Origin of the sequence: Citrobacter sp. R-1.5.2 (genome assembly GCF_035064245.1) — a bacterium.
GTDB lineage: Bacteria > Pseudomonadota > Gammaproteobacteria > Enterobacterales > Enterobacteriaceae > Citrobacter.
In genome coordinates this window covers 1-57,671 of record NZ_JASEYC010000002.1, presented here as the reverse complement: position 1 = coordinate 57,671, position 57,671 = coordinate 1, and the positions used below count along the sequence as shown (strand labels likewise).

Genomic DNA, 57,671 nt, shown 5'->3' with positions numbered 1-57,671 from the left:
TGCACAAAGCCCCATAACGCGGCTTTATGCTGTTCTTTTACTTCTAACGCCGACTGATTTCGCAACATATGCAACACCCTTTCCGGGTTATGCAGGAAGTTAGCCTGACGCGCAATGGTGTCTTCAGAGATAACGACCCCCAGAATGGTGTAATCATCCGGTGTGCTCAGCTCAAACTCCGTTCCGCCTGGGCGGGTCGCAATTTCAGCACTGCCAAGGCATTGCGTACCAATAAACCCCTGCTCTCCGCGCGTAGCCGGAATACCAAACCAGAACGAATTCGGCCAAACCAGGCATGACTGGCGCAGCGCAAGACCGGTGTATTCACGGAACACCTGAATATCATCAAGCAGGATTTCCGTGAACTCGCCATGAAATTTTCCCGGATGCAGTTGATCGTAAATCTGCTGCCAGGCAGTAATCGTCAGGGCATGCTCATACACATCTGTTGTTCGCCGTTGGTGAACGTTGTCCACCTCCACCTTCGGCGTAAGTTTAACGTCTTCGGGTAATGCTTCATGATAAAGATGGTGCAGGTTTGCAGTACGGGTCTTTTTCATGATCTTTTAAGCCGGAAGCTTCAATGAAGCCCCCGGCCCTCCGACAGGTTAATTTTTTAAGCGATAGCGACTACTGCGTTTACGCAACGCTCCGTCAGAAAAGAGCTGTTCCAGCGCATTTCTGGCTTTATCAAGTGACCAGCCAAAGTGCGCGGCCACTTCCCCTGCCGTCATTCCTTGACGGGTTGATGCCAATAACGCCAGGAGCTCATCAGAAGATTCAGATGTCACAGGCGCTTCCTGTGTCTTTTCCGCTTTGGCTTCTGGTTTCATTTCTGGCTTCGGTGCGGGTTTCTTCGGCGCACGTTTAAAACCGCCGATCAGCCACTGGGTGTCATCATCCGGCCGCCCTATCTCCTTACGGCTGATAACACGGCCTGTACGCGCAGCAGCAGCACTGCCAGCATCCAGCGCAGCGCGGCACGCCGCCAGATCGCCTTCCACCACCAGCGTCAGCCTGCCAGGATCGAGCACTTCGTGGCTAAGCAGTCGCACGTTCGCAGCTTTCAGCATGGCGTCCGCAGCATCAACAGCCGCAACCATGCCATCCACTTCCAGTAATCCCAGTGCATTGATCATCACAACCTCTCTTACGCGCGTTGTACCGGATTACGGGCAATATCCAGAACGGCATCGGCAAAGGCGTTACACGCGGCTTTACAGGCGGCCTGACTACCGGTCAAAAACGCCGCTGAGTAGTTGGTTTCTGACGGTGGTGGAACGTAGGTCACCAGCTGTACATCGGCAGATTTCAGTGCAGCATCAATACCGAATGTCGCTTCCAGCGGCGGTGCCACCAGATAAGCCATAGGATCGCCAAGTCGACATCCCGCTGTCGCGGAAAGATACGAACCCGTGCGCGATACGACGTGCGCCAGGAAGGCGGTATTTTCTGCGTCATTTGCCCACTGGAACGCCGCGCCACTTTCAATATTGGCAACCATGGCGTCCAGGCCCGCACGAACTTCAGCCGGGTTCGGCCCGCCGAGCATAATCAGCACTTCACCTGCCGTGGGAGAAGGTCCGTGCGCCGCACCGGCATACAATGAGCGGCCATAAACCACTTCCACCATCGCCTGTTTGGTCGCCTCGTCTGCGGCAATATACGCCACGTCATCAGAATCTGCTGTGATGAGCCCGAGGCTACGTATATGTGGCGGTAATTTAAGTTCGCGAGCAAAACCGTCATTTACCGAGGCAATCACGCGCATCGCGGTGACTGAGGGTCTTATCAAATCTAATGCTGGCATGATGCCTCCTTAACGGGTCATATTGATGCCGGATGCTTTCTGCTCCAGCATGCGCTTGGCCAAATCGACGATTACCGCAGCCGCTTCTACCGGAGGCGTACCGCCCTGGTGAATGTTCGAGATACAGGTGCGGTCAGCTTCAACGGTAGTCGCCACGCGCGGTGAATACACCGCGTAGCAGGAAAGGCTCTCCGACTGGCCTAAGCCCGGACGTTCCCCCACCAGTAGGATCACCGCTTTCGCCCCCAGCAGTTCGCCAATCTGATCTTCGATTTTTACGCGACCATAGCGAACAAAGAACGGCGTACCGACCTTCAGCCCGGCTTGTTTTAAACCCGACAGCAGCGGCGGCAGAATCTCTTCGTAGTTGGCGGTGATCGCATCGGTAGACAGGCCATCAGAGATAATCACCTGCACATCCGGGTTAGCCACACACTGCGATTTCAACGCTTCAATGGCTTCCGCACTCAGACGACGCCCCAGATCCGGGCGTGTCAGATACAGGTTTTTGTCACTGATTTCTGAACGAACTTCCAGCAACCCTTGCGCTTTCACCCACTCTTCCGGCACCTCTTTTAAGACCGTATCTTTCGAACGCGAATGGTCCGCCAGGAAACGCAACAACGCCTGAGTACGCGGGCGAGGACCGGCACGACCGGTGCACACGCGTGCTGCAGTACTGCGACGCAGTTCAGTCAACACGTCCGCACGGTGTGGATTTTCAACGCCAATCCACGCTTTGGCTTCAGCAGAACCCAAGTCCATCGCACAGCTTTCACCTGTCGGCGCAGCACACTGCGTGGTGCTGCATTTCGCTTCCGGTGACGGTGCCTGAGCCTGCGGCTGTGACTCACCCATTGACGCCATTACGCTGCGTACAATTTCTTCAATCTGTTTTTGATCCATCGTGTGTCATCCCCGCGTCATCAGAAGAACAGTGACGGATCGCCCGCCCGTTTGGTCAGGCGACCGTTTGCCATAATGCCCATGGTTTCCAGCCAGCGCTCAAACTCCGGCGACGGACGCAGGTTCAGCAACTGGCGCACGGTCGCGGTATCGTGGAATGCGGTGGTCTGGTAGTTGAGCATGATGTCGTCACCGAGCGGCATGCCCATGATGTAGTTGCAGCCAGCGGTGGAGAGCAGAATCATCAGGTTTTCGTTGAGGTTCTGGTCAGCATCAGCATGGTTGGTGTAGCAGCAGTCACAGCCCATTGAGATGCCGCTCAGCTTGCCCATGAAGTGGTCTTCCAGACCGGCACGAATAATCTGACGGTCGTTGTAGAGATACTCTGGTCCGATAAAGCCAACCACGGTGTTCACCAGGAACGGATCGTAGTGACGCGCCAGCCCGTAGTTACGCGCTTCCATCGTCACCTGATCGGCACCAAAGTTAGCGCCAGCAGAAAGCGCAGACCCTTGCCCGGTTTCGAAGTACAGGCAGTTTTCCCCGGCGATACGGTTAAACTCCGCACCCACGGCACGCGCTTCATCCAGCATCGCCAGCTCAACGCCAAACTCTTTTAAGCCTTTTTCACTGCCGCAGATACTCTGGAAAATCAGCCCGCCCGGCGCGCCGCGACGAATTGCTTCAATCTGCGTGGTGACGTGCGCCAGTACGCAACCCTGGGTCGGAATGTTAAATTTGTCGATTACGCCATACACGGTATCGAGGACGCGGCTTAAGTTCTCCACATCATCCGTTACCGGGTTGACCCCAATGACCGCATCACCCGCACCGAAGGAAAGACCTTCATAGATCTGAGCGGCGATACTCTGTACATCGTCACGGGTATCGTTCGGCTGCAAACGGCAGCTAAAGGTGCCCGGCAGACCAATGGTGGTGTTCGCCTTTTTGATCACCGGCATTTTCTTGCCGCCGTAGATCAGGTCCGCGTTGGAACAGATTTTAGCCACCGCAGCAACGACTTCCGACGTTAACCCTTTGCGCGTAAACGCAATGTCATCGACAGAAGTTTCATCACTCAGCACATACTCACGCAGCTCACTGATACTCCAGTTTTTGATGCGGTTATAGGCCGTTTCGTTGACGTCATCCTGAATCAGACGCGTTACGCAGTCTTCTTCATAGGAAATCACCGGGTTATTGCGGATATCCGCCACCGTCATTTCCGACAACACCTGCTTGGCAGCCACACGCTCCTGCGAGCTTGTTGCGGCCACTCCTGCCAGCACATCCCCCGAACGCAGTTCGTTGGCTTTTGCCAGCACCTCTTTTACATCCTTAAACTGATAAACATTGCCGAACAATGTGGTCTTTAGTTTCATAAGTCGTTCCCTCAGGAAGGAAATGCGAGTGATTTCACCGTCACCGGCACAACCGATCCGCCAAAAAGAGGCGTACCAATGTCGATATAGTCCCCCGCCCGGACAACCACCTCATCGATGACTGCCAGCGGGTGTTGCTGTAACTGTGGGCGTAACAGCATGCCCAGGGCTTTACCAAAATCCTGCTCGGCTACCACCAGCAGGGGATGCGGATTCGGATAACGCGCGACGAAGGCCAGCAGCGCGTCAATCACCGTTAACAGCGCGGCGTAACGCACCGGTAACGAACCGGGCAGCGCAAGCACATAAGCATCCGTTTGTGGATCCAGATCGAGCTGCATCAATGCCTGTTGCCAGGCAGCAACCAAATCGGACTCATCCACCGGAATCGCCACCGGCAGATTGCGCAGCGGAAGCTGAACACCCTCCAGCCAGATGGTGCTGCCCGAAAGCGACAGCGTATGCGCACCAGCACCAATCACCGTGGCGCGCACGGTTTGCGCCGGGAACTGCACGTTCATCTCACGCAGACGCGGGTGCTCATGCAGCGCCGTGGCGAGCAGTGGCCCGATGTCGGAAAAACAGAACGGATCGGCAGGTTGGTTGCGGTAGCATTCGCCCACCCCGCCGGACAACGTAATCACTTCCGGTTTCACGCCCGCAGGCAGCAGACCGGTTTGCATCAGCGCCTGCGCCAGTGGTGAAAGCGTGCCTTCAATCACTTCCACAATCAGCGCCGCCATCCGTCGCGCCACCTGAACCAGTTGCGTGGCGTTAAGCGAACGCGCATCGGTGCCAGGGCCAAAAACGTCATCGACAATCATCTGTCCCGGCTGATGCGCGTGAACCACGCGCCCCTGGCCGTCCGTTTCCAGCAGACGCCCACCGACGTTCAGGCAGGCTGAACCGCTGACTTTCCCCGCGTCGAACAGCACGTAATTCGACGTCCCGCCACCGATGTCGATATTCAGAACACGGCACAACTTCTGCTCTGACAGGGTCTGGGCACCCGCACCATGACCAGCAATCACCGATTCCAGATGTGGACCGGCGCTGGCCACCACGAAATCACCCAACGACTGGGAGAGCGTCATCACCGCCGGACGCGCATTGCGGGTTTTCGCACTTTCCCCGGTAATGATGATCGCGCCGGAATCGACGGTTTCTGGTGCGATACCCGCCGCCTGATACTGGGCGAGGATCAGCGCTTTCAGTTCGGCCTCTTTCAGCCCGCCCTGCTTATCAACGGGGGTAAAGAAAACCGGGCTTTGCCAGCTAATTTCGCGTTTGATGAATTCGTAGCGCGGCACCTGCGACACTGCCGCACGGTTAACCAGCTCAAGGCGAGAGAAGATCACCTGAGTGGTGGTGGTGCCGATATCGATACCGACGCTCAGTAGCTGGCGAGTATTCACGATTGCGCCTCCGGGTTGGTTTCTACTTCTGCTGGAACATCTTCATCTTTCGGTACCAACAGCATAGCCACACCAATCGCCGTCACGCCGCCAATCAGCTTGCCGACAATCATCGGGAAGATCATGGCGTTCATGTTCGCTGCGGCGAAGCCTAAGTGGTCACCCAGCGCGAAGGCCGCGGAGACCGCAAAGGCGCAGTTGATCACTTTGCCGCGGGTATCCATATTCTTCATCATGCCGAACATTGGGATGTTGTTCGCCAGCGTCGCCACCATACCAGCAGCCGCAATATTATTGATTTTTAACAGGTTACCGACGCTCATCAGCGGTTTTTCAAACCAACGAGTCAGCAGCAACACCATTGGGTACGCACCGAGCAGCACGCAGGAAATAGAACCGATAACTTCGATGGCGCGCATCACTTCACCCGGTTTGTCGCCCGGAGCCATGAAGATAGGATCAAGACCCGGGATCAGCTCCCAGCCGAGCAGGAATTTGACCACCGCAGCTGCCAGGCCGATGGTGATCAGTGCCACCAGGAATTTCGCGAAGATCTGGAAGCCGTTGATCATTTTTTCCGGGATAAATTTCAGTCCCAGCGCCACCAGCACGGCCACGATCAGCACCGGGATCATATTCATCAGGATCAGCGCGAAGGTGAACTCCACCGGCTGCCCGTTGATTTCGACGCCGGAGTACATCGCAATCAAACCGCCCGCAATACAACCAATCGGAATGGTGACGATACCGGCCAGCACGCCCAGCGCCAGATAACGACGGTCAGACGGTTCAATAATCCCCAGCGCAACCGGAATGGAGAACACCAACGTCGGCCCCATCATCGCCCCAAGGATCAGGCCAGAGTACAGCCACGCCGCAACGTCGCCGCCCGCCAGTTCTTTCGCCAGGAAGAAGCCGCCCATATCGCACGCCAGCAGCGTTCCGGCAAACATCGACGGGTTCGCGCCCAACATTTCGTACAGCGGAATAATTACTGGCCCGAGCACATGCGCCAGTACCGGTGCCAGCGCGGTCATACCCACCATCGCCAGACCCAACGCGCCCATCGCCATAAAGCCTTCTTCAAACTGGCCGCCCGATCCCTCAATACTCTTACCGAACTTACCGAGGAAGCGTGCCGAACCGCCGAACTGCGACAGGATCCTGTCCACGGCGGCAATCAGCATAAAGAACATCATGATGTACATGATGATTTCGTTAATTCCCATAGCCCCTACTCCCTGTCATTTGTGATTTGTAGGCCGGATAAGACGTTTACGTCGCCTCCGGCATTAACGCCGTGTTATTGCCGGATGGCGGTGCGAGCACCTTATCCGGCCTACAGGCATTACCCGGCAGCCGCGTACAGGTCGATAATCTGTGCCTGTGTGGCAGTGCGTGGGTTACTGCGAATACAAATATCCTCCAGCGCGGCGTGAGCCCATGCGCTGTAATGCTCAGGCTTTGCCCCAACGTCAGAGAGTCGTTTGGTCTGGCCCACCTCGTTAATCAGATCGCTAACCGCGCTGATGGCGTCACGATCGTCCGATTTCTTATTGGTTAATGCCCGCCCGATATGGCTGAAGCGTTCGCGACACACCATGCGGTTAAACCCCATGACCGTGGGCAGCAGCATGGCATTAGCCTGTCCGTGCGGGATGTGCAGCGTCGCCCCCGGCTGGTGCGCCATTGCATGGCACAAGCCCAGCCCCGCACTGGAAAACGCCATTCCGGCCATACAGGAGGCCAGTAACATGCTTTCGCGTGCCGCCAAATCCTGACCGTAGCCGACGGCCTTCGGCAGCGATTTGCCGATCATCGCAATCGCGCCAATCGCCAGGCTGTCGGTAAACGGCGTCGCGTTCAGCGCGCTGTAGGCTTCAACCGCATGGGTCAGCGCATCAATTCCGGTCATCGCCGTCACGTGCGCGGGCACACCTTCCGTCAGCGCTGCATCCAGGATCGCCACATCCGGCATCAGGGTTGCATGCGCCAGCACTTTCTTCAGCCCGGTCGCGGCATCAATAATCACCGTGACGTTGGTGGTTTCTGAGCCTGTTCCGGCGGTAGTCGGTACAGCAATCAGTGGCAACCGTGGACGTAACACGCTGCGTTCGTCCATGTCAGCCAGCGTCTGGGTCGGGTTGGTCACCAGCAGTGCGACCGCTTTGGCCGCATCCAGTACGGAACCGCCACCAAAGGCCACGACGCCGTCGCACTTCGATTCACGCAGTTGCGCGACCGCCGCGCAGACATCCGTGATGCACGGCTCGCCCACCGGGCACGGCCACAGCGTCATCGCCACACCTTTCATCGCCAGGCTACGCTCAAGCGAGGCCGTCATTCCCGCCTGATGCAGGAAGCTATCCACCATGACAAACATATGCGTCAGTCCGCGCGTTTGCGCTTCCTGCCCGCAGGTGCTGAGCGCACCCAACCCGCACAATGTGACAGGGGGAACACTAAACGTTTTAACGCGTTGCAGATTCAGGGTGTCGAATGCCTGAAAGAGCGCGGTCTGCAATTCAGCTTGCATAGATTCCTTCCGCTTTTTCTTTTCCGCTATTTGCAATCGCCAGCGGGGTCATGAACAGGCTGTGCTGAGGTAAGTGCACTTGCAGTTCCGGAAAACGCTTACGGAACAGCTCATCGACTCCCGGCTGCATGCAGGAACCACCGGCCAGCCATAAATCGGTAACTCCCTGTCCTGCAATATGGTGAGCTACGATTTCCGCCATCTTTTCGTAGACCGGCTTCACCACCGGCCAAATTTCTTTACCGTTGCTGCGCTTGTACTGCTCAGCTTCTTCGAGCTGAATGCGTCGATTTCCGGCCAGCGTCAGGGAAATGTGGTGTCCACCGGTCGCTTCATCAGCGGAATAGGTCACTACCCCCCGCTTAACAATGGCAATTCCGGTAGTACCACCACCAATATCCACGACCCCGGCGTTATCAAGTTGCAGCAGATCCGCAACCGCGGTCGGCTCGTCTAACACATGACTCACGTCAAGCCCGGCGGATTCCAGCACGTTGATGGAGATACGCGGGTCGGTTCCCGGTGGGAATGAGGTCGCCGCATGGGTAAAACGGCAACCTAACTGTTGTTCAAGCGTATCGAGATGGCGACGAACGATGGTCACCGCACCGAAGAAATCCCAAACGATGCCATCGCGCACAACATCAGCCCAGTCCAGACAGACCGCAACCGGCTGCCCGTCGCTGTCGACAACCATCGACACCACATCACATGTCCCCAAATCAACGCCCAGCCACAGCGGTGATTCGCTCACGGCAGGTGTCTGGTTACATAGCGTTGCCGCTTTTTGCAGTCTGGGTGTGAGCCAACGTTGTTCGTCGTGCGCCATCTCTTTCTCCCTATAGCCTGATGGACTAACTGTTATACGATGCGAAACGCATCCACCAACACACAGCGACGCAGACGCACAAACGTGCGCGCACTGGTCACCCCTTCCCCGGTTGGCGTGGTAATGGTCATCGTGGTCCAGCCTTCGCCACCGAGTCCCAGGCCTGCAATACACGGCCCATTCTTGACGAAAATGCTGGTATCAATGGCGTTAGCCATACGGTTCATATTGTCGATGTTGCGTGAGTGCATTGCCGCCGTGTGGTGGCAACCGCCTTCAAGCGCGACGGCCAGATCAATGGCCTCATCAACGTTGGCAACCCGCACCACTGGCAGTACCGGCATCATCAGTTCGGTGACAGCGAATGGATGCGTGGCCGGGGTTTCGACGAATAACAACCGGGTTTGATCCGGTACGTTCAGGCCAATTGCCGCAGCGATTTTTCCAGCGTCACGCCCGACCCAGTCACGGCTGACCGTACCTTTGCCGCGCTCATCAACATTTTTCAGCAGCACCGGTTGCAGTTGCTCAGCCTGGGCCGCCGTCAGCTTGACCGCATGCTGGCTTTCCATCAGGCGCATCAGTTCGTCGGCAACACTGTCGACAACAATCAGCACTTTTTCGTCGGCACAAATGATGTTGTTATCAAACGATGCGCCTTTGACGATGGACTGTGCTGCACGTACCAGATCGGCCGTTTCATCGACCACCACTGGTGGATTACCCGCACCTGCGGCAATCAGACGTTTATTGGTGTGTTTACGCGCCGATTCCACTACCGCTTCGCCACCGGTTACCACCAGCAGGCCGATACCAGGGTACTTGAACAGACGCTGAGCGGTTTCGATATCCGGGTTGGCAACGGTGACCAGCAGATTCGCCGGGCCACCCGCAGCAACCACCGCCTGGTTGAGCAGGGTGATGGCACGCTGAGAAACACGTTTAGCCGCCGGGTGCGGAGCAAAGACCACGCTGTTACCCGCAGCAATCAGGCTGATGGCGTTGTTAATGACGGTTGCCGCCGGGTTGGTGGACGGTGTCACCGAAGCCACTACGCCCCACGGTGCGTTTTCAATCAAGGTCAAGCCGTTATCGCCGGTCAGAACCTGTGGAGACAGGCATTCCACACCCGGTGTGCCACGGGCCTGCGCCACGTTTTTGGCAAATTTATCTTCAACGCGTCCCATACCGGTTTCACTAACGGCAAGCTCCGCTAATTCTCTGGCGTGTTTTTCGCCCGCTTCACGAATAGCGTGAATGGCCAGTTGGCGCATAGCGACGCTTTTCAGCCCCTGCTGGGCCAGTTTTGCGGCCGCCACTGCGTCATCCAGGGAGGCAAAAACGCCCATTTCTTGAACGGCACTAACGGGCTGGCTGCTGTCTTTCATTTTCAGCAGTACCGCTTTCACGACCTGTTCAATATCCTGTTGATTCATGATTTTCTGCCCTATTTATGGAAGATCACCTGACCACCTGCCACCACTTCATCGACAATGCCAATCACGCACAAATCGACAGGCGATGATTCGTTATGGTGCGCCTGACGGGCTGAGCTTCCGCTGACCAGCAGCACCCACTCTCCGTTTCCCGCTCCGATGCTGTCGATCGCAACAGCACACTGCCCGTCAGGATTTCCCTGGGCATCAATCATTTCCACCATCAGCAACTTATCGTGCGCGAGTCCCTGATGGCGTACGGTACAAACGATTTGTCCTGTGACGATTGCCAGTTTCATACCCGCCTCCGTGGCATATTTCAGGTAAAACCTCCCCCTACCCTCCGCAGAAGGTAATGTGAAAAGGAGAGAGGGTGACGCCAGCAATGATGTGGCGTCACATGGACTACTTACATGTCGTTGCTGTCGCCTTTAAAGCTGATCGGGAAGACTTCTTCCAGATCGCCATGCGGGCGCGGAATCACGTGTACAGAAACCAGTTCCCCAATGCGCTGTGCTGCAGCAGCACCCGCATCCGTTGCTGCTTTACAGGCCGCCACGTCACCACGAACCATTGCAGTAACCAGACCGCCACCGATTTGCTTCACGCCAACCAGTTTCACGCGTGCCGCTTTAACCATTGCGTCAGAAGCCTCAATCAGTGCAACCAGGCCCCGGGTTTCAATCATTCCTAATGCTTCCATTGTGCTTTCCTCTTAAGTAGAAGGGGTCCAGAACGGGACCTAAACAACCAGTGTTTGTGAGGCGTCTTCACGACTCACGTCAGTCTGGCGCGGCACTGCTGCCACCAACGCCAGTTCGATAATTTCCTGTACGCTACAGCCGCGAGAAAGGTCATGAAGCGGTGCGGCAAGCCCTTGAATCAACGGACCGACGGCACGATACCCTCCCAGGCGCTGAGCGATTTTGTAACCAATGTTGCCTGCCTCCAGTGACGGGAAGACCATCACATTGGCATTGCCGTGTAGCGGACTGGCAGGCGCTTTTTGCGCGGCGACATCCGGTACAAAAGCGGCATCAAACTGCAGTTCACCATCAACGGTGAGCTGCGGTGCGCGTTCACGAACGATGTCCGTGGCCTGCTGCACGTTGGCAACGTTGGGATGGCGCGCACTGCCATTACTTGAAAAGGACAGCATGGCGACACGCGGTTCTTCTCCGGTAATGGCCTGCCAGGTCTGCGCACTGGCAATCGCAATATCCGCCAGTTGTGCAGCAGTTGGCTGCGGCACCACGCTGCAATCGGCAAACCCTAATGACGGCCCGAGGTACTGCGGCAGCATCAGGAAAATCGACGACAGCGTTTTGCATCCCGGCTGTAACCCAATGATGCGTAGCCCTGCACGCAGCACATTCGCGGTTGATGACAGGTTGCCAGCAATACAAACATCGGCTTTACCTGCGCTGACCATCGCGGCGGCGAACATTAGCGGATCGTTGAGTTTCTCAAGTGCATCTGGCGGCGTTTTCTCTCCCGCCCGAGCCAGCCAACGCAGCGCAAATTCCTCTCGCATTTGCGGGTTGCTTTGTGGGTCGATCACCTGAATACCGTCCATTGCCACGCGATGGCTGAGGGCAAACTGGCGTAGCGCGAACGGGCTGGCGACGAGAATGGGATGCGCCAGGCCGTGCTGATGCAGGTAGTTCGCGGCTTTCAGCACCCGAACATCCAGCGCATCCGGGAACACCACCCGTGCCGGTGAGCGTTGGGCGAGTTGACGAGCACGTTCAATGATCATTGCTTCTCCCCCAGTCGCTGTTGAATTTGGTTAACCGTCAGCGGATGCTTCGCAACGCTCAGAATCATCATCACGTAGACCGTACTCGACAGGCGGTTGAGCGCCTGCATAATGTCCGGTCGCATAACCTCAAAACTGCGAGTGATGAACACCTGGGCCGCCACCGTCTCCGTTTCACGGACTTTGGTACGCAGCAGATTAAGCAGCGCGCAATCACGTCCGTGGCTGGCTTCAGGCACCAGATGATCGTGATCCAGATAGCGCAATGGCTGATGCGACAGGCGGTGCAAGTCTTCATCGCTTAAACCGACGATTGACTGCGCGGACAGCGGTTCGTCCATGGCATCGGCACGCATAATGTTGCCCAAACGTGAGCGGATATCCGCCAGCCATGGCTGCCACGGCTCCGCCAGTTCAATCTGCAGCCACACCGCCAGACCGATGGTGCTGTCCAGCGCCGCACGAAATCCCAGCCGCGGATCGCTTTTGGCGACCATCTTGTCCGCCGTCAGATGTGTCAGCGTGTCAGGCTTCTTCATCACCGGTTGATGGCACAGTTCGCAACTGGCCTGTGGATGCGTATCACTACTGGTTAAACCATGCACCGGCTGCGGCTGCTGTTCTTCGTCATCGATAAACAGACTTCCCTGCTCGTCGATAAATTTAATGCGCAGATGTCGACTTTCCAGCAGCTCCCGGGCAGACGGCGTCAAGCGAGCATCAGCGGGGAGGTGAATTTCAGCTCCTTCGCTAAGCGTGTGATTCGCTCTTAGCCATGCTTCGGTAATGAAATCCTTCATACATCCGCCTTAGCAGGACTGCCAGTTCGCAGGCCAGGCCACATACAGGAATTTCACAGTCGATGGCGTACCAAACTCGATGCTGGAGCCTTTAGGGATAAACATCACATCCCCGGCTTTCGCAATCATGGTTTCGCCTTCATGACGAACGTGCAGTTCGCCTTCCAGAATCATGTCGATTTCGTCGTAGTTCAGCGTCCATGGGAAAAAAGCGTTATCCCACTGCATGAAGCCGGCGGCCATACTGCTGCCGTCCTGGTCGGTCACTAAGTCGGTTAAGCCAACACAGTGCGGTTGAGCACCGTCAAAACGACCAAACTTCACGCTGCTGCCGTCAATGACTTTCACGCCGCCTTTGCCGGTAACCGAGTTAAAGCTCGGCTGCATTCCGCCCTGCTCCAGCGACTGCTTCTCCTTCATGACTTTATCCATCAACTGCGCGACCAGGCTTTCGGTGAACTGCCCTTCCGGCAGTTGCGCGATGATGGTTTCGCGAATGCGCTGACTTTCCGATTTGCCATCATCCACTGGAGCGGCCGCTGCGGCGGTTGCTGCAACTGGTGCTGATTCGTCACATTCAGTGATAGTGACGCCCAGCAGCTCCGCAACCTCGCGAGCCTCCGGGGTGATGATGCTGGCGCGCAGAACAACCGACAATTCCTGTTCGCCGCGTGCGTGGGCCGCACGAATATCGTTAGCTGTGATGAGTTTTTTCACCTGCCCTTTCCTCCTTTTGGCTGAGCTCAGTCAGATAATCCACCAGGTGCTGCACGCTGCGCGGGTCATGGCTATTGAGTTCGAAAATTGGCTCCTGGAACCCTATCCCGCGAAGTAGTTGTCGCGTTGCGGCGACGTCGGCATCCGGCATGTCCGTTTTACTGATAACGGCGATTTGTCGTTTACTGGCGCCGATATCCAACAGCCCGGCAGGTAAGCGACTTTCTTTATCATTTGCCGCGTGTATATAAATCAACGTATCAACATCTTGCAGCGTGGTAATTAAGGCGTGATACCAGCGCGGATGGCTAAAATATTCTCCGGGTGTATCGATATCACCGTTTTCATTAAACTCCACGGCCTGTGTTTTTCTGGCGAGGGAATAATTTCCCTGGAGCGCATTAAAAAGCGTTGTTTTCCCCGCCCCGACCGTACCGACAAAAGCAATACGTTTCATCGCCGCCTCTGATTAACTTTTTGTCAGGTTGCACAAAGTGAAATTTAATACCCGACCCAGGCCGCTAACGGTCTGCAATAATGCTTCTTCGACCGCACCAACAGAGCCGTAGATCACCAGCGCACCACTGAATCTATCGAGAAAACCGATATGTACATCCGCGGCCTTCATAGCCAAATCGCCGGCGATCATCGCGGTTTCTCCCGGCGTAAGCGTCATGATGCCGATAGCACCCGCTTCGGGAACGCCGATCTTTTTCGCCAGTTCTTCACCGGGGTGCGCAATCAGATGCGCCAGCGTGACCTGTTTTCCCGGCACAAATTCCTGAATGATGCGTTCTTTTTCCATTGCTCACCGCCTCTGCTAAAACTGTCCTCATCGTGGCAATTTTTTGTCAGAGTAAATAACAAAATTCGGCAAGTGGGTTTAAAAGGTGAAGTAGATCACTAAGAAATGAAAAATAAAAAGGCGCGGGAGAACCCCGCGCCGGAAATAATTAAAGTGAAATTACAGCGGTTGCGTTTGGGCTTCTACGACCGCCAGCGCCACCATATTAACGATACGACGAACAGAGGCAATCGGCGTTAATACGTGAACAGGTTTAGCGACCCCCATCAGCACCGGCCCCACGGTAACACCTTCCGAACTGGAAACGCGTAGTAAGTTGTAACTAATACGGGCAGCTTCCATATTCGGCATCACCAGAATATTGGCTGAGCCTTTCAGCGGGCTGTCCGGCATCCGATCGTTACGAATGCTCTCTACCAGCGCCGCATCACCGTGCATTTCACCGTCGATCATCAGCTCAGGCGCACGTGCCTTAATCAGCTCCAGCGCGTCGCGCATTTTGCTGGCGGATGGGCAATTGGAAGAGCCAAAGTTAGAGTGCGACAGCAACGCCACTTTCGGTTCGATACCGAAACGACGCACTGTTTCTGCCGCCATCACGGCGATTTCAGCCAGCTGTTCCGGCGTCGGGTCATCGTTAACGTAGGTATCCGCAATAAAGGTGTTTCCGCTTGGCAGCAGCAGCGCATTCATCGCCCCTGCCGTATGGACACCTTCACGATGACCAAACACCTCTTTCACCACGCTGAAATGCTCATGGTAGTCGCCAATCGTACCGCAGATCATTGCATCTGCTTCGCCACGCTGCACCATGATCGCACCGATCACCGTGGTGTTGGCGATCACTGCGCGCTGCGCCTGTTCCTGGGTAATCCCCCGGCGCTTCATGATCTGGTAATACTCGCTCCAGTACTCTTTGAAGCGTGGATCGGATTCATTATTGACGATCTCGAAATCGACGCCAGCTTTGATCTGCAAACCCAACTTCTGGATACGCATTTCGATCACGCTCGGACGACCAATCAGGATCGGCTTCGCCAGGCCTAAGGTGATCAATTCCTGCGTTGCGTGCAGTACACGCGCTTCTTCCCCTTCCGTCAGCACCACACGCTTCGGCGCTTTGCGCGCCAGCGAGAAAATCGGCTTCATGAACAGGTTGGTTTTGTAAACGAATTCGGTCAGCTTATCGATGTAAGCGTCAAAATCAGCAATCGGACGTGTCGCCACGCCAGAATCCATCGCCGCTTTCGCTACCGCTGGCGCGATTTTGACAATCAGTCGTGGGTCAAACGGTTTAGGAATAATGTATTCCGGGCCGAAGCTCAGATCCTGATCGCCGTAAGCCGAAGCCACGACTTCGCTCTGTTCAGCATGCGCCAGTTCTGCAATCGCGTGTACCGCGGCCAGTTTCATCTCTTCGTTGATGGCGGTAGCACCCACATCCAGCGCACCACGGAAGATGAACGGGAAGCACAGGACGTTGTTAACCTGGTTCGGGTAGTCGGAACGACCAGTACAGATGATGGCATCAGACCGGACTTCTTTCGCCAACGGCGGCAGGATTTCCGGTTCCGGGTTGGCAAGTGCCAGGATCATTGGCGCACGGGCCATTTTCTTGACCATTTCCTGAGTCAATACTTTCGGACCCGAGCAGCCGAGGAAAATGTCTGCACCGTCAATCACGTCATCCAGCGTACGCTTACCGTCATCTACCACCGCATAAGCCGCTTTGGTTTCCGCCATATTCGGCTCGCGGTCTTTGTAAATCACGCCTTTGGAGTCGCAGACCACAATGTTGTGCTTCTGCATACCCAGCGCCACCAGCAGGTTCATACAGGCAATCGCCGCAGCACCTGCGCCAGACACCACCATGCGCACATCAGAAATATTTTTCTCAACCACCCGCAGACCGTTCAGAATTGCGGCAGTACTGATGATTGCCGTACCGTGCTGGTCATCGTGGAAAACCGGAATATTCATGCGCTCACGCAGCTTTTGCTCAATGTAGAAACATTCCGGCGCTTTGATGTCTTCGAGGTTGATACCGCCAAATGTAGGTTCGAGGGCCGCCACGACATTGATAAATTTATCCGGATCGAGTTCATCGACTTCAATATCGAACACGTCAATTCCGGCGAATTTCTTAAACAGAACGCCTTTACCTTCCATTACGGGTTTACCGGCCAGCGCACCGATGTTACCCAGTCCCAGCACCGCAGTACCGTTAGAGATAACCGCCACAAGGTTGCCACGCGCGGTATATTTGTAGGCCGCCAGCGGGTCTTTTTCAATTTCAAGGCACGGTGCAGCTACGCCCGGCGAGTAGGCCAGTGCAAGATCGCGCTGTGTTGCCAGCGGCTTGGTCGGAGAAACCTGGATTTTACCGGGTACTGGAAATTCGTGGAAATCGAGGGCGCTTTGTTTTAACTGGTCATCCATCTTGTTGTTCCTTTCACGTATCTATCAAAAAAGTGGCGCGGGTAACCATTCTGCTGAGCCGCACATTATCACCTCAGTCAGCGGCACAAACTTTGAAGGCCTCCAAACTCTCACCATTCAAAGAAAGAATTTGTTATCAATTTATAACAGCTATGTTACCTGCTTAAGCCAGCAATACCATGCCTGTCTGCTATGCTTTTTGCTGACAACGCCCGCAATTTTCCCAAAAGTGTGAATCACAACACGCATCTAACGCTTTACTTTTCAAGGAGTATTTCCTATGACCCGTAAAGAGCTTGCCAATGCCATTCGTGCGCTGAGTATGGATGCCGTCCAAAAAGCTAACTCTGGCCATCCCGGTGCACCGATGGGCATGGCCGATATCGCTGAAGTGCTGTGGAACGATTTTCTCCACCACAATCCAACCGACCCCAGCTGGTACGATCGTGACCGATTTATCCTGTCCAACGGTCATGCCTCTATGTTGCTCTACAGCCTGCTACACCTTTCCGGCTACGATCTGCCGTTAGAAGAGCTAAAGAATTTCCGCCAACTGCACTCAAAGACGCCAGGGCATCCGGAAATTGGCTACACACCGGGCGTGGAAACCACCACGGGTCCACTGGGTCAGGGACTCGCAAACGCGGTTGGGATGGCCATAGCTGAACGGACGCTGGCTGCACAATTTAATCAGCCGGATCACGAAATTGTCAGTCACTTCACCTACGTCTTTATGGGTGACGGCTGTCTGATGGAAGGGATTTCTCACGAAGCCTGTTCGCTGGCGGGCACACTGGGGCTAGGTAAACTGATCGGTTTCTACGATCACAACGGTATCTCGATTGATGGCGAAACCAAAGGCTGGTTTACCGACGATACAGCGAAACGCTTTGAAGCCTATCACTGGCATGTGGTGCACGAGATTGATGGCCACGACCCTGAAGCCGTGAAGCAAGCAATTGTGGAAGCACAGCGCGTAACCGATAAGCCGTCACTGATTATTTGTCGGACGGTGATTGGTTTTGGCTCCCCCAATAAAGCAGGAAAAGAAGAAGCGCACGGTGCCGCGCTGGGTGAACAAGAAGTGGCGTTGACCCGTCAGAAACTGGGCTGGCATCACCCGCCCTTTGAGATCCCGAAAGAAATTTACCGGGCATGGGATGCACGCGAAAAAGGGGAAAAAGCGCAACAGAACTGGAATGCGAAATTCGCGGCTTACCAACACGCATACCCGGAACTGGCAGCAGAGTTTACCCGCCGGATGCGCGGCGAACTCCCCGACGAATGGGAAAAAACAACCCAGAAATACATTACCGAACTGCAGGCTAATCCGGCCAAAATCGCCAGCCGCAAGGCTTCGCAAAATACACTGAACGCCTACGGGCCAATACTCCCTGAACTGCTGGGTGGTTCGGCAGATCTCGCACCCAGCAACCTGACTATCTGGAAAGGCTCAGCATCTCTGAAAGAAGATCTCGCCGGCAATTATATTCACTACGGCGTGCGTGAATTTGGCATGACCGCCATTGCCAACGGCATCGCTCATCATGGTGGTTTTGTGCCATATACGGCGACCTTCCTGATGTTTGTTGAGTATGCGCGTAACGCCGCACGCATGGCGGCACTCATGAAAGCCAGGCAGATCATGGTCTATACCCATGACTCGATTGGCCTGGGAGAAGATGGGCCGACGCACCAGGCCGTCGAACAGCTCGCCAGCCTGCGCCTGACACCTAACTTCAGCACCTGGCGTCCGTGCGATCAGGTGGAGACTGCGGTCGGCTGGAAGCTGGCGGTGGAGCGTCATGACGGACCCACGGCGTTGATCCTCTCCAGACAGAATCTGGCACAGATTGAACGTACGCCCGAGCAGGTGAAGCAGATTGCCCGCGGTGGCTATGTGCTGAAAGACAGTGGAGGAAAACCCGATGTGATCCTGATTGCCACAGGTTCAGAAATGGAAATTACATTGCTGGCGGCGGAAAAGCTGACGGGTGAAGGCCGCAATGTCCGTGTGGTTTCACTGCCCTCAACAGATATTTTCGACGCCCAGGATGAGGCTTACCGGGAATCGGTTCTGCCGGCAAACGTGAGCGCACGCGTGGCAGTAGAAGCGGGTATTGCCGACTACTGGTACAAATATGTCGGTCTGAAAGGCGCAATTGTCGGCATGACGGGGTATGGGGAATCTGCTCCGGCAGACAAACTGTTCCCTTTCTTCGGCTTTACGGTGGAGAACATCGTCGAAAAAGCGCATAAAGTGCTGAACGCCTGATGGCGACGCTCACGCGTCTTAGCAGGCCGACGAAATCTATCACCTTCAGTCCGTATAAGGCGCAGTCGCATCCGGCATTAAATTAACGCGTGATCCACAGCGTGGGCCAGGCATCTGGTCCATGCCAGTTATCACAACTTGGCTCTTGTGCGTAACGCACCAAACGAAAGCGCTGGCCGTCAAACCGCCAGCGAGTCTGGATCCCGCAGTCCGATAAACCTCGCCCTTTGGCGAGAGTGACCAACTCACGAGATTTCTCATCAAACGTGGCATTGGTCAGCTCCATGTCGGTACTGTCTGCATCGGTTTTAAATGGCAGGCTCAGACGTACAGCGCGAGAGGTAAACGGTGTGGCACGAGAAACGGTCCATGCCAGATCGATCGTGTTGTATGCCCCGGCTTCGCAGCCTATCATCAGCAGAGCTTTATCGTCCGTTAAGGCGAAAACCCGCATCTCACGACGCATGGGATCGAGTGAACAGCGGATGCCATTGATCCGCCAGTTGCCATAATCCAACAGCTCGCTACGCTCCTGTTGAGTGAGTGGCGTTGGCGTGGAATTAACCACAGCCACACCTTTCAGGGCGGGAGCCGGCGGAACGCTGAGCGGCGGCTCGTCTCCTTTCTCAATCCAGGCGGTTTCACTACCGACGCGCTTTTGTTGCGCATCAATAAACAACAATGCTGCTTTCAACCCAGACAGAGACAGCGTTTGCGTACCTTTTTGTAGGGTAATGGCTTTCGCATCCTGCACGGTTTGTAAAAATGTACCGATGGTAGCCGGATCATCCGTCATCAAATGCCAGGGCGTAATACGCCAGTGTTCACCGGCCAATGGGAGTGGCGTGCCGTCCAACAGCAAGCGCGGCGCAATATCGGCCTCTTTGACATCAGGAGAATCCATACCACCAAGTTCAATACGTAACACAGCATCGGTATGCGCCCCGGCACTGCGGCTTAGGGTCATCACCAGGCCGTGATGATCTCCCGTATTTCGCGCCACGCAGAAGTTTTGATTGTTGCAGGTCACCTGCCAATCAGAAAATGCCTGTTGCGCAGGCGCCGCCCACAGCAAGCGGGCCGGTAGCAGGCCGAGCAGGAACAAGAAAATAATGCGATAGCGCATGGACGGTACAACCCCGAAATCAAAACACACAGCCCAGGCGGTATCTTCCTTGCGCGACTGATGAGGCTCAATAAGAATCGTCGGATTGGCCTGTATCTTTGTAAAGAAATATAAACCCTGACCGCTAATCCATAAGATGCGACGATTGCAGGTAGTTAAGTAACAGCACCGTTTTCCCGTCGCGAATCTCACCCGTTTTGATCATCGATAGTGCCTGTTCAAAAGGCAATTCCAGTACCTCAATATCCTCATCTTCAATACCGCCACCCGCATTGGCCCGTTGGCTGTCACTGTATTGCGCGATAAAAAAGTGAATGATCTCCGTCACGCCGCCCGGCGACATATATAACTCAAAAAGTTTCCGTGCTTCGCCCACTTCATAGCCGGTCTCTTCAATGGCTTCTTTACGAATGCAAACTTCCGGCTCATCGTTGTCCAGCAACCCGGCGCAGGCTTCAATCAGTTGTCCACTTTCATTGCCGTTGACCCAGGTCGCAATACGAAACTGACGGGTCAGCACGACGGTTTTTTTCTCCGGGTTATACAGCAAAACTGTGGCACCGTTACCGCGATCGTAAACCTCACGTTTGTGGCGAATGACCTCGCCATTGCTGCGGGTCAGGTCATAGGTGATATTGCGCAGGATGAAGTAGTTATCAGAAAGGACTTTATCTTTGATGAGGGTAATTTTTTGCGACATACCGGCTCCACAGCAAGAAGTGAGAAATAATACTACGCCGTGAAACCGGGTTTGTCTTGACCTTAGGCTAATGAGATTTGACTGATTTTACGCCCAGCCAGTCAATGATGCCCTGTGCGGCATGTCGCCCTTCCGCCATCGCAGTAACGACCAGGTCCGCACCGCGAACTGCATCACCACCAGCAAAGATTTTCGGATTACTGGTTTGATACCGGTATGCACTCTCCACATTCGCTGCAATACGTCCCCAGCTGTCGACCTTCACACCCTGACTCTCAAGCCACGGCATACCGTGCGGGTGAAAACCAAACGCCATAATCACCGCATCAGCGGGCATGACAAACTCACTCCCGGCAACAGGGACCGGGCGGCGACGCCCCTGAGCATCAGGCTCACCGAGTTGGGTACGTAAAAAACGTACGCCGCTGACGCGTCCATCAGCCTTTAACATCAGTTCAACCGGCTGAACGTTAAATTCGAAATTAGCCCCCTCTTCACGCGCGTTCTTCACCTCTTTTTTCGAGCCCGGCATGTTGGCTTCATCACGACGATAGGCGCAGGTCACCTGACTCGCACCGTGACGTAACGCGGTTCGTACGCAGTCCATCGCCGTATCGCCACCGCCCAGCACGACAACGTTCAGCCCTGCGGTATCAATAAAGGGCTCTTCCGGCAACGCATCCAGCCCCATCACCTGTTTGGTATTGGCAATCAGGAACGGCAGTGCATCATAAACGCCCGGCGCATCTTCATTTGGTAGATCGGCTTTCATCGAACGATAAGTACCAACCCCCACAAATACGGCGTCGTAATCGTCCAGCAACGAGGACAGCGCCACGTCTTTACCCACTTCACAGTTCAGTTCGAAATGAATGCCCATGGCGCTAAAGATTTCACGGCGGCGCGCCAGCAGCGATTTGTCCAGCTTGAAAGCCGGAATACCAAACGTCAGCAAACCGCCGATTTCAGGATGACGATCGAACACGGTGGCGCTGACGCCGTTTCGCGCTAACACATCAGCACAGGCAAGACCTGCCGGACCAGCGCCAATAATAGCGACACGTTTATCGACTTTCTGTACATGGCTTAGGTCAGGTCGCCATCCTTTGCTCAGCGCACGGTCAGAAATATAACGTTCAATATTGCCGATAGTCACCGCGCCATGTTCGTTCCGCACCGTGCAGGCCCCTTCGCACAGTCGGTCCTGCGGACAGACGCGCCCAGTCACTTCTGGCAGGCAGTTAGTCTGGTGAGAAAGCTCTACCGCCGCATCAATGTTCCCGGCTTTTACCAGTTCAATCCACTGCGGGATGTGGTTATGCAGTGGGCATGTCCATTCGCAAATACTGTGCTCGCCACACTTCAGGCAGCGAGATGCTTCCCGCTCCGCCTGCGCCGTACGAAATGGCAGGTATATTTCATCAAAGCTGGTTTTACGGGCTTCTATAGCCAATTTATCCGGCTCACCGCGCGGTGGAGTCGCCTGCATCTGCTCGCGCCTGGTGAGCAAATGGGGCGTAAAATCGGTCGCGCTGGCATGCCAGGGCTGACTTTCGAGACTTGCCGTACGCAGCCGGCGTGCTTTTGATAATCCGGTAAGCGAACTTTCCGTCACCAGTTGTAACGCCTGCGCCGGACAGTTCTCCACGCAAGCCGGACCCTCTTCACGCCCCTGACACAGGTCGCATTTGTGCGCTGTTGCTTTTACCTTTCCTTTAGCGACAGGAGTGAGTACGATCTGCATCGTACCAAAAGGACAGGCAACGACGCACGATTTGCAGCCAATACACTTTTGCGCATTCACCTGAACGCTGTCGTGCTCATGACTAATGGCCCCATTCGGGCAACTTCTGGCACAAGGGGCATCTTCACAGTGGTGGCAGGTGACTGCACTGCGCTGTTGCTGATGCTTGATGACGGTAATTCGGGGCTGAAAATGCCGTTGGCTCAGGACATGTTGCTCGTCATTGTGGGCCATGACGCAGGCGACCTCACAGGCGTGGCATCCCAGGCACTGTTGGCTATTGACCATAATAAAACGATTCATGGCTTCCTTCTTTTTTGGTTGCGAAAACCTTATTCTTTATATGACTGTTGTTATTAACCGACCCTGAAGAGGGCGGCAATGTTCATTTGCCCAGGAAGCACAACTATTTATCCAGAACCTGTGGCAGATCAATTTATTTCATCGAATATGAAATTGTGTTTCATTTAATAATCAGTTTCATGATTACTTTTTTAACATTTATCAAATACGCTGAATCGTTCAGGTTGAGTCGGAGCGTGGCGTGAATTGTGTGAGGGTGCGCAAGTGACGGTAAAGCGTCCGGTCTCGGCCAGCCTGGCTAAGGCTTTTTTCTATATAGTGTTGCTGTCGATTCTCTCAACGGGTATTGCACTGCTTACGCTGACCAGCAGCTTGCGGGATGCTGAAGCCATCAATATTGCCGGCTCTCTGCGTATGCAAAGCTATCGATTAGGTTACGATTTGCAAAGCCAGAGCCCGCAGTTAAACGCCCACCGTCAGCTTTTCCAGCAAGCGCTTAACGCGCCAGCATTGCAAAACCTGAATGCCTGGTATGTTCCGCAAACGGTAAAAAGTCGCTATGGCCGCCTGCATGCTAACTGGCTGGAAATGAACGCCCGTCTGACCAATGGCGACTTGCAGTGGTATCAGTCCAATATCAACAACTACGTCGATCAAATCGATCTCTTTGTGCTGGCACTTCAGCATTATGCCGAGCGCAAGGTGATGTTGGTTTTTGGCATATCGCTGGCAGGGGGGATCGGCATCTTCACCCTCGTCTTCTTTACGCTACGGCGTATTCGCCAGCAGGTCGTGCGCCCGCTGAATAAGCTGGTGATGGCCAGCCAGCATATTGAACACGGTCGGTTTGATATCTCACCGCTGGATACACAACTCCCCAACGAACTGGGATTACTGGCGAAGACGTTTAGCCAGATGTCGAGTGAGTTGCATAAGCTGTACCGCTCGCTGGAAGCCTCCGTCGCCGAGAAAACCCACGATCTCCACGAAGCCAATCGCCGCCTGGAAGTGTTATATCAATGTTCCCAGGCACTGAATACCAGCCAGATTGACGTGTACTGCTTCCGCCATATTTTACAGATTGTCCGCGAACATGACGCCGCGTATTTTCTGGAGCTCACCGTCGGTGATAACTGGCGAATCAGCGAAGGAACAGCAAGCCCTGAACTGCCGATGCAGATCCTGCCCGTCACGATGCAAGATACGGTGTACGGTGAACTGCACTGGCAAAGCCCGAATGTAAATGCGTCCACACCACTACTCAACAGCGTATCAACTATGCTCGGGCGCGGGCTGTACTTCAACCAGGCGCAAAAGCATTTTCAGCAGTTGCTGTTAATGGAAGAGCGAGCAACAATCGCCCGCGAGCTCCACGACTCGCTGGCACAGGTACTTTCCTATTTACGTATTCAGCTTACGCTACTGAAACGCGCTATTCCGCAGGATAACATTCCGGCGCAAAGCATCATGGCGGACTTCTCCCAGGCACTGAATGATGCTTATCGCCAATTGCGCGAGCTGCTTACCACCTTCCGCCTGACGTTACAGCAGGCCGATTTGCCTTCCGCCCTGCATGAAATGCTGGAAACGCTGCAAAATCAAACATCTGCTAAACTGACTCTCGATTGTCGACTGCCAACACTGGCACTGGACGCGCAAATGCAGGTGCATCTGTTACAGATCGTCCGTGAAGCCGTGCTGAATGCCATTAAGCATGCCAATGCCAGCGAAATTGCAGTCAGTTGTGTGACCGCGCCGGATGGTAATCATACCGTTTATATCCGTGATAACGGTGTCGGCATCGGTGAGCCTCATGAGCCTACGGGGCACTACGGTCTGAATATCATGCGTGAGCGCGCAGAGAGACTCAGCGGTACATTGACCTTCTCGCAACCTTCCGGAGGAGGCACGCTGGTGAGCATCAGCTTTCGATCGGCAGAGACCGACAGTCAGCTAACGTAAAGAACGGCAAAGCGTCGGAAAGCCTGAATTCAGGCCTGACGGCATTGGCACAAAAGGTACGCTGTAAACGGGCATGATAATTTACATTATCTTCTTTTTTTCTCCACGTTTGCTCCGTACCTTGCCGCTACAGTGAAGCAAGTCATACGCATAAATATACGCAGAAACACGAGGTCCCCTTTTAATGGCGAATTTTTTTATCGATCGCCCCATTTTTGCCTGGGTGTTAGCTATCCTGTTGTGCCTGACGGGAGCCCTGGCTATTTTTTCGCTGCCCGTTGAGCAATATCCCGACCTTGCGCCGCCAAACGTGCGGGTAACCGCAAACTATCCAGGCGCATCTGCACAAACTCTGGAAAACACGGTGACCCAGGTTATCGAGCAGAACATGACGGGTCTCGACAATCTGATGTATATGTCATCCCAAAGCAGCGGAACCGGTCAGGCGACGGTGACGCTTAGCTTCGTGGCAGGGACCGATCCTGATGAAGCTGTACAGCAGGTGCAAAACCAGCTGCAATCGGCGATGCGTAAACTGCCACAGGCGGTACAGGATCAGGGTGTTACGGTGCGAAAAACCGGGGATACCAATATTCTAACCATCGCTTTTGTGTCTACCGATGGTTCAATGGATAAGCAAGATATTGCCGACTACGTGGCGAGTAATATTCAGGACCCGCTTAGCCGTATTAACGGTGTAGGGGATATTGATGCTTACGGTTCACAGTATTCCATGCGTATCTGGCTCGACCCAGCCAAACTTAACAGCTTCCAGATGACCGCCAAAGATGTGACTGACGCTATTGAGTCACAGAATGCGCAAATTGCAGTTGGGCAGCTTGGCGGTACGCCTTCGGTGGACAAACAGGCGTTGAATGCAACGATCAACGCGCAGTCACTACTACAAACGCCAGAACAGTTCCGCGATATTACACTACGTGTTAACCAGGACGGCTCGGAAGTCAGACTAGGCGATGTGGCAACGGTCGAAATGGGGGCCGAGAAGTACGACTACCTCAGCCGGTTTAATGGCAACCCCGCGTCCGGACTTGGTGTCAAATTGGCCTCTGGTGCCAATGAAATGGCAACAGCGGAACTGGTCATCAACCGCCTCGATGAGCTGTCGCAGTATTTTCCGCACGGGCTGGAATACAAGGTGGCATATGAAACCACCTCTTTCGTCAAAGCGTCGATTATCGATGTGGTGAAAACGCTGCTCGAAGCAATCGCACTGGTTTTCCTTGTGATGTACCTGTTCCTGCAAAATTTCCGTGCGACGCTTATCCCGACAATCGCCGTTCCCGTCGTCCTGATGGGTACCTTCTCCGTGCTTTATGGTTTTGGCTACAGCGTTAACACCTTAACAATGTTTGCGATGGTGCTGGCAATTGGCCTGCTGGTTGATGATGCCATCGTGGTGGTGGAAAACGTCGAGCGTATTATGAGTGAGGAAGGCCTCTCACCGCGTGAAGCGACGCGAAAATCAATGGGGCAAATCCAGGGCGCGCTGGTCGGTATTGCTATGGTGCTGTCGGCGGTCTTTATTCCAATGGCCTTCTTCGGCGGTACGACTGGGGCCATTTATCGCCAGTTCTCGATTACTATCGTCTCCGCAATGGTGCTGTCTGTTCTGGTGGCGATGATCCTGACCCCTGCCCTGTGCGCTACGCTACTTAAACCACTGCATAAGGGCGAGCATCATGGCCAAACAGGCTTCTTCGGCTGGTTTAACCGAATGTTTAACCGCAACGCTGAACGTTACGAAAAAGGCGTTGCCCGGATCCTGCATCGCAGCCTACGTTGGATATTGATCTACGGACTGCTGCTCGGCGGTATGGTGTTCCTGTTCCTGCGCCTGCCAACGTCCTTCTTGCCATTAGAAGACCGCGGGATGTTTACCACTTCGGTACAGTTGCCGAGCGGCTCCACGCAGCAGCAAACATTAAAAGTCGTTGAGGAAGTCGAGAAGTACTACTTCACTCACGAAAAAGACAACATTATGTCCGTCTTCTCCACGGTTGGTTCCGGTCCTGGGGGGAACGGACAGAACGTGGCGCGTATGTTTGTCCGTTTAAAAGACTGGGATGAGCGCGACACCACTACCGGGACGTCTTTCGCCATTATCGAACGCGCGACCAAAGCCTTCAATAAGATTAAAGAAGCCCGCGTCTTCGCCAGTAGCCCTCCGGCCATCAGCGGCCTTGGTAGTTCCGCGGGTTTCGATATGGAATTACAGGACCACGCCGGCGCAGGCCATGACGCGCTAATGGCTGCACGCGACAAATTAATTGAGCTTGCCGGGAAAGACGCTTCACTGACCCGTGTTCGCCATAACGGTCTGGATGACAGTCCGCAACTGCAAATTGATATCGATCAGCGTAAAGCCCAGGCGCTGGGCGTTTCCATTGACGACATCAACGACACATTGCAGACGGCGTGGGGCTCCAGCTACGTAAACGACTTTATGGACAGGGGCCGCGTGAAGAAGGTTTACGTCCAGGCTGCGGCAAAATACCGCATGCTCCCGGACGATATTAACCTGTGGTACGTGCGCAATAGCAGCGGCGGCATGGTACCTTTCTCCGCGTTTGCCACTTCGCGCTGGGAAACCGGTTCACCGCGTCTGGAGCGATATAACGGTTATTCTGCTGTTGAAATCGTCGGCGAAGCCGCACCCGGAGTCAGTACTGGTACGGCAATGGACGTGATGGAATCGCTGGTTCGCCAGTTACCAACCGGATTTGGCCTTGAATGGACGGCGATGTCTTATCAGGAACGGTTATCGGGATCTCAGGCTCCTGCCCTGTACGCCATTTCGCTGTTGGTCGTGTTCCTGTGTCTGGCTGCGCTGTACGAGAGCTGGTCGGTACCGTTCTCCGTTATGCTGGTCGTACCGTTGGGGGTCATTGGCGCACTGCTGGCGACCTGGATGCGGGGCCTGGAAAACGATGTTTATTTCCAGGTCGGCTTATTAACGGTAATCGGGCTATCGGCGAAGAACGCGATACTGATTGTTGAATTCGCCAACGAGATGAACGAAAAAGGGCACGACCTGCTCGACGCTACGCTGCATGCGTGTCGCCAACGTTTACGTCCGATTCTCATGACATCGCTGGCGTTTATCTTCGGGGTACTGCCGATGACAATCAGCAGTGGTGCTGGCTCCGGCGGCCAGCATGCGGTTGGGACCGGTGTCATGGGTGGGATGATTTCAGCCACCATTCTGGCGATTTTCTTCGTCCCGCTGTTCTTTGTGCTGGTGCGTAGACGCTTCCCGCTGAAGCCACGCCCAGAATAATCGGGCACAAAAAAGGCGACTTACGATGAGTCGCCTTTTTCATCCTTTTCAGGATATGAATTTCTTCCAGAAAATTATTTACGAAGCATCACTTCGATAAAGTCTTTCCAGTTCCCCAGTTCACGTTCAATCATAACGACCTCTCTTATTATTATGGGCATTCTACGAAATCATCCTCATTAAAAGAAGATAATTTAACCGATGGTTGTGATTACATCCTCCAGTGCCTGGGGTCATGTCATCACTATGCGCTATACCCATAAATTTTATGTGACTCACTGCAATATTTTGAAATATTCACACATAATCTACGACTTTGACAATTTTGATGGAAAAACAGACTGATGCAAACAAGTTTATTCTGAAATACCGATCGACGTGAAATTTTGGAACTTTCAGGAATCATTATTCACCGTTGTTCAACAATGTTATATTTTTCTATAACGAATGAATGACAATATGTATTATCAGAAACGCGAGAATACAAGAATAAGTATTCAAAATACGTTAATAAGGATTCATATGATCACCCTCTACGGCATTAAGAATTGCGATACAATTAAAAAGGCCCGACGCTGGCTGGAAACGCAGGGTATTGACTACCGCTTCCATGATTATCGTGTCGACGGTCTGGACAACGCGCTGTTACAGTCCTTTATCAACGAGTTAGGCTGGGAGGCACTGCTCAATACGCGGGGAACCACCTGGCGCAAACTGGATGAAGCAACGCGTAATCAAATCACTGATGCCACTGCTGCCGCCTCATTGATGATTGAAATGCCTGCAATTATCAAACGCCCATTGCTCTGCGAGCCGGGTAAGCCTATGCTGCTTGGTTTCAGTGAATCCAGTTATACTCAATGGATTTCGGGCAGCGGGAAGGCAACCAGCGAATGAGCCACAGGAGCTTACTAAAGTCAGTGACCAGAGTGAGTGAGTGCCCTCACCGCACATGCAGCTTGAAAGATGACGAGTATTTGCAGTTTTTTAATGAGGTATAGTCTATGTCGTGCCCGGTTATTGAGCTGACACAGCAGCTTATTCGCCGCCCTTCCCTGAGCCCGGATGATGCCGGGTGCCAGGCGTTAATGATTGAACGTCTGCGTGCGGTAGGTTTTACCGTTGAGCGAATGGATTTTGGTGACACACAGAATTTTTGGGCATGGCGCGGAAAAGGTGAGACCCTGGCATTTGCCGGTCACACCGACGTAGTGCCCGCAGGCGATGTTGATCGGTGGATCAATCCGCCGTTTGAACCGACCATTCGCGACGGCATGCTGTTCGGGCGCGGTGCGGCCGATATGAAAGGTTCGCTGGCGGCAATGGTCGTGGCGGCAGAGCGATTTGTCGCCCAACATCCGAACCATCAAGGGCGTCTGGCATTTTTGATAACGTCTGACGAAGAAGCCAGCGCTAAAAACGGCACCGTGAAGGTCGTTGAAACGCTGATGGCGCGCAATGAGCGGCTGGATTATTGCCTGGTCGGTGAGCCGTCCAGCACCGAAATCGTCGGTGACGTGGTAAAAAATGGACGCCGTGGTTCCCTCACCTGCAACCTGACTATTCATGGCGTACAGGGACATGTGGCCTATCCGCATCTGGCTGATAACCCGGTGCACCGGGCGGCGCCAATGCTCAATGAGCTGGTGGCGATTGAATGGGATCAGGGCAATGAGTTCTTCCCGGCAACCAGCATGCAGATTGCCAATATTCAGGCAGGCACGGGCAGCAACAACGTCATCCCCGGCGAACTGTTTATTCAGTTCAACTTCCGTTTCAGCACCGAATTAAACGACGAAATGATTAAGTCGCGGGTACTGGAACTGTTGGACAAGCACCAACTGCGTTACACAGTAGACTGGTGGCTTTCCGGCCAACCGTTCCTGACCGAACGCGGTAAACTGGTGGATGCAGTGGTGAACGCCATTGAGCACTATAATGAAATTAAACCGCAGTTACTGACGACAGGCGGGACGTCCGACGGGCGCTTTATTGCCCGCATGGGGGCACAGGTGGTGGAACTTGGGCCGGTCAATGCCACCATTCATAAAATAAATGAATGCGTCAATGCCGCCGACCTGCAGCTACTTGCCCGTATGTATCAACGTATCATGGAACAACTCGTCGCCTGATGAGTGTTCCTGCAAGAGGAAATAAGCATGGACTGGCTGGCAAAATATTGGTGGATTTTAGTGCTGGTGTTTCTGGTGGGGGTACTGCTGAATGTGATCAAAGATCTTAAGCGTGTCGACCACAAGAAGTTTCTCGCCAATAAGCCGGAGCTTCCCCCGCATCGTGATTTTAACGATAAATGGGACGATGACGACGATTGGCCGAACAAGGATCAGCCGAAGAAATAATTTGTAGGCCGGATAACACATATCACGTTGCTATCCGGCACTATCACTGACTGTCATGCCGGATGGCGGCTTCGCCTTATCCGGCCTACAGGTTAAATCATCTCAATCACATCATCATCGTGAGGCTTACCACCGCTCAGCGCTTCATCAAAGTAGTGCTTCGGCACGGTAAAACGCAGATGGTCGAGCGCAAACTGCATGCTGTGTTCATCAATGGCGTGCCCCAGATTTTCGACGATATCCAGCGTCACATCCCCACCTGCACGAATTAACGCTTCCTGCGCAGCAACGGCATGAGATAACTCAATCACCCGATCTTCACCACCGTGAATCAAATGCACTGTGGTAGCAGTGGTAGCCGCTTCCGGCAAGGTGGCGTAACGGCCATTAAAGGCAATGACCCGCGATGCCAGCCCTGGCTCAGCTTTGATACTCTCGAGTGACATAATCGCCCCCTGAGAAAAACCAATCAACGCCGTAGCCTGAGGTGACACACCACTCTGTTTCTGCCAATAGCGAACGGTTTCGATAAAGACCGGCATGATGGCATCAATACGCGCCTGACGGTTCTCTTCTGTTACACCCTGAACCGAAAACCACTGACGCCCACCGGCTGCGCCATAAGGCTCAGCGCCACCAATACTGACAATCAGCGCGTCCGGAAACAGTGGTGCAAACCAGGAACCAATTTCGCCCATGGCTACCGGATTATCGCCGACACCATGAAACAGCAACAGCAACTGTTGAGCGGGTTTATCGGGACTTTGAACAACAAAATGGTCATGTTTCATGGCGATCTCCTTAACTGATGAGAATTATTCTACGCCGCTTAACCGCAATGACCATGCCAGGAAATTGAAGAAGTTAGTGAAAAAATTGCCATTGCATAATGCGATTACGTAACTGTTGCTGACGTTCGATATCCAACTGCGCTAACGCCTGCGCCGCCTCTTCACGCTGAACCAGCAACAACGCTTTGCGCCCCGATACCTTCAGCCGCTTGCACAATTCCGCGTCACTGCATTGTTCCTGTAAACGCCCTCGCAGCGCCGGGAGAGGCTGTTCACAGTGCTGGAGCAGACGACTCAGACAACCGAGTGATGTGAGTAATGGCCGATGCGCGAAGGCAAACCCTGCCAGCTCATCCCAGTCATCATCATTAAGCGTAGACGCTTTCAGTGGAACGACCGGGATACACTCATCATTCCATTGTGCGAGGATCGCCGCATCACGACGCAATCGCTGATGCTCCCGCTCAGCCAGACGCTGCCCGGCATCACTGATAGGAAGCAACGCCATTGCCGTATAGCACCCGCTGCTGGCTTCACGATGATTCCCCATCCGCACCATGACAAAACCGCAGCGCTGCCAAAAACGCCACAACTCGGCCGTATAACCAAAACTGACGGAAAGATAGTCACACTGCGAAGAATACTGATGGGCCTGCATAATCAGTTGCTGCCCGATACCTTCCCGCTGACGAGCAGGATGAACCGCAATACGGCTAACCCGCCGGCCAACCAGCGTTGCGGCCAGCGGATCGCTGCCATGCGCCGCCAGTGACTGCGCAACCAGGTTGCCTCTTGGCCGACGATATCCCGCCCACACAGCCTGACTTAACGCTGTGGATAGGCCACCCTCATCCACCAGCCAGACAGCGCCCGCAACAGCGTCCACGCCCGATGCCTGAAGAAAATGCTGCCCCGGCGCATCCATCATCCGGCGCAGATCCAGTGGTGAAGTGCGATAATGCGCGCCGGAGAGCAATTGATAGACCGCCAGCGGTAGCGTCGGGTTGGTATGCCAGACATTCGCATCAAATGCGCTGAAGCGAATCTCACCCTGTGGTGCATGAGTAAAGGTTTCATCATCAAACACCAACGCATCGCTGACAATTTTTTCCAGTGGGCATCCCTGTGCCCAACGCACTGGCTGTTGTAATTCATAGCGTTGCAGATTTGGGAAGCGAGCGCAGAATTTCAACAAAAAACCTCTGCCGGTTCCTTCATAGCCCTGAACGGTTGTCGTTAACAGCGTGCGGGGAAAACGTGAAACCAGCTGATGCAAAAGCGGCGCAGGAATCGCAGCCGCTTCATCAACAACGAGCCAGTCAGCCGTTTCAGCACTGGCTAACAGCGCGTCCGGCGCCATAAAGCAGTAGCGTTCCCCAGCAAATTGCGCCAGTACATCCGTTGCCGCTTTCGCCGGTGCGGTAACGATAGCCGTCCCCGTCATACGCGAAATCAACTGCCCGGCCAGCGCGGATTTGCCCCGACCACGCGCGGCGGTCACCGCAACCACACCCGGAGGCATATCCAACAGGTGATGTAAAATCGTCGCCTGTTCCGGCTGGGGATCGCCGTTTGCCGGCTGCCAGTCTGCTCGCACAGGAAAATGCGGATAGGATTTCGCCTGATGCTGTTGCCAGTGCAGCGTTTCTCCTTCACGAGTCACTGCTCGCCTGAAGTGTTCAACAAAGTGTGGTGTTGGGATAGGTTTGGCGCAGTCGCTCCAGCGCAGGGAATCCGCGTCCGGAGACGTTTGCCAGTCCAGCCAGGGTGGGGTCAGCAACACCAGCCAACTGCCGGCAACCAGCGTTCCGCTTAAGGCGGCAAATGCCGCGGCGTCAAACCCCTGTCCGGCATCAAAAACGGCATGGCGAAATTCGCGCCCTAACAGCGTTTGTAGCGCCTGGGGTGTGCAACCAGACTCAGCGGGGGCTGTCGCCCCCACCCACAGCCAGTCGCCGGGTAATGTATTGCGTAGCGCTAACGCTTGGGCCTGGCACCAGTTTTCTTCGCCGCTGATTATCAGCAGACGACGAATCCCTTCTCTGGCCATGCGTTCTGTGAGCGCACTTAGTGCAGCATTGTCAGACATCCCTGCCTCAATATCTTAAATGCCTTTGCCAAAGGTATTACATTGTCCCGGATCGCCACTGTCAAAACCGCGTTTAAACCAGGTATAACGTTGCTGCGAGGTGCCGTGAGTAAAGCTATCGGGCACAACGCGCCCTTGCCCTTGCTGTTGCAAACGATCATCACCAATGGCTTGTGCGGCGTTTAACGCCTCTTCCAGATCACCGGATTCAAGTACGCCCTGCTGCTGCATACTGTGTCCCCAGACACCCGCAAAGCAATCCGCCTGCAGTTCCATACGAACAGAAAGGCGATTCACTTCGGCCTGAGAGGCATTCTGCTGCATCTGACGAACTTTCGGTTCAATACCCAGCAGTTTCTGCACATGGTGGCCAACTTCGTGCGCGATGACATAGCCCTGAGCAAAATCGCCATCAGCGCCCAGCTTATTTTTCATGTCATCATAGAAGGAAAGATCGATATATACCGTGCCGTCCGCTGGGCAATAAAACGGTCCCATCACGGACTGGCCCGCACCGCAGCCGGTACGCGTCGCACCACGATACATCACCAGCTTCGGCTGTTGATAGGTGCGCCCCATTTTTTCAAACTGCTGACCCCAGGTATCTTCGGTCGTAGCCAGTATCACTGAGGTAAATTTTGCGGCTTCATCATCATTTGGGCTGATGGAGCGTGTGGTTTGCTGTTGCGAAACAGGCTGACCGGTCATGAGTCCGGTGAGATCCACACCATAATAGCCCGCGACAAGCACCACAATCAGCAGAATGATACCGCCTTTACCACTCGGCAAACGAAAACCGGGCCCCCCCATAGAAGGACCACCACCGGCGCTATTTCGTCTGTCTTCCACATTGTCACTTTCACGACGCCCTTGCCAGCGCATAGTCACCTCAACTTTTTATTCATTATGTTGATGATCGTAGGCGGTTCGGAACAGGATTACCATAAGAAACAGTAATCAAAATCGGGGGGATTGATGAGCCGGAGAGCGATCGCCGGCTCAGGGAGGCGTTAGTCTAACTTCACACCCAGACGATGCGCGACAGCTTCATAGGCTTCGATCAGGCCGCCCAGACTCTGGCGGAAGCGATCTTTGTCCATTTTATCCAGCGTTTCTTTGTCCCACAGACGACTACCGTCCGGTGAGAATTCGTCGCCCAGCACCACTTCACCTTTATACAAACCAAACTCAAGTTTGAAGTCGACCAGAATCAGGCCTGCATCATCGAACATCTTTTTCAGCACGTCGTTGGCTTTGTAGGTCAGCTCTTTCATACGTGCCAGATTCTCTTTGCTCACCCAACCAAAAGTTTCGCAATAGGAATCGTTAATCATTGGATCGTGCATAGCATCATTTTTCAGGAACAGATCAAACAGCGGCGGATTCAGTTCAATACCTTCCTCAACGCCTAAACGCTTAACCAGTGAGCCTGCCGCGCGGTTACGTACCACACATTCAACCGGCACCATCTCCAGTTTTTTCACCAGACATTCGGTATCGGAAAGCAGTCGCTCCATCTGGGTAGGAATGCCTGCTTCTTGCAGTTTGGTCATAATGAAATGGTTGAATTTGTTATTCACCATACCTTTACGGTCAAACTGTTCAATGCGCGCGCCATCCCCTGCTGACGTATCATTGCGGAATTCGAGCACCAACAGGTCCGGGTTTTCCGTGCTGTATACGGTCTTCGCTTTACCACGATACAACTCAGCTTGCTTTTGCATCTTTATTACTCCTGGGTGTGAATTAACGATAAATATTGCGTTTTTCTGCCGACGCACACGTTTGCGTATCATATCAGAAAAAAAGGGCTGGAGTTATCCAGCCCTTTATTTTTACTTACTGAACGCTGCCTGGAAGACGGCGACCAGCGCGTCGTTCTGGCTTTGCGTCAGGGTATGTCCCTTCGGATCGATAAACTGCAAACTACTGCGGTTGTCTAAATCACCGACCTGCAGTTTGTAGTCGCCGGATACCAGACCCGGATCGCTTGCGCCCAGCTCCTGCCAGTTACTGTCTGACAGTGGTTTGTAAGTCACCGCGATGCTGCCCTGAGAACGGGTGCTATCGGTCACTTTCATGCCCACTTTTTCCAGCGCTGCCGGCAGACGCTGCCACACCACGTTGAACGGCCCACGTACCACCAGCATCGGTAAACCGGTGTCATCAGCCGCACTCTGAACGTCCATCGTCGCGGCAGAACGGTTCTGCGCGGCATTCGCAGCGTCAGTGGCGTTCTTATCCAGACCCGCAGAGATAACGTTCATCATCTCAGCGCTATAGCGCTGCATGGATGCCGGATCGGCTACCGGTTTACCCGCCTGCTCGAGGTTAATCAATTTCACCGTCACCGCCTGCTGATAGCCCTGCGGTTTAACCGAGATTTGATAACGTCCACGGTACTGTTCGTCTTCATCCAGACGGTTCCAGTCAACCCAATCGGTGGTCAGCGTCTGGCTGGCATCATCACGTTTCGCGATGGTGTAGTTTTTAGACTGAACAACGCTCACGACCTGCGGCCACAGCGTGTTGCCACGACCATTTTCCACCAGCAATGTCGCCGTATCGCCCGCAATCTGAGTGCGGGCACCAGTGACTAATGCTAACGGCTGAGCCGGTGGGCGAATGTCCAGCGCTTTACCCACGGCACCGCTGCCGTTGGTTACCGGGATGTTATAATCGCCGGTCATAACCGGCAGAATCATCCCAGCTGGCGCATGAAGCTCAGCAAGCGGTGCGGCCTCCAGATAGGATTCATCACCGCTCACCTGGCGCTTATAGCGCGAGTCAGAACTACAGGCCGCGAGCAACATAACAAGCGAAACACCCGCAACCTTGGCCAGGCGCGACTTTTGTACTGAGTAAGCCATCAAATCTCCCTAAACTTTACAGCAAACCGGCATGCTTAAGCGCCGCTTTGACGATATCACGAGCATTGTCCGTAATTGGCGTCATCGGCAAACGTAGCGTATCGGTCGCCACAAGTCCCAACTCCTTACATGCCCATTTCACTGGGATAGGATTGGGTTCGACAAATAGTTTGTTGTGTAACGGCATCAGACGTTGGTTGATCACCCGCGCCTCAGCAAAATGCCCTTCTGCCGCCAGTTTGCACATTTCGGCCATATCGCGTGCCGCAACGTTAGCCGTTACGGAAATCACGCCATGACCACCAAGCTGCATGAAGTCCAGTCCGGTCGCATCATCACCGCTAAGCAGAATAAAATCGTCTGAAACCAGCTCTTTGATCTGGTGAACACGACTTAAGTTCCCTGTGGCCTCTTTGATAGCGACAATATTTTTTACCTTCGCCAGGCGACCAACGGTTTCCGGCAGCATATCGCAGCCAGTACGGGACGGCACATTATACAGAATTTGCGGCAGGTCAGTATGTTCCGCGATGGCTTTGAAATGCTGGAACAAACCTTCCTGAGTTGGGCGGTTGTAATAAGGCGTCACCGTCAGGCAGCCGACAACACCGCTGTCGTTAAAACGCTGCGTCAGACTAATGCCTTCTGCGGTCGCATTGGCGCCGGTTCCGGCAATAACCGGAATACGCCCATCGGCCAGCTCCAGCGTCATCATTACCACATCGCCATGTTCATCATGACTCAGGGTAGCGGACTCACCGGTGGTGCCAACCGAAACGATCGCCGAGGTGCCGCTGGCGACATGATAATCAATCAGTTTTTTCAGGCTCGACCGGCAGACTTTACCTTTCTCATCCATCGGCGTAATAAGCGCGACAATACTTCCCGTGAACATGGGCCATCCTCTGTGCAAACAAGTGTCTCAATGGTACGTTTGGTACGACAATAAAAGCAAGCGACCATAGCCCTTCTGATTGTTGTATGCATGTTTTTTTTATGCTTTCCTTATGATTACCTCACCGCTCAAAGGAAGAACAGGTTTGACATCGCCATCGCAACACTATCTGGTCATTACTGCGCTGGGTGCTGACCGCCCGGGAATTGTGAACACTATCACCCGTCATGTCAGCAGTTGTGGCTGTAATATCGAAGACAGCCGACTGGCCATGCTGGGTGACGAGTTTACGTTTATCATGTTGTTATCCGGAACCTGGAATGCCATCACCCTGATTGAATCAACCCTGCCTTTGAAAGGCGCAGAGCTGGATTTATTGATTGTGATGAAGCGTACGACGGCTCGCCCCCGCCCGGCGATGCCCGCCACGGTATGGGTGCAGGTCGATGTCCCCGACTCGCCTCATTTGATTGAGCGCTTTACCGCCCTTTTTGACAGCCACCAAATGAATATTGCGGAACTGGTTTCGCGCACACAGCCGGCAGAAAACGGCAAGGCTGCACAATTGTTTATTCAAATTACCGCACATAGTCCTGCGTCACATGATTCGGCAAATATTGAGGATGCGTTTAAAGCACTCTGTACAGAACTCAATGCGCAAGGCAGTATTAACGTCGTCAATTACTCACAGCATGATGAACAGGATGGAGTTAAGTAATGAACCCACTGAAAGCCGGTGATATTGCACCGAAATTTAGCTTGCCGGATCAAGACGGAGAACAAGTAAATTTAACCGACTTCCAGGGACAGCGTGTTCTGGTTTATTTCTACCCGAAAGCCATGACGCCCGGCTGTACCGTACAAGCCTGTGGCTTGCGCGATAACATGGATCAGTTAAAAAAAGCCGGTGTTGAGGTGCTGGGAATAAGCACCGATAAACCAGAAAAGCTTTCCCGATTTGCGGAGAAAGAAGTGCTTAACTTCACGCTCCTGTCTGATGAAGATCATCAGGTTTGCGAGCAGTTTGGCGTCTGGGGTGAAAAGTCATTTATGGGTAAGACCTACGATGGCATCCACCGCATCAGCTTCCTGATTGATGCCGAAGGCAAAATTGAACATGTGTTTGATGATTTCAAAACCAGCAATCACCACGACATCGTGCTGAACTGGGTTCTGGAAAACGCCTGACCGTGAAATGCCGGATGGCGGTGTGAACGCCTTATCCGGCCTACAAATGCACGCACGTAGGCCGGATAAGACGCTTTAGCGTCGCCATCCGGCAGATAACCACCCGGTTACTCAAACGTCCCTTTAACGCACGCCTTTTTCTCTTTCACCACGGCTTTCCCCTTCGCCCACAGGTCATTCACTTCCAGCGCGTCGTTCAGCACCAGAATGTCCGCATCGCATCCCACCGTCAGACGGCCTTTATGCGCAAGCCCAAGAAACTCCGCGACTGTGCGTGTAAGCGGGCAAAGCGCCTGTTCCAGCGGTATCGCATGAATCTGCACCAGTTGACGCACCGTTTCCGCCAGTGATTCAAATCCTGCGACGCCAATCCCTATCAGATTACCGGACGCATCAAATTCCGGTTGGCTACCGTTGCCATCCGAGCTCAGGGTAATACGCGATAGCGGCACTTCGTGGCGCAATGCTGTAGCGATCGCCGTTGCCGGATCAACAGGCTCATCAATACTGCTGGTGATATCGATATAGCCCCCTTTCCGGGCATAGTCTAACGCCGCATGGAACAACGGTTCCGCGCGATTAACATGCGTTGGCAACAGTTTGGTCATCGGTACATCGCAACATGCCAGAATTTCATACAGCGGTTCCAGCATGCGCGGACTGTCCCCCATATGAAATACGCTAATCCCGGGTTTTTGCCCTAATAACCCACCAACACGCGACTGCGCCGCCATGTTCGCCAGCGCCGTTGCATTTGGGGCAGAGGAGCGATGATCCGAAACTGCGCATTTCACGCCAATCACTTTGTCAATTAGCGCGACATCGCGGTCAATACTGCCGGTTATCGTAGGTGAAGGTAGAGAATATGCCCCAGTGAGCATCCAGGCGCTGATCCCCTCAAATTCCAGCGCACGGGTTTTCGCCAGCAACGACTCAGGATGACGGGTAATCCCGTCCGTTCCCAACAATCCCACGACGGAAGTGATACCGGCTTCAACCAACCGTGACAAACGCACTTCCGGCGTGCGGGTGTGCGGCCCCGCTTCCCCGCCACCGCCAATCAGATGAACGTGTTGGTCGATAAAGCCGGGACAAACAATTGCCCCTTCAAGATTGATGCACTCACAACCGGGAAAATCTTCTGCCGCAATAGACGGGGCGATGGCGACAATTTTTCCGCCAGAAACCAGAATATCCTGTTGGCCTAAATCTTCAGGTGCGTATACGTGTCCATGCTGGAACAACGTCAAATTAAGAATGGAACAGTTCATAACCTTCCTTGTCAGGCAATAACCTGCATAACCCAAATAGAGAGCAGCGCATTAATCACGCAGACTGCAATAATCAGCGGGTAGTAGCGAGGATGGACTCCCGCCGTTCCCAGACAACGTCCAACATTTTGTACCGGATTCCCCATCAGGTAGATAGCCGGTAGCAATACCGTAGCATCATGTCCTGAAAGCGTACCTGCGACAACCAGGCTTGCACAAACGCCGACGCCACCGCCCATACTCATCACCGCCGCCAGCAGCACGGTGGCAGACTCCCCCGGCAGTCCCCACAACGCCATGATCGGTTCACATACCCTGCCTACGATGTCGAGTAACCCCGTCACCTTCAGCGCCTGAATAATCACAAACGCCATCACCACGTTAGGTAGCAAGCTGGTCGTGGCAATGGTAAACCCGCGTCGTGCGCCATCGATAAACATATCCATGACATTTTTACGTACGTGTGTTGTCATCATCTCAGCCCTCCTGCTGCATACGGCGATTTTCAAGCTGTGCGATCCACAACCGCAACAGGTTCGCCCCTACAAACTTGAAGACAAGGATCACCGCCAGCGGCGTGATTACCGGTACGGTGACCATCGTAAACAGGGCTGCGCCTGACGAAAAATAGTTAGTGATGCACGCGCTACCGCTGGTTTGCCAACAAGCAAAGATGGCGCGTTCCTGCTCGGTAATGATCCCCGCTTCGGCCATTTCCTTAGTCATCCCGGCCGCCGCATCGGTATTTTGCAAATTCGCGATCAGCGCCAACGAGCATACACCCGGGATACCGAGTAAAGGTCGTAGAACAGGCGTCATTAGCTGTTGTGCCGCGCGCAGCCCTCCAAGCCCTTCGGTTACGGAAATAATCCCGAGAGAAAGAATGACGGAAGGAGCCAATTCAAGTGCGAATAAAAAACCATCTTTTGCCCCCATACCGCCCGTACCGCGAAAAGAGACCGCCGTTTCGCCAGCCGTATTAATTTGCCCAAACGCACCGTTGAGGAGGGTGAAATCAAACACCCGCCACCATTCGGTACTTTTCGCAAACATGCCGGAAAAAAGGACAATTGTGATAAAAAAAGCGAGATAGCCGCCCCATCCCACTTTTTGCTGCGTGTGTGTGTTGTGACCCATTTAACTCTCCTGTTGGTCTTATTCCTTACGTGACGAAAAAAACATCACGAGGGCCAAGTTAAAGACAAACGCGGAGAAAAACGATACCGGAGGAAATTATTCAGAAAGTGTGGATAGAGGTCAGACAAGTTCAGCTCCGGCGGCATTGCGCCGTCGGAGCTGACGGATTAGCGATCGTCAACCGTCTGACCATCCGGCCAGGCATGCACCACGGCTTTGATTAGCGTCGCCAGCGGAATGGCAAAGAATACACCCCAGAATCCCCACAGACCGCCGAAAATAACTACCGACAGAATAATCACCAATGGATGCAGGTTTACGGCTTCGGAGAAGAGGACGGGAACCAGCAGATTGCCGTCCAGCGCCTGGATTATCAGGTACACGGCGAAACAGCTCCAGAACTCCGTTCCGAGTCCGAACTGAAACAACGCCACACCAACGACCGGAATAGTCACCACAAACGCGCCGATGTACGGGATTAGCACAGAGAACCCCACCAGCACTGCCAACAGCAGAGAGTAGTTAAGACCAAACATCAGGAAGCCCAGCCAGGTTGCAACACCGACCACCACCATCTCCAGTACTTTACCGCGGATATAGTTGGTGATTTGCTGGTTCATCTCTTTCCAGACCTGTCCTGCCAGTCCACGATTTCGCGGCAGCACCCGGCGCACAGCATTCAACATCTGGCTTTTATCCTTCACCAAAAAGAACACCATCAATGGGACAAGCACCAGATACACCGCCAGTGTCAACAGCCCAACCAGAGAAGCCAGCGAATATTTCACCACTGAATCGCCCATGGTGAGCATCCGGGAACGCATATTCTCGGCCATCGCATCAATGATGCCCGCATCCATAAGCGCCGGATAACGTCGCGGTAAGGTGGCGGCAAAGTCAGACAACTTGTTGAGCATGCCAGGCATATCGCGGATCAAATAGATGCCTTGCTGCCATGCGACAGGCATTACCACAAACGCCATCAGCAGCAAAATGCCGACAAACACCACCAGCACAATTGACGTCGCCCAGCGCCGCGAGCAACCGATATTTTCCAGCCGGGCGGTAGGCCACTCCAGCAGATAAGCCAGCACAATCGCGACCAGCAGCGGCGCTAACAGACCGCTAAAGAAGAACAGGATGCCAAAACCGGCAACCAGAATAATCAGCAAAGCAATAGCCTCTGGGTCGCTAAAGCGGCGGCGATACCATTGCGTCAACATTTCGAGCATAAAACCTTCCCTGAACCTCAATAGCGGGATTGCGATCCCGAATTGTATCGAAATGTCACAAAAAAGACTTCGCTTTTTATGACTGATTACGCAAAGTGAAAAGACATTTTTCCTGGGTGTTCATCGTCAGGTTTCGCAGTTACACTCGCTAAGCTTGCGGAGTGTGAACGATACTTCGCGGCATTGGTCAAATGGCTATCTCAAAAAAGAATACAGGACAGAGGTTATGTTCAGGCAGTTGAAAAAAAACCTGGTTGCTACCCTCATTGCTGCACTGACCGTCGGTCAGGTCGCGCCCGCATTTGCTGACACTGCGGATACCCTACCTGATATGGGAACCTCGGCAGGGAGTACGCTTTCTATTGGACAAGAAATGCAGATGGGCGATTATTACGTTCGCCAACTGCGCGGTAGTGCGCCGTTAATTAACGATCCGCTGCTCACCCAATATATTAATGCTCTGGGGATGCGCCTGGTTTCGCATGCAGACTCCGTAAAAACACCCTTCACTTTCTTTTTAATTAACAACGATGAAATAAACGCCTTCGCTTTTTTTGGCGGCAACGTGGTATTGCACTCAGCACTGTTCCGCTATTCCGATAACGAAAGCCAACTGGCGTCGGTAATGGCGCACGAAATTTCTCACGTCACGCAGCGCCACCTGGCGCGAGCGATGGAAGATCAGAAACGTAGCGCACCGCTGACATGGGTCGGCGCATTAGGCTCGATTTTATTAGCGATGGCCAGCCCGCAGGCAGGTATGGCAGCGCTAACCGGTACGCTGGCGGGTACTCGCCAGGGGATGATTAGCTTTACTCAGCAGAACGAACAGGAAGCAGACCGCATCGGTATTCAGGTGCTGCAACGTTCAGGGTTCGATCCCCAGGCCATGCCAACATTCCTGGAGAAACTGCTCGATCAGGCCCGTTACTCTACACGTCCTCCGGAAATTCTTCTTACTCACCCCCTGCCAGAAAGCCGTCTGGCAGATGCGCGTAACCGCGCCAACCAGATGCGCCCGGTCGTCGTGCAATCTTCAGAAGATTTCTATTTGGCCAAAGCGCGAACCCTGGGCATGTACAATTCAGGCCGCAATCAGTTAACCAGCGATCTACTGGATAGCTGGTCGAAAGGCAACGTGCGCGAACAGCGCGCTGCGCAGTACGGTCGGGCGCTGCAAGCGATGGAAGCCAGTAAATACGACGACGCACGTAAAGCGCTTCAGCCGCTGCTCGCGGCAGATCCGAATAATGCATGGTATCTCGACCTGGCAACAGACATCGATCTCGGTCAGAAGAAAACCAGCGATGCCATTAATCGCCTGAAAAACGCTCGCGATCTGCGCGTGAATCCCGTATTGCAACTCAACCTGGCAAATGCGTATTTGCAGGGGGGACAAGCTAAAGAGGCTGCCACCATCCTGAATCGCTATACGTTTAACCATAAAGATGACACTAACGGCTGGGATCTGTTGGCGCAAACGGAAGCGAACCTGAATAACCGCGATCAGGAGCTGGCCGCGCGTGCTGAAGGGTATGCGCTGGCGGGCCGTCTTGATCAGGCGATCTCGATGCTCAGCAATGCCAGTGCTCAGGTGAAACTCGGCAGCCAGCAGCAGGCCAGATACGATGCCCGTATCGACCAGCTGCGCCAACTGCAAGAGCGCTTTAAACCGTACTCGAAGATGTAACCATTGAATACTTGCCGGATGGCGGCGCTGTTGCGTCTTATCCGGCCTGCGGCAGGCACATTTGGTCGGCCGAATCGTCATGCAAGGAGAAGTCATGTCAGACGCGATTAAAATTTACCATAACCCACGCTGCTCAAAGAGCCGTGAAACGCTGGAATTGCTAAAGTCTAACGGTGTAGACCCAGAAGTCGTGCTTTATCTGGAAACCCCGGCTGATGCAGCGACACTGCGTGAATTGCTAAAGATGCTGGGAATGTCCAGCGCGCGTGAACTGATGCGTCAGAAAGAAGATCTCTACAAATCGCTTAACCTGGCGGACAGCAGTTTGAGTGAAGATGCGCTGATTCAGGCGATGGTCGAAAACCCGAAGCTGATGGAGCGCCCGATTGTGGTAGCGAAAGGTCAGGCCCGGATTGGTCGCCCACCTGAGCAAGTGCTGGAAATCGTCGGTTAATCTTAAGACTGCCGCAGTTTTTCGGCTGCGGCACTTACAGCTTCAAAATTTCTTTTACGAAGGGAATCGTCAGCTTGCGCTGAGCGGTGATCGAAGCATGGTCCAGTTGATCCAGCGTCATAAACAGCGTACGCATTTCTCGATCCAGACGCTTAAGCAGAAAACGTCCTACATCTTCAGGCAGTTCGAACCCACGTAATCTGGCACGTAATTGCAAAGCCTGTAGCTTGTCTTCATCGGAAAGCGGCTGAAGCTTGTAGATTTGCCCCCAGTCCAGACGTGAGGCGAGATCCGGCAGCCCCAGGTTCAGCTGTCTCGGAGGACGATCGCCGGTGATCAGCAGGCGGGTTTTCCCTGATTCCAGGATACGGTTGTAAAGATCAAAGATCGCCATTTCCCAAAGAGAATCTCCGGCGACACACTCGATATTATCGATGCATACCAGCGACAGATGCTCCATTCCGTCAAGCACCTCAGGTACGAACCAGGTTCGTTTATCGAGCGGCACATACCCTACCGCATCACCGCGTGCAGACAGTTCTGCACAGGCTGCATGCAGCAAATGACTACGGCCTGCGCCTTCACGCGACCAAAGATAAATGTACCCGCTATGTTCCTGACGCAGCACGTTTTGCAGTGCAGCCAGTAAAGAGGAGTTATCCCCCGGCCAGAAACTTGCGAAGGTTTCATCGTCAGGAAGATAAAGTGGCAGAGAGAGCTGTGCCGGTGTGTTCAGAGATACCTCAACCCAGGATTTCATAAAATCGAGATGAGTTTAACACAGAAATACGTCGTGATAGAACCGGGCAGCAATGCTGCCCGGTCAGAGACTTACTGTTGCGGGCTATCCGCATCCTTAGCATCAAGGACGACTTCTTCCGGACGCAGCAGACTGATGACTTTGAAAATCAGGCTCAGGCAAACGCCGACGATGGTCGCCAGCGCCATACCTTTCAGTTCCGCAGCACCAATGTGAACCTTCGCGCCACTTACGCCGATGATCAAAATAACAGACGTCAGAATCAGGTTTTGCGCCTTGTTATAATCGACTTTTGATTCGATTAACACGCGAATACCGGAAGCGCCGATGACGCCGTACAGCAGCAACGATACACCGCCCATGACCGGCAGCGGGATAATCTGGATTGCCGCCGCCAGTTTACCCACACAGGAGAGCAGAATGGCGAAAATCGCCGCACCGCCGATAACCCAGGTACTGTATACGCGAGTAATCGCCATAACACCGATATTTTCACCGTAGGTAGTATTAGGCGTCGAACCAAAGAAGCCGGAGATCACCGTCGACAGGCCGTTGGCAAACATCGAGCGGTGCAGGCCAGGGTCACGAATCAGATCTTTTTTCACAATGTTGGCCGTGACGACCAGGTGGCCTACGTGCTCGGCGATAACGACTAATGCCGCAGGCAGGATGGTCAGAATCGCAACCCACTCAAAGCGCGGTGTGTAGAACGTTGGCAGAGCAAACCAGTGCGCTTGCGCAATGGGTGTGGTGTCCACAACGCCCATCACAAAGGAAAGCGCGTAACCGGCCAGTACACCAATCAAAATCGGGATAATCGCCATAAAACCGCGGAACAGCACAGAGCCAAATACCGTTACGGCCAGCGTCACCATTGAGATGATGATGGTTTTCGAGTCTGGTAATTGCCCTTCAGCAGGCAACAATCCCGCCATGCCTGCAGCAACACCCGCCAGCTCCAGACCGATGACGGCAACGATTGCGCCCATCGCAGCAGGCGGGAACATCACATCCAGCCAGCCGGTGCCAGCTTTCTTCACGATGAAAGAAACCAGGCAGAACAGAACGCCGCACATAATAAAACCGCCCAGCGCCACTTCATACCCTAACGGCAGCAGCAACAGCACCGGGGAGATAAACGCAAAGCTGGAACCCAGATAGGCTGGAATTTTACCTTTACAAATGAAGAGATACAGCAACGTACCAATGCCGTTAAACAGCAGGACGGTAGCCGGGTTGATATGAAACAGGACTGGCACCAGTACCGTTGCACCAAACATGGCGAACAGGTGCTGCAAACTAAGCGGGATTGTCTGTAAAAGCGGCGGTCTTTCACTCACCCCGATAGCACGGCGCGTCATAGTGTTTTCCTCTGAGTATTGTGTGTTAGTAGCGATTGGGTTGTTTTATTCAAAAAAAAGCCGACTCTTAAAGTCGGCTTCTTTTTATTTATTCATTTACTTGGTACCAAAAATCTTATCGCCGGCATCGCCGAGTCCCGGAATAATGTATCCATGCTCGTTCAGCCCCTGGTCGATAGATGCGGTGTACAGCTCAACATCCGGGTGTGCTTTTTCCAGTGCTGCGATACCTTCTGGTGCCGCAACCAGGACCAGTACTTTAATGCTGGTGCAGCCTGCATTCTTCAGCAGGTCGATGGTCGCGATAACGGAACCACCGGTTGCCAGCATCGGGTCAACGATCAGCGCCATGCGCTCATCGATGTTAGAAACCAGTTTCTGGAAATACGGAACCGGCTCCAGCGTCTCTTCGTTACGGTACATCCCCACCACGCTGATACGCGCGCTCGGAACGTTCTCCAGTACGCCTTCCATCATACCCAGTCCCGCACGCAGGATGGGGACTACGGTGATTTTTTTGCCTTTGATTTGGTCTACTTCAACCGGGCCGTTCCAACCTTCAATGGTCACCTTTTCGGTTTCCAGACCTGCAGTTGCTTCATAAGTCAGCAGACTGCCAACTTCCGAGGCGAGTTCACGAAAGCGTTTAGTGCTGATGTCGTTTTCACGCATCAGTCCCAGCTTGTGTTTGACGAGTGGGTGTTTGACTTCCACGATCTTCATACTCTTCTCCTTTCCTCAGACGAGTGGCAACCACAAAAAAAATCGCCGGATTATACCGCTTTTCGTCTCTGGCGCAACACTGGATACGCTTGATATGGATCAACCAAAGTCATTTGCGTCTGGAAGATGAGTATAAAACAAGCCCCGCAACATGGGCGGGGGTTAATATCAATGCACTGAATTTTATAGAGATTCAGCGTTACTCCGGATGACATTTTGATACCATGAAAAAGATTTCTTAGGAGAGCGTGCTAATGTCCCACTCCCGTCATTATTTTTGTCGACATAAATAAATCCGTAGCGTTTTTTCATTTCGCCGGTTCCCGCTGACACTAAATCAATACAGCCCCATGGCGTGTAGCCCATAAGATCCACACCATCTTCCACCACCGCTTTTTTCATCTCACGAATATGGGCTGCCAGGTAGTCAATGCGGTACTGATCGTCTACCGTGCCGTCACTTTCCTGTACGTCAATCGCACCAAACCCGTTTTCAACAATAAACAGCGGAAGCTGATAATGATCCCAGAACCAGTTCAGCGAATAGCGCAGACCAACCGGATCAATCTGCCAGCCCCAGTCTGATTTCTGCACATACGGATTGGGCACCAGACTTTTCGATTCGTCGTAATCCAACTGCGGGTTATCTGCCGTTGCCTGCGTCGCGAAGGACATATAGTAGCTAAAGCCGATATAGTCGACGCAGCCCTGGGCCAGTATTTTTCGGTCTTCTTCAGTAATATCGAGTTCGAAGCCGCGACGCGCAAAGTAGTTCAACAGATGCTGCGGATACTTGCCCCGAGCGTGAACGTCGGTAAACCAATATCGACGGTGCATCGCGTTCATCGCCATCATTATATCGTCTGGCGCACAGGTCAGTGGGTAAACAGGACACATAGCGATCATGCACCCAACCTGCAATGCCGGGTTGATTTCGCGTGCAACCTTTACTGCCAGCGCACTCGCCACCAGTTCATAGTGCGCCGCCTGGTACATGACCGGTTCGCGGTCTTCACCCGGCTGATACTTAAGGCCGGAATTGGTAAACGGAGCAAAATCTTCGTGGAAGTTAGCCTGGTTGTTGATTTCATTAAACGTCATCCAGTACTTCACTTTATGCTGGTAGCGAGTGAAAACCACCCCGGCAAAACGGACAAAGAAATCGATCAGTTTACGATTGCGCCAGCCACCGTATTCCGTCACCAGGTGATAAGGCATCTCGAAATGCGACAGTGTAATCACCGGTTCAATCCCATACTTCAGGCATTCATCAAAGAGATCGTCGTAGAATTGCAATCCGGCTTCATTGGGCAGTGCTTCATCGCCTTGCGGGAAAATACGCGTCCATGCAATAGAGGTACGAAAGCACTTAAAGCCCATTTCAGCAAACAGCTTAATATCATCCTGATAGCGATGATAAAAATCGATAGCCTCGTGGTTAGGGTAATTTTTACCTGCAATCACGCCGTCGGTAATTTCACGCGCTACCCCATGGGCCCCAGCCGTCATCACATCGGCAACGCTAATCCCTTTACCGCCCTCCTGCCAGCCGCCTTCCAGTTGATGAGCGGCCACAGCACCGCCCCACATAAAATCTGCTTTAAACCCAGGCATACGTTTCCCCTATCATGATTGCACTGTTCAAACGCACCTGATGTGGTACGTAACAGAAAACAGAAACCGGTTTCAGTACGATACTGTGCATTCAGCAGGCCGGTTTCAAGCACAAGACTGAACCCGGTTTCATTTTCGTGGCTCAGTTCAAACAAATAGATAAACAACTGTAAAATGCTGAAATACTCAGCAGATAAAAGTCACTGTAAAGCAGGCTCGCAAACGTTTGCTTTCCCTGTTAGAATTGCGCCGAATTTAATTGCTACCGCAAGTTAACGCGTGGGGACCCAAGCAGTGACCGATAAAACCTCTCTTAGCTACAAAGATGCCGGTGTTGATATTGACGCGGGTAATGCTCTGGTTGATCGAATCAAAGGCGTAGTAAAGAAAACTCGTCGCCCGGAAGTAATGGGTGGTCTGGGTGGCTTCGGTGCGCTGTGCGCATTGCCGCAAAAATATCGTGAACCGGTACTGGTTTCCGGCACGGATGGCGTAGGGACAAAACTGCGTCTGGCAATGGATCTGAAACGCCACGATACCATCGGCATTGATCTGGTGGCGATGTGTGTGAACGACCTCGTGGTTCAGGGCGCTGAACCGCTGTTTTTCCTCGACTACTATGCAACGGGTAAACTGGATGTGGACACCGCAGCCAGCGTAATCAACGGCATTGCCGAAGGTTGCCTGCAATCTGGTTGTGCATTGGTTGGTGGTGAAACGGCTGAAATGCCTGGGATGTATCACGGTGAAGATTATGACGTAGCAGGTTTCTGCGTTGGCGTCGTCGAAAAATCAGAAATTATCGACGGTTCAAAAGTGGCTGATGGCGATGTGCTGATTGCGCTCGGCTCAAGTGGCCCGCACTCTAACGGCTACTCCCTGGTACGTAAAATTGTTGAAGTCAGCGGTTGCGACCCAGAAACCACCGAGCTTGAAGGCAAGCCGCTGGCGGACCATTTACTGGCGCCAACACGCATTTATGTGAAATCTATTCTGGAACTGATCGCGAGGGTTGATGTGCATGCTATCGCGCACCTGACCGGCGGTGGTTTCTGGGAAAATATTCCGCGTGTACTGCCAGACAATACTCAGGCCGTCATCGATGAATCCTCATGGCAGTGGCCAGCCGTCTTCAACTGGCTGCAAACTGCAGGTAACGTCAGTCAGCACGAGATGTATCGCACCTTCAACTGTGGGGTCGGCATGGTCATTGCCCTACCGGAATCCGAAGTAGAAAGTGCACTCGCGCTGCTGAAGGCAAAAGGTGAAAACGCCTGGAAAATCGGTATCATCAAAGCGTCTGATTCCGAACAGCGTGTGGTCATTGAATGAAAAACATCGTGGTGCTCATTTCCGGCAACGGAAGCAATTTGCAGGCAATAATCGATGCCTGCAAACAGAAAAAAATCAGTGGCACCCTACGTGCAGTATTCAGCAACAAGGCCGATGCGTTCGGCCTTGTTCGCGCGCGAGAGGAAAATATTCCGGCACATTCCCTGGAAGCAAGCCACTTTGCCAACCGCGAAGCATTCGACCGCCAGCTGATTCAGGAAATTGATGCCTATGCGCCAGATGTCGTCGTGCTGGCCGGCTATATGCGCATCCTCAGCCCGGCGTTTGTCGCTCACTATTCTGAACGACTGCTGAACATCCATCCCTCTTTATTACCCAAGTATCCAGGCCTACATACCCATCGTCAGGTGCTGGAAAATGGGGATGAAGAACACGGAACTTCAGTCCATTTCGTCACCGATGAACTGGACGGCGGACCGGTTATTCTCCAGGCCAAGGTGCCGGTATTTGCAGGTGATAGCGAGGATGATATTACTGCCCGGGTTCAGGCGCAGGAACATGCTATTTATCCGCTGGTCGTCAGCTGGTTTACCGACGGTCGCCTGAAGATGCGCGATAACGCCGCATGGCTGGACGGCAATCGCCTCTCACCACAGGGTTATGCCGCAGACGAATAATCGGCTCATCAATCTGTAAAGCCGGATGGCGGCATAAATGCCTTATCCGGCCTACGCGTTATTCTCCCCTTTCTCTTCGCTATCAGACGGTTTATTGTCATATTTTTCTGGCACAGTTGGACATCTGAGAGCAATGCTCGCCATAATAAATCGGTAGTGTCCCGTGAATGAAACGGAGTAAAAGTGGTAATGGGTCAGGAAAAGCTATATATCGAGAAAGAACTCAGCTGGTTAGCGTTCAACGAACGTGTGCTCCAGGAGGCAGCTGATAAATCAAACCCGTTGATCGAACGGATGCGTTTCTTAGGCATCTATTCCAATAATCTTGACGAGTTTTACAAGGTACGTTTTGCCGAACTGAAGCGTCGTATCATTATTAGCGAAGAACAGGGTTCAAACTCTCACTCCCGCCATCTGTTAGGCAAAATCCAGGCCCGCGTATTAAAAGCCGATCAGGAATTTGACGGCCTGTACAACGAATTACTGCTGGAGATGGCGCGCAACCAGATCTTCTTGATCAACGAACGCCAGTTGTCAGTCAATCAACAGAGCTGGTTACGCCACTACTTCAAGCAATATCTGCGTCAGCACATTACGCCAATCCTGATTAACCGCGAGACGGATTTAGTCCAGTTTTTAAAAGACGATTACACTTATCTGGCCGTGGAAATTATCCGCGGAGATACGATCCGTTACGCTTTGCTGGAAATTCCATCCGATAAGGTTCCTCGCTTTGTGAATTTGCCGCCGGAAACCCCGCGTCGTCGCAAACCGATGATCCTGCTGGACAACATTTTGCGTTATTGCCTGGATGACATTTTCAAAGGGTTCTTTGATTACGATGCGCTGAATGCCTATTCGATGAAAATGACCCGCGACGCCGAGTACGATTTGGTGCATGAGATGGAATCGAGCCTGATGGAGCTCATGTCTTCCAGCCTGAAACAACGTCTGACCGCGGAGCCTGTACGTTTTGTTTATCAGCGCGATATGCCCAATGCGCTGGTTGAAGTACTGCGTGAAAAGCTGACGATCTCTCGCTACGACTCCATTGTCCCCGGCGGGCGTTATCATAACTTCAAAGACTTTATTAACTTTCCCAACGTTGGCAAAGCTAACCTGGTGAATAAACCCCTGCCGCGTCTGCGCCATATCTGGTTCGATAACGAGAAGTTTCGCAACGGCTTTGATGCCGTACGTGAACGCGATGTGTTGCTTTATTATCCGTATCACACCTTTGAACACGTTCTTGAACTGCTGCGTCAGGCCTCATTCGACCCGAGCGTGCTGGCGATAAAAATCAACATCTACCGTGTGGCAAAAGATTCGCGCATCATCGACTCGATGATCCATGCCGCGCATAACGGCAAAAAAGTGACCGTGGTGGTGGAACTGCAGGCACGCTTCGATGAAGAGGCCAATATTCATTGGGCTAAGCGCCTTACCGAAGCGGGGGTTCATGTCATCTTCTCCGCACCAGGGCTGAAAATTCACGCCAAGCTGTTCCTGATTTCGCGTAAAGAAGGCGAAGAAGTCGTGCGCTATGCACATATCGGCACCGGGAACTTCAACGAAAAAACAGCGCGTCTGTATACCGACTACTCGCTGCTGACTGCCGATTCGCGCATTACCAACGAAGTCCGCCGGGTGTTTAACTTCATCGAAAACCCATATCGCCCGGTAACGTTCGATTATCTGCTGGTTTCACCGCAGAACTCACGGCGCCTGCTGTACAGCATGATCGACAAAGAGATCGCTAATGCACAGCAAGGGCTGCCTTCTGGCATTACTCTGAAGCTGAATAATCTGGTCGATAAAGGGCTGGTTGACCGCCTGTATGCGGCTTCAGGTTCAGGTGTCCCCGTTAATTTATTGATCCGCGGTATGTGCTCACTGATCCCGAATCTGGAAGGCATCAGTGACAATATTCGCGTTATCAGCATTGTTGACCGCTATCTCGAACACGACCGGGTCTATATCTTCGAGAACGGGGGAGATAAGCAGGTGTATCTCTCCTCTGCTGACTGGATGACAAGAAACATTGATTATCGTATCGAAGTTGCCACACCGCTTCTTGACCCGCGTCTTAAGCAGCGCGTGCTGGATATTATCGATATCCTGTTCAGCGACACGGTGAAAGCCCGCTTTATTGATAAAGAACTGAGTAATCGCTACGTACCGCGCGGAAACCGCCGTAAGGTTCAGTCACAATTAGCGATTTACGACTACATCAAATCACTCGAGCAACCTGACTAACTCTATGCCAATACACGACAAGTCTCCACGACCGCAGGAATTTGCTGCGGTCGACCTTGGTTCAAACAGTTTCCATATGGTCATTGCCCGCGTGGTTGATGGCGCAATGCAAATTATCGGGCGACTGAAACAACGCGTACATCTGGCGGACGGCCTTGGCGCGGACAACAAGCTAAGCGAAGAAGCGATGGAACGCGGCTTAAGCTGTTTGTCACTTTTCGCTGAACGTCTGCAGGGATTTCCTCCCTCCAGCGTCTGCATCGTGGGAACCCATACTTTGCGCCAGGCGCTAAATGCGACCGATTTTCTTAAGCGAGCAGAAAAGGTCATCCCCTACCCGATCGAAATAATTTCCGGTAACGAAGAAGCCCGACTGATTTTTATGGGCGTGGAGCATACGCAGCCAGAAAAAGGCCGTAAGCTGGTTATCGACATCGGTGGTGGTTCGACAGAGCTGGTGATCGGTGAAGATTTCGAGCCTAAACTGGTCGAAAGTCGCCGTATGGGTTGCGTCAGTTTTGCCCAGATGTACTTTCCGGGTGGAGCGATCAGCCGGGAAAACTTCCAGCGAGCCCGTATGGCGGCAGCGCAAAAGCTGGAAACGCTCACCTGGCAATTTCGAATTCAGGGCTGGAACGTTGCACTGGGAGCTTCAGGCACCATCAAAGCCGCGCATGAAGTGCTGCTGGAAATGGGTGAGAAAGATGGTTTTATCACCCCTGAACGTCTGGACAAGCTGACAACTGAAGTCCTGAAGCATGCTTCCTTTGAGGCACTCAGCATGCCGGGGCTGTCAGAAGAACGAAAGGCGGTTTTTGTTCCCGGTCTGGCAATACTGTGCGGTGTTTTTGATGCCCTCGCTATTCGTGAACTCCGACTCTCCGATGGCGCGCTGCGTGAAGGCGTACTGTATGAGATGGAAGGCCGTTTTCGCCACCAGGATGTTCGTAGCCGTACCGCCAGCAGTCTGGCAAACCAGTACAATATCGACAGCGAACAAGCCCGACGTGTACTGGAAACGACCATGCAAATGTACGATCAGTGGCATGCGCAGCAACCTAAACTGGCAAACCCGCAACTGGAAGCGTTGCTCCGGTGGGCGGCGATGCTGCATGAAGTCGGGCTGAACATCAACCACAGCGGACTGCATCGCCACTCGGCTTATATTCTGCAAAACAGCGACCTGCCAGGTTTCAACCAGGAGCAACAGCTGATGATGGCGACCCTGGTTCGCTATCATCGTAAAGCGGTTAAGCTGGATGATTTGCCCCGCTTTACGCTGTTCAAGAAAAAGCAGTTCCTGCCGCTAATTCAGCTGTTGCGACTTGGGGTATTGCTCAACAACCAGCGCCAGGCAACCACTACGCCACCGACGCTCACGTTGATTACCGACGATAACCACTGGACGCTACGCTTCCCGCACGACTGGTTTAGCCAGAACGCGCTGGTGTTGCTCGATCTGGAAAAAGAGCAGCAATACTGGGAGGCCGTCACAGGCTGGCGCCTGAAAATTGAGGAAGAAAACTCACCCGATATCGCTGCGTGAGTGATCGGCAGGTGCCAGAGTGACTGGCACCTGTTGTTCCAGAGTTTTATGCAACGGCCGCGGCTCACCAATCAGATAGCCCTGTAAATAATCAATCCCCAGTGAAATCACCGCACTGCGTATTTCTTCGCTTTCAACATACTCCGCGACCACCAACATTTTTTTCATCCGTGCCAGGTGACAAATCGAGGCCACGATTTGGTAGTCGAGACTATTTGAGACAATGTTACGGATAAAGCTTCCGTCAATCTTCAGGATGTCAGCACTCACATTTTTCAACCGTGCATAGCTGGCATAGCCGGTACCAAAATCATCGATCGCAATCTGACAGCCCAGAACTTGCAATTGCAGCAATGTTGCCTGCGCCTGTTCCGCATTGGTTAACGCATTGCTCTCTGTAACCTCAAAGATCAATTGCCATGCTTCAACCTGATACTTCGCCAACAACTGGCTGATTTCGTGAGGAAATTTGGCTCGACATACGGACGTGGGTGATAAATTGATCGCAAAACGATGAGCGGGCATTTTCTCCCGATTCTGCGCCATAAATTTCAGCGTATTTTCAATGACCCACAGATCAATGCTGGATGACAACCCAAACTCATGGGCTACCGGTAAGAAATTATCAGGAGCAATCGTTTCACCTTCATCGCCCTGAAGGCGCAACAGGATTTCATGATAAACATCGCCCCGCACGCCAAAAATCGGCTGTGCCATCAGGAAGAAGCGATCATGCTCCAGCGCCTGCTGCAAACGGTTCATCATCGCCACTTTATCTTTCAGATCCCGCTGCAGGTGCATTACGCCACGTCGCTGCAAATTCTCCGGCATATTGGTTGCCAGCGAGAGCTCGGCGATAGTGCTTAACTCCCCCAGCAACAGATAGATGTGGTTAACGGGTGAGCGAACATAGCAAAAACTGATCCCAACCTGCGGTTGTAGGGGCATACCATCCCAGACAAAACGAAACTGCCTGATATGTTTGTCCAGCGCTTCAATACGCTGCTGATGTGACTCAGTATTAAAACGCAGAATTAAATCATTACCGGATAATTGAAAAACATATTCGTCTTGTTCCAGCAACGGCGCTATCCAATGAGAAAGTTTTTGCTTGTACTGGATACGCAGCATAATACCGTAGTTTTTCACCAACAGTTCCATGCCCGGAATACGCAGAAAACAGAGCACTGACCATGGCGCTTTTTTCAACGTTCGGTTCAATGCCCGCAGATTTGGCAAATGCACCATCGGATCAAAATATGCCAGACGATGTGTGCGTCGGGTGACAAATCGCTGACGCGTTGCCAGCACGGCAATGTAATTTACGATGAAAGAAAAAACGAGGTAACTCGAAGAGGTAATTGCAAGTTGTGTATCGTAACCCGAATACCAGGGCATATAGCGCTGATAATAATGAATGGCAGTTATCAACACGACTGTCCATATCATTGAAATAAATCGGTAACCGTAACGCATTGCGCCCCATAACATGACGGGCAGTAACAGAGACAAGGTATAATTTGTGCTGAATATCGAACTCTGTTCATTTAACGGCATACACAACAGAGCCATCAATAAAGTCAATATTATCAACCAGACAGCAAACTCTGTTCGCGTTACTTTGGTATCAAACTGCTGCTTTAATTGCGAAAAATAGCCCCGTATATGCAGCGGGTTTCGAATGGTTCGGATTATAAAATAGCACAGAGGAATACCAACAAGGTTCCCGACCAGCATAGCCTGGTAGTTGATCAACGTTCCTGTATTAAAGGGCATAACGCCCACCATGCCTGATTTGCTCTCGTATACGCCAACAAACGCAGCGAACTGAAAGAGGATCAGGAATAGCGTTGCCGGACAGAAAACCTGCCAAAATATTCGCTGAAACATCAGATGGGAGTCGCCATGCGCCACGTTGTTTCGCCGGGGAGCAAAAACTTTATATCCACCCCAACTAAGCACCATTGTAACTATAAAGTGCGTAATAATTGACAGCGTTTCAAATAACCCAACCTGCGGATATTTGTACCAACCGATGGCAATGATTATTCCGGGCAGTGCCGCCCAACTAAAAAACAACATCAGGCTAATCGTCAGCGCTAAAGGCAGGTAGAAAAGGATGACAGTACCGGTACTAATATGTGCGTAGGTATTGGCAGTGCTCAATAACGGCAACAGTAAAGATGGTAAGATGAGGGGTAGCGCCCACCATTTATCTCTAATACTTATATAGTTTTTATTGAGTTTCATAGATGCTCAGTAGAATCCCTCACGTCATGTAGGGGTATTTTCTGTGAAGGGCATTCAGACAGGCATCCCACCTGACTTTAAAACTATGATGTAATACACATCACAACGACTCATCGATTTTAGTTACGGATAACCGATGAGGTTTGATATATGTCAAAAAAAATATCCCCCATTAATCAATTATTACCTTTTTCTTTATTTATGATCGTTTATTCATTATTAATGCAAATAATAATATTAATTTCCATAACATAAGGGGATAAAACCCATGATGCAATTTTACATAACGAAGAATTGACCATTCCCTCTTAGTGTGCCTTAATGTAAGTATCGCCCACTGGTTGGGTACACTTTAAGGAACCTTTTGTGAGCCAGGTTACCAGCCTACGCAAACGACACCGATTTAACAGTCGCATGATCCGGATCGTACTGCTTATCAGCTTCATCTTCTTCTTCGGACGCTTCGTCTACTCTGCTATCGGTGCGTGGCACCACCACCAGGACAAGAAAGAATCCCAGCAGACCACCTTGCCGCAACAGACTTCTCCTGCACAAACTGACGAACGCTGAACGCTCGTATCTGTGATCCCCCCTGTCTTAAGATTCCTTACCGGATGGCTAATCGCCTGATGTTTAACCATCCGGTAAGGGATTTGAGCGAACATTTTTCGCCCTATCCAGCCAACAACACAGACTGCTGTATTGGATATGCCTGCGACGTTCCGCACAATTACACAATCTTTTCCTTCCACTTCACCGCACCATTTGGGTGATGCTGCCAACTTACTGATTTAGTGTATGATGGTGTTTTTGAGGTGCTCCAGTGGCTTCTGTTTCTATCAGCTGTCCCTCCTGTTCAGCTACTGACGGGGTGGTGCGTAACGGCAAAAGCACTGCCGGACATCAGCGCTATCTCTGCTCTCACTGCCGTAAAACATGGCAACTGCAGTTCACTTACACCGCTTCTCAACC

Annotated in this window: 53 protein-coding genes (1 of these 53 running past the window's edge); 16 read left to right on the top strand and 37 right to left on the bottom strand. The window is 53.0% G+C overall.

Features of this window, described 5'->3' with window-relative positions; translation table 11 throughout:
• The 18 genes from eutR to maeB form a co-directional block, all read right to left on the bottom strand.
• On the bottom strand, positions 1 to 560 hold the 5' portion of the coding sequence (eutR, locus tag QMN38_RS04280; RefSeq protein WP_061068308.1) for an HTH-type transcriptional regulator EutR. 493 nt of this gene lie to the left of the window's left edge; the window shows 560 of its 1,053 coding nt (coding positions 1-560); the start codon lies at positions 558 to 560; its stop codon lies off the left edge, out of view.
• A gap of 48 nt (positions 561 to 608) precedes the next feature.
• Complete coding sequence (gene eutK, locus QMN38_RS04275; protein ID WP_137384737.1) at positions 609 to 1,139, bottom strand: ethanolamine utilization microcompartment protein EutK; 531 nt, start codon at positions 1,137 to 1,139, stop codon at positions 609 to 611.
• Positions 1,140 to 1,150: 11 nt separating this feature from the next.
• Entirely contained in the window at positions 1,151 to 1,810 is a 660-nt protein-coding gene (gene eutL / locus QMN38_RS04270; RefSeq protein WP_198903394.1) for an ethanolamine utilization microcompartment protein EutL, read from the bottom strand.
• Between the two features lie 9 nt (positions 1,811 to 1,819).
• On the bottom strand, positions 1,820 to 2,716 hold the full coding sequence (eutC, locus tag QMN38_RS04265) for an ethanolamine ammonia-lyase subunit EutC (RefSeq protein ID WP_271440177.1): 897 nt from the start codon (positions 2,714 to 2,716) through the stop codon (positions 1,820 to 1,822).
• A 20-nt stretch (positions 2,717 to 2,736) separates the two neighbouring features.
• Positions 2,737 to 4,098 carry an ethanolamine ammonia-lyase subunit alpha gene (gene eutB, locus QMN38_RS04260; RefSeq protein ID WP_323604604.1) on the bottom strand — a complete coding sequence of 454 codons (1,362 nt, stop codon included), beginning with the start codon at positions 4,096 to 4,098 and terminating at the stop codon, positions 2,737 to 2,739.
• A gap of 11 nt (positions 4,099 to 4,109) precedes the next feature.
• Positions 4,110 to 5,513, bottom strand: a complete 1,404-nt coding sequence (gene eutA / locus QMN38_RS04255) for an ethanolamine ammonia-lyase reactivating factor EutA (protein ID WP_271448580.1) — start codon at positions 5,511 to 5,513, stop codon at positions 4,110 to 4,112.
• A complete protein-coding gene (gene eutH / locus QMN38_RS04250) occupies positions 5,510 to 6,742 on the bottom strand; it encodes an ethanolamine utilization protein EutH (protein WP_003835043.1) in 1,233 nt (410 codons plus the stop codon). The genes eutA and eutH overlap by 4 nt, the downstream gene beginning before the upstream one ends.
• A 119-nt stretch (positions 6,743 to 6,861) precedes the next feature.
• Positions 6,862 to 8,049, bottom strand: coding sequence for an ethanolamine utilization ethanol dehydrogenase EutG (eutG, locus tag QMN38_RS04245; RefSeq protein WP_271448581.1), 1,188 nt, complete (start codon positions 8,047 to 8,049; stop codon positions 6,862 to 6,864).
• Positions 8,039 to 8,878: an ethanolamine utilization protein EutJ gene (gene eutJ, locus QMN38_RS04240; protein WP_271456236.1), complete on the bottom strand. Its 840-nt coding sequence runs from the start codon at positions 8,876 to 8,878 to the stop codon at positions 8,039 to 8,041. The genes eutG and eutJ overlap by 11 nt, the downstream gene beginning before the upstream one ends.
• Positions 8,879 to 8,910: 32 nt before the next feature.
• On the bottom strand, positions 8,911 to 10,314 hold the full coding sequence (locus QMN38_RS04235; RefSeq protein ID WP_271448583.1) for an aldehyde dehydrogenase family protein: 1,404 nt from the start codon (positions 10,312 to 10,314) through the stop codon (positions 8,911 to 8,913).
• Between the two features lie 11 nt (positions 10,315 to 10,325).
• On the bottom strand, positions 10,326 to 10,613 hold the full coding sequence (gene eutN / locus QMN38_RS04230) for an ethanolamine utilization microcompartment protein EutN (protein WP_137384744.1): 288 nt from the start codon (positions 10,611 to 10,613) through the stop codon (positions 10,326 to 10,328).
• A 110-nt stretch (positions 10,614 to 10,723) separates the two neighbouring features.
• Positions 10,724 to 11,017, bottom strand: coding sequence for an ethanolamine utilization microcompartment protein EutM (gene eutM, locus QMN38_RS04225; protein ID WP_003835054.1), 294 nt, complete (start codon positions 11,015 to 11,017; stop codon positions 10,724 to 10,726).
• Between the two features lie 39 nt (positions 11,018 to 11,056).
• A complete protein-coding gene (gene pta / locus QMN38_RS04220) occupies positions 11,057 to 12,073 on the bottom strand; it encodes a phosphate acetyltransferase (protein ID WP_323604598.1) in 1,017 nt (338 codons plus the stop codon).
• Entirely contained in the window at positions 12,070 to 12,873 is an 804-nt protein-coding gene (gene eutT / locus QMN38_RS04215) for an ethanolamine utilization cob(I)yrinic acid a,c-diamide adenosyltransferase EutT (protein ID WP_323604597.1), read from the bottom strand. The genes pta and eutT overlap by 4 nt, the downstream gene beginning before the upstream one ends.
• Positions 12,874 to 12,882: 9 nt before the next feature.
• Positions 12,883 to 13,590, bottom strand: a complete 708-nt coding sequence (eutQ, locus tag QMN38_RS04210) for an ethanolamine utilization acetate kinase EutQ (RefSeq protein ID WP_202038102.1) — start codon at positions 13,588 to 13,590, stop codon at positions 12,883 to 12,885.
• A complete protein-coding gene (eutP, locus tag QMN38_RS04205; RefSeq protein WP_016153958.1) occupies positions 13,568 to 14,047 on the bottom strand; it encodes an ethanolamine utilization acetate kinase EutP in 480 nt (159 codons plus the stop codon). Before eutP ends, eutQ begins: the two co-directional genes overlap by 23 nt.
• Before the next feature lie 12 nt (positions 14,048 to 14,059).
• Entirely contained in the window at positions 14,060 to 14,395 is a 336-nt protein-coding gene (gene eutS / locus QMN38_RS04200; protein WP_137384748.1) for an ethanolamine utilization microcompartment protein EutS, read from the bottom strand.
• Positions 14,396 to 14,554: 159 nt separating this feature from the next.
• Positions 14,555 to 16,834: an NADP-dependent oxaloacetate-decarboxylating malate dehydrogenase gene (maeB, locus tag QMN38_RS04195; protein ID WP_271440170.1), complete on the bottom strand. Its 2,280-nt coding sequence runs from the start codon at positions 16,832 to 16,834 to the stop codon at positions 14,555 to 14,557.
• Between the two features lie 280 nt (positions 16,835 to 17,114).
• On the opposite strand from maeB, the gene tkt reads away from it, so the two are divergent.
• Positions 17,115 to 19,109 (top strand): transketolase, encoded by a 1,995-nt coding sequence (gene tkt, locus QMN38_RS04190; protein WP_271448586.1) that lies wholly within the window; start codon positions 17,115 to 17,117, stop codon positions 19,107 to 19,109.
• An 82-nt stretch (positions 19,110 to 19,191) separates the two neighbouring features.
• Here the strand turns inward: tkt and QMN38_RS04185 are convergent, their stop codons facing one another.
• The 3 genes from QMN38_RS04185 to aegA form a co-directional block, all read right to left on the bottom strand.
• Positions 19,192 to 20,235, bottom strand: coding sequence for a DUF1176 domain-containing protein (locus QMN38_RS04185; RefSeq protein ID WP_323604596.1), 1,044 nt, complete (start codon positions 20,233 to 20,235; stop codon positions 19,192 to 19,194).
• A gap of 124 nt (positions 20,236 to 20,359) precedes the next feature.
• The gene (gene nudK, locus QMN38_RS04180; RefSeq protein WP_061068315.1) at positions 20,360 to 20,935 is read right to left on the bottom strand and encodes a GDP-mannose pyrophosphatase NudK; all 576 of its coding nucleotides are present in this window, start codon (positions 20,933 to 20,935) and stop codon (positions 20,360 to 20,362) included.
• A gap of 67 nt (positions 20,936 to 21,002) precedes the next feature.
• Positions 21,003 to 22,982: a formate-dependent uric acid utilization protein AegA gene (gene aegA, locus QMN38_RS04175; protein ID WP_323604595.1), complete on the bottom strand. Its 1,980-nt coding sequence runs from the start codon at positions 22,980 to 22,982 to the stop codon at positions 21,003 to 21,005.
• 264 nt (positions 22,983 to 23,246) lie between these two features.
• Between aegA and narQ the strand changes: the two genes are divergently transcribed.
• A complete protein-coding gene (gene narQ, locus QMN38_RS04170; protein ID WP_271448589.1) occupies positions 23,247 to 24,944 on the top strand; it encodes a nitrate/nitrite two-component system sensor histidine kinase NarQ in 1,698 nt (565 codons plus the stop codon).
• Between the two features lie 184 nt (positions 24,945 to 25,128).
• Positions 25,129 to 28,242: a multidrug efflux RND transporter permease AcrD gene (gene acrD / locus QMN38_RS04165; RefSeq protein WP_323604594.1), complete on the top strand. Its 3,114-nt coding sequence runs from the start codon at positions 25,129 to 25,131 to the stop codon at positions 28,240 to 28,242.
• A gap of 74 nt (positions 28,243 to 28,316) precedes the next feature.
• Here acrD and ypfM read toward each other — a convergent pair whose 3' ends face one another.
• Positions 28,317 to 28,376, bottom strand: a complete 60-nt coding sequence (gene ypfM / locus QMN38_RS04160) for a protein YpfM (protein WP_001386977.1) — start codon at positions 28,374 to 28,376, stop codon at positions 28,317 to 28,319.
• Positions 28,377 to 28,764: 388 nt separating this feature from the next.
• Between ypfM and QMN38_RS04155 the strand changes: the two genes are divergently transcribed.
• The 3 genes from QMN38_RS04155 to QMN38_RS04145 all read left to right on the top strand — a co-directional run bounded on the left by QMN38_RS04155 (position 28,765) and on the right by QMN38_RS04145 (position 30,602).
• On the top strand, positions 28,765 to 29,139 hold the full coding sequence (locus QMN38_RS04155) for an ArsC family reductase (protein WP_271440164.1): 375 nt from the start codon (positions 28,765 to 28,767) through the stop codon (positions 29,137 to 29,139).
• Positions 29,140 to 29,246: 107 nt separating this feature from the next.
• On the top strand, positions 29,247 to 30,374 hold the full coding sequence (gene dapE / locus QMN38_RS04150) for a succinyl-diaminopimelate desuccinylase (RefSeq protein WP_137384763.1): 1,128 nt from the start codon (positions 29,247 to 29,249) through the stop codon (positions 30,372 to 30,374).
• Between the two features lie 27 nt (positions 30,375 to 30,401).
• Positions 30,402 to 30,602, top strand: coding sequence for a YpfN family protein (locus QMN38_RS04145; protein ID WP_003835080.1), 201 nt, complete (start codon positions 30,402 to 30,404; stop codon positions 30,600 to 30,602).
• Between the two features lie 92 nt (positions 30,603 to 30,694).
• Here QMN38_RS04145 and ypfH read toward each other — a convergent pair whose 3' ends face one another.
• The 6 genes from ypfH to dapA form a co-directional block, all read right to left on the bottom strand.
• Positions 30,695 to 31,393 (bottom strand): esterase, encoded by a 699-nt coding sequence (ypfH, locus tag QMN38_RS04140; protein ID WP_271448592.1) that lies wholly within the window; start codon positions 31,391 to 31,393, stop codon positions 30,695 to 30,697.
• Positions 31,394 to 31,466: 73 nt separating this feature from the next.
• Positions 31,467 to 33,482, bottom strand: coding sequence for a tRNA(Met) cytidine acetyltransferase TmcA (locus QMN38_RS04135; protein ID WP_323604593.1), 2,016 nt, complete (start codon positions 33,480 to 33,482; stop codon positions 31,467 to 31,469).
• Between the two features lie 15 nt (positions 33,483 to 33,497).
• Positions 33,498 to 34,364, bottom strand: a complete 867-nt coding sequence (ypfJ, locus tag QMN38_RS04130; RefSeq protein WP_202038085.1) for a KPN_02809 family neutral zinc metallopeptidase — start codon at positions 34,362 to 34,364, stop codon at positions 33,498 to 33,500.
• Between the two features lie 128 nt (positions 34,365 to 34,492).
• Entirely contained in the window at positions 34,493 to 35,206 is a 714-nt protein-coding gene (gene purC, locus QMN38_RS04125) for a phosphoribosylaminoimidazolesuccinocarboxamide synthase (RefSeq protein ID WP_003835086.1), read from the bottom strand.
• Positions 35,207 to 35,317: 111 nt separating this feature from the next.
• Positions 35,318 to 36,352 (bottom strand): outer membrane protein assembly factor BamC, encoded by a 1,035-nt coding sequence (gene bamC, locus QMN38_RS04120; RefSeq protein WP_271454140.1) that lies wholly within the window; start codon positions 36,350 to 36,352, stop codon positions 35,318 to 35,320.
• 16 nt (positions 36,353 to 36,368) lie between these two features.
• Positions 36,369 to 37,247, bottom strand: a complete 879-nt coding sequence (dapA, locus tag QMN38_RS04115; RefSeq protein ID WP_005121885.1) for a 4-hydroxy-tetrahydrodipicolinate synthase — start codon at positions 37,245 to 37,247, stop codon at positions 36,369 to 36,371.
• 145 nt (positions 37,248 to 37,392) lie between these two features.
• Between dapA and QMN38_RS04110 the strand changes: the two genes are divergently transcribed.
• Positions 37,393 to 37,965 carry a glycine cleavage system transcriptional repressor gene (locus QMN38_RS04110; RefSeq protein ID WP_005121884.1) on the top strand — a complete coding sequence of 191 codons (573 nt, stop codon included), beginning with the start codon at positions 37,393 to 37,395 and terminating at the stop codon, positions 37,963 to 37,965.
• The gene (gene bcp / locus QMN38_RS04105) at positions 37,965 to 38,435 is read left to right on the top strand and encodes a thioredoxin-dependent thiol peroxidase (protein ID WP_137384768.1); all 471 of its coding nucleotides are present in this window, start codon (positions 37,965 to 37,967) and stop codon (positions 38,433 to 38,435) included. The genes QMN38_RS04110 and bcp overlap by 1 nt, the downstream gene beginning before the upstream one ends.
• A 107-nt stretch (positions 38,436 to 38,542) precedes the next feature.
• Here the strand turns inward: bcp and iadA are convergent, their stop codons facing one another.
• From iadA to QMN38_RS04085, 4 genes are all read right to left on the bottom strand, one after another.
• On the bottom strand, positions 38,543 to 39,706 hold the full coding sequence (iadA, locus tag QMN38_RS04100; protein ID WP_323604592.1) for a beta-aspartyl-peptidase: 1,164 nt from the start codon (positions 39,704 to 39,706) through the stop codon (positions 38,543 to 38,545).
• Between the two features lie 11 nt (positions 39,707 to 39,717).
• On the bottom strand, positions 39,718 to 40,179 hold the full coding sequence (locus QMN38_RS04095) for a YjiG family protein (RefSeq protein ID WP_271440253.1): 462 nt from the start codon (positions 40,177 to 40,179) through the stop codon (positions 39,718 to 39,720).
• 4 nt (positions 40,180 to 40,183) lie between these two features.
• Positions 40,184 to 40,843 carry a nucleoside recognition domain-containing protein gene (locus QMN38_RS04090; RefSeq protein WP_271448596.1) on the bottom strand — a complete coding sequence of 220 codons (660 nt, stop codon included), beginning with the start codon at positions 40,841 to 40,843 and terminating at the stop codon, positions 40,184 to 40,186.
• Positions 40,844 to 41,010: 167 nt separating this feature from the next.
• On the bottom strand, positions 41,011 to 42,075 hold the full coding sequence (locus tag QMN38_RS04085; RefSeq protein ID WP_005121878.1) for an AI-2E family transporter: 1,065 nt from the start codon (positions 42,073 to 42,075) through the stop codon (positions 41,011 to 41,013).
• 226 nt (positions 42,076 to 42,301) lie between these two features.
• Here QMN38_RS04085 and bepA point away from each other — a divergent pair, with 226 nt between their 5' ends.
• On the top strand, positions 42,302 to 43,765 hold the full coding sequence (bepA, locus tag QMN38_RS04080; RefSeq protein ID WP_271440156.1) for a beta-barrel assembly-enhancing protease: 1,464 nt from the start codon (positions 42,302 to 42,304) through the stop codon (positions 43,763 to 43,765).
• A 94-nt stretch (positions 43,766 to 43,859) separates the two neighbouring features.
• Positions 43,860 to 44,219 carry an arsenate reductase (glutaredoxin) gene (arsC, locus tag QMN38_RS04075; protein WP_323604591.1) on the top strand — a complete coding sequence of 120 codons (360 nt, stop codon included), beginning with the start codon at positions 43,860 to 43,862 and terminating at the stop codon, positions 44,217 to 44,219.
• Positions 44,220 to 44,253: 34 nt separating this feature from the next.
• On the opposite strand, the gene QMN38_RS04070 is transcribed toward arsC, so the two are convergent.
• From QMN38_RS04070 to QMN38_RS04055, 4 genes are all read right to left on the bottom strand, one after another.
• The gene (locus tag QMN38_RS04070; RefSeq protein ID WP_211924219.1) at positions 44,254 to 44,955 is read right to left on the bottom strand and encodes a DnaA inactivator Hda; all 702 of its coding nucleotides are present in this window, start codon (positions 44,953 to 44,955) and stop codon (positions 44,254 to 44,256) included.
• Between the two features lie 95 nt (positions 44,956 to 45,050).
• Complete coding sequence (uraA, locus tag QMN38_RS04065) at positions 45,051 to 46,340, bottom strand: uracil permease (protein ID WP_003835107.1); 1,290 nt, start codon at positions 46,338 to 46,340, stop codon at positions 45,051 to 45,053.
• A gap of 96 nt (positions 46,341 to 46,436) precedes the next feature.
• On the bottom strand, positions 46,437 to 47,063 hold the full coding sequence (gene upp, locus QMN38_RS04060; protein WP_003835110.1) for a uracil phosphoribosyltransferase: 627 nt from the start codon (positions 47,061 to 47,063) through the stop codon (positions 46,437 to 46,439).
• A 183-nt stretch (positions 47,064 to 47,246) separates the two neighbouring features.
• Complete coding sequence (locus QMN38_RS04055; RefSeq protein ID WP_323604590.1) at positions 47,247 to 48,677, bottom strand: 6-phospho-beta-glucosidase; 1,431 nt, start codon at positions 48,675 to 48,677, stop codon at positions 47,247 to 47,249.
• Between the two features lie 294 nt (positions 48,678 to 48,971).
• On the opposite strand from QMN38_RS04055, the gene purM reads away from it, so the two are divergent.
• From purM to ppx, 4 genes are all read left to right on the top strand, one after another.
• Positions 48,972 to 50,009, top strand: a complete 1,038-nt coding sequence (gene purM, locus QMN38_RS04050; protein WP_323604589.1) for a phosphoribosylformylglycinamidine cyclo-ligase — start codon at positions 48,972 to 48,974, stop codon at positions 50,007 to 50,009.
• Complete coding sequence (gene purN / locus QMN38_RS04045; RefSeq protein ID WP_323604588.1) at positions 50,006 to 50,647, top strand: phosphoribosylglycinamide formyltransferase; 642 nt, start codon at positions 50,006 to 50,008, stop codon at positions 50,645 to 50,647. The genes purM and purN overlap by 4 nt, the downstream gene beginning before the upstream one ends.
• A 189-nt stretch (positions 50,648 to 50,836) precedes the next feature.
• Complete coding sequence (ppk1, locus tag QMN38_RS04040; RefSeq protein ID WP_323604587.1) at positions 50,837 to 52,903, top strand: polyphosphate kinase 1; 2,067 nt, start codon at positions 50,837 to 50,839, stop codon at positions 52,901 to 52,903.
• A gap of 4 nt (positions 52,904 to 52,907) precedes the next feature.
• The gene (ppx, locus tag QMN38_RS04035; RefSeq protein ID WP_271440151.1) at positions 52,908 to 54,449 is read left to right on the top strand and encodes an exopolyphosphatase; all 1,542 of its coding nucleotides are present in this window, start codon (positions 52,908 to 52,910) and stop codon (positions 54,447 to 54,449) included.
• On the opposite strand, the gene QMN38_RS04030 is transcribed toward ppx, so the two are convergent.
• Positions 54,429 to 56,699 carry a sensor domain-containing phosphodiesterase gene (locus QMN38_RS04030; protein ID WP_323604586.1) on the bottom strand — a complete coding sequence of 757 codons (2,271 nt, stop codon included), beginning with the start codon at positions 56,697 to 56,699 and terminating at the stop codon, positions 54,429 to 54,431. The two genes, ppx and QMN38_RS04030, sit on opposite strands and share 21 nt — an antisense overlap.
• A gap of 366 nt (positions 56,700 to 57,065) precedes the next feature.
• On the opposite strand from QMN38_RS04030, the gene QMN38_RS04025 reads away from it, so the two are divergent.
• Complete coding sequence (locus QMN38_RS04025; protein ID WP_071887371.1) at positions 57,066 to 57,269, top strand: YfgG family protein; 204 nt, start codon at positions 57,066 to 57,068, stop codon at positions 57,267 to 57,269.
• 253 nt (positions 57,270 to 57,522) lie between these two features.
• On the top strand, positions 57,523 to 57,671 hold a 149-nt coding region (locus tag QMN38_RS04020), incomplete at its 3' end, for an IS1 family transposase (protein ID WP_001392841.1).

Coding starts and splice junctions, on each gene's coding strand:
- eutG (WP_271448581.1), bottom strand. CDS start 8,049: ATGCAAGCTGAATTGCAGACCGCGCTCTTTCAGGCATTCGACACCCTG.
- eutC (WP_271440177.1), bottom strand. CDS start 2,716: ATGGATCAAAAACAGATTGAAGAAATTGTACGCAGCGTAATGGCGTCA.
- QMN38_RS04090 (WP_271448596.1), bottom strand. CDS start 40,843: ATGGGTCACAACACACACACGCAGCAAAAAGTGGGATGGGGCGGCTAT.
- eutJ (WP_271456236.1), bottom strand. CDS start 8,878: ATGGCGCACGACGAACAACGTTGGCTCACACCCAGACTGCAAAAAGCG.
- acrD (WP_323604594.1), top strand. CDS start 25,129: ATGGCGAATTTTTTTATCGATCGCCCCATTTTTGCCTGGGTGTTAGCT.
- eutN (WP_137384744.1), bottom strand. CDS start 10,613: ATGAAACTGGCAATCGTCACAGGACAAATCGTTTGTACCGTACGCCAT.
- ppx (WP_271440151.1), top strand. CDS start 52,908: ATGCCAATACACGACAAGTCTCCACGACCGCAGGAATTTGCTGCGGTC.
- pta (WP_323604598.1), bottom strand. CDS start 12,073: ATGATCATTGAACGTGCTCGTCAACTCGCCCAACGCTCACCGGCACGG.
- eutT (WP_323604597.1), bottom strand. CDS start 12,873: ATGAAGGATTTCATTACCGAAGCATGGCTAAGAGCGAATCACACGCTT.
- tkt (WP_271448586.1), top strand. CDS start 17,115: ATGACCCGTAAAGAGCTTGCCAATGCCATTCGTGCGCTGAGTATGGAT.
- QMN38_RS04185 (WP_323604596.1), bottom strand. CDS start 20,235: ATGCGCTATCGCATTATTTTCTTGTTCCTGCTCGGCCTGCTACCGGCC.
- QMN38_RS04055 (WP_323604590.1), bottom strand. CDS start 48,677: ATGCCTGGGTTTAAAGCAGATTTTATGTGGGGCGGTGCTGTGGCCGCT.
- ypfH (WP_271448592.1), bottom strand. CDS start 31,393: ATGAAACATGACCATTTTGTTGTTCAAAGTCCCGATAAACCCGCTCAA.
- dapA (WP_005121885.1), bottom strand. CDS start 37,247: ATGTTCACGGGAAGTATTGTCGCGCTTATTACGCCGATGGATGAGAAA.
- QMN38_RS04155 (WP_271440164.1), top strand. CDS start 28,765: ATGATCACCCTCTACGGCATTAAGAATTGCGATACAATTAAAAAGGCC.
- ypfJ (WP_202038085.1), bottom strand. CDS start 34,364: ATGCGCTGGCAAGGGCGTCGTGAAAGTGACAATGTGGAAGACAGACGA.
- eutM (WP_003835054.1), bottom strand. CDS start 11,017: ATGGAAGCATTAGGAATGATTGAAACCCGGGGCCTGGTTGCACTGATT.
- eutL (WP_198903394.1), bottom strand. CDS start 1,810: ATGCCAGCATTAGATTTGATAAGACCCTCAGTCACCGCGATGCGCGTG.
- eutK (WP_137384737.1), bottom strand. CDS start 1,139: ATGATCAATGCACTGGGATTACTGGAAGTGGATGGCATGGTTGCGGCT.
- eutH (WP_003835043.1), bottom strand. CDS start 6,742: ATGGGAATTAACGAAATCATCATGTACATCATGATGTTCTTTATGCTG.
- uraA (WP_003835107.1), bottom strand. CDS start 46,340: ATGACGCGCCGTGCTATCGGGGTGAGTGAAAGACCGCCGCTTTTACAG.
- QMN38_RS04145 (WP_003835080.1), top strand. CDS start 30,402: ATGGACTGGCTGGCAAAATATTGGTGGATTTTAGTGCTGGTGTTTCTG.
- purN (WP_323604588.1), top strand. CDS start 50,006: ATGAAAAACATCGTGGTGCTCATTTCCGGCAACGGAAGCAATTTGCAG.
- QMN38_RS04135 (WP_323604593.1), bottom strand. CDS start 33,482: ATGTCTGACAATGCTGCACTAAGTGCGCTCACAGAACGCATGGCCAGA.
- arsC (WP_323604591.1), top strand. CDS start 43,860: ATGTCAGACGCGATTAAAATTTACCATAACCCACGCTGCTCAAAGAGC.
- eutP (WP_016153958.1), bottom strand. CDS start 14,047: ATGAAACGTATTGCTTTTGTCGGTACGGTCGGGGCGGGGAAAACAACG.
- upp (WP_003835110.1), bottom strand. CDS start 47,063: ATGAAGATCGTGGAAGTCAAACACCCACTCGTCAAACACAAGCTGGGA.
- eutB (WP_323604604.1), bottom strand. CDS start 4,098: ATGAAACTAAAGACCACATTGTTCGGCAATGTTTATCAGTTTAAGGAT.
- bepA (WP_271440156.1), top strand. CDS start 42,302: ATGTTCAGGCAGTTGAAAAAAAACCTGGTTGCTACCCTCATTGCTGCA.
- dapE (WP_137384763.1), top strand. CDS start 29,247: ATGTCGTGCCCGGTTATTGAGCTGACACAGCAGCTTATTCGCCGCCCT.
- bcp (WP_137384768.1), top strand. CDS start 37,965: ATGAACCCACTGAAAGCCGGTGATATTGCACCGAAATTTAGCTTGCCG.
- purC (WP_003835086.1), bottom strand. CDS start 35,206: ATGCAAAAGCAAGCTGAGTTGTATCGTGGTAAAGCGAAGACCGTATAC.
- QMN38_RS04030 (WP_323604586.1), bottom strand. CDS start 56,699: ATGAAACTCAATAAAAACTATATAAGTATTAGAGATAAATGGTGGGCG.
- aegA (WP_323604595.1), bottom strand. CDS start 22,982: ATGAATCGTTTTATTATGGTCAATAGCCAACAGTGCCTGGGATGCCAC.
- eutS (WP_137384748.1), bottom strand. CDS start 14,395: ATGGAAAAAGAACGCATCATTCAGGAATTTGTGCCGGGAAAACAGGTC.
- QMN38_RS04085 (WP_005121878.1), bottom strand. CDS start 42,075: ATGCTCGAAATGTTGACGCAATGGTATCGCCGCCGCTTTAGCGACCCA.
- ppk1 (WP_323604587.1), top strand. CDS start 50,837: ATGGGTCAGGAAAAGCTATATATCGAGAAAGAACTCAGCTGGTTAGCG.
- nudK (WP_061068315.1), bottom strand. CDS start 20,935: ATGTCGCAAAAAATTACCCTCATCAAAGATAAAGTCCTTTCTGATAAC.
- maeB (WP_271440170.1), bottom strand. CDS start 16,834: ATGGATGACCAGTTAAAACAAAGCGCCCTCGATTTCCACGAATTTCCA.
- bamC (WP_271454140.1), bottom strand. CDS start 36,352: ATGGCTTACTCAGTACAAAAGTCGCGCCTGGCCAAGGTTGCGGGTGTT.
- QMN38_RS04095 (WP_271440253.1), bottom strand. CDS start 40,179: ATGACAACACACGTACGTAAAAATGTCATGGATATGTTTATCGATGGC.
- QMN38_RS04235 (WP_271448583.1), bottom strand. CDS start 10,314: ATGAATCAACAGGATATTGAACAGGTCGTGAAAGCGGTACTGCTGAAA.
- iadA (WP_323604592.1), bottom strand. CDS start 39,706: ATGAACTGTTCCATTCTTAATTTGACGTTGTTCCAGCATGGACACGTA.